General features: G+C 60.3%; 48 protein-coding genes and 1 pseudogene (2 of these 49 cut by a window edge). 25 read left to right on the top strand and 24 right to left on the bottom strand.

The window, feature by feature from the left end; translation table 11 throughout:
* Window positions 1-634: the 3' portion of a hypothetical protein gene (locus tag VE23_RS21385; protein ID WP_049869055.1), read on the top strand. 17 nt of this gene lie to the left of the window's left edge; only the last 634 of its 651 coding nucleotides appear in the window; its start codon lies beyond the left edge, outside the window; its stop codon occupies window positions 632-634.
* Window positions 635-1,950: 1,316 nt separating this feature from the next.
* Here the strand turns inward: VE23_RS21385 and rbsK are convergent.
* Window positions 1,951-2,925 (bottom strand): ribokinase, encoded by a 975-nt coding sequence (gene rbsK / locus VE23_RS21380; RefSeq protein ID WP_084781613.1) that lies wholly within the window; start codon window positions 2,923-2,925, stop codon window positions 1,951-1,953.
* A gap of 295 nt (window positions 2,926-3,220) precedes the next feature.
* Here rbsK and VE23_RS21375 point away from each other — a divergent pair, with 295 nt between their 5' ends.
* From VE23_RS21375 to VE23_RS21355, 5 genes are all read left to right on the top strand, one after another.
* Entirely contained in the window at window positions 3,221-4,921 is a 1,701-nt protein-coding gene (locus VE23_RS21375) for a M3 family oligoendopeptidase (RefSeq protein ID WP_048748755.1), read from the top strand.
* A 137-nt stretch (window positions 4,922-5,058) separates the two neighbouring features.
* A complete protein-coding gene (locus VE23_RS21370; protein ID WP_021881905.1) occupies window positions 5,059-5,442 on the top strand; it encodes a hypothetical protein in 384 nt (127 codons plus the stop codon).
* Window positions 5,443-5,656: 214 nt separating this feature from the next.
* The gene (locus VE23_RS21365) at window positions 5,657-6,148 is read left to right on the top strand and encodes a cation:proton antiporter regulatory subunit (RefSeq protein ID WP_048748754.1); all 492 of its coding nucleotides are present in this window, start codon (window positions 5,657-5,659) and stop codon (window positions 6,146-6,148) included.
* Between the two features lie 2 nt (window positions 6,149-6,150).
* Window positions 6,151-7,383 carry a cation:proton antiporter gene (locus VE23_RS21360; RefSeq protein ID WP_049869054.1) on the top strand — a complete coding sequence of 411 codons (1,233 nt, stop codon included), beginning with the start codon at window positions 6,151-6,153 and terminating at the stop codon, window positions 7,381-7,383.
* A gap of 259 nt (window positions 7,384-7,642) precedes the next feature.
* A complete protein-coding gene (locus tag VE23_RS21355) occupies window positions 7,643-9,007 on the top strand; it encodes a GNAT family N-acetyltransferase (RefSeq protein WP_048749874.1) in 1,365 nt (454 codons plus the stop codon).
* 107 nt (window positions 9,008-9,114) lie between these two features.
* Here the strand turns inward: VE23_RS21355 and VE23_RS21350 are convergent, their stop codons facing one another.
* Window positions 9,115-10,326, bottom strand: coding sequence for an ornithine--oxo-acid transaminase (locus VE23_RS21350; protein WP_048749876.1), 1,212 nt, complete (start codon window positions 10,324-10,326; stop codon window positions 9,115-9,117).
* A 134-nt stretch (window positions 10,327-10,460) separates the two neighbouring features.
* Between VE23_RS21350 and aspA the strand changes: the two genes are divergently transcribed.
* Both aspA and VE23_RS21335 read left to right on the top strand, forming a co-directional pair.
* Window positions 10,461-11,888, top strand: coding sequence for an aspartate ammonia-lyase (gene aspA, locus VE23_RS21345; RefSeq protein WP_048749881.1), 1,428 nt, complete (start codon window positions 10,461-10,463; stop codon window positions 11,886-11,888).
* A gap of 393 nt (window positions 11,889-12,281) precedes the next feature.
* Window positions 12,282-12,935, top strand: coding sequence for a general stress protein (locus VE23_RS21335; RefSeq protein ID WP_069202507.1), 654 nt, complete (start codon window positions 12,282-12,284; stop codon window positions 12,933-12,935).
* 175 nt (window positions 12,936-13,110) lie between these two features.
* Here VE23_RS21335 and ald read toward each other — a convergent pair whose 3' ends face one another.
* The gene (gene ald, locus VE23_RS21330; RefSeq protein WP_049869052.1) at window positions 13,111-14,226 is read right to left on the bottom strand and encodes an alanine dehydrogenase; all 1,116 of its coding nucleotides are present in this window, start codon (window positions 14,224-14,226) and stop codon (window positions 13,111-13,113) included.
* Between the two features lie 190 nt (window positions 14,227-14,416).
* Between ald and VE23_RS21325 the strand changes: the two genes are divergently transcribed.
* On the top strand, window positions 14,417-16,120 hold the full coding sequence (locus tag VE23_RS21325; protein ID WP_049869051.1) for a PucR family transcriptional regulator: 1,704 nt from the start codon (window positions 14,417-14,419) through the stop codon (window positions 16,118-16,120).
* Window positions 16,121-16,996: 876 nt separating this feature from the next.
* On the top strand, window positions 16,997-17,761 hold the full coding sequence (locus tag VE23_RS21320) for an SDR family NAD(P)-dependent oxidoreductase (protein ID WP_049869818.1): 765 nt from the start codon (window positions 16,997-16,999) through the stop codon (window positions 17,759-17,761).
* Window positions 17,762-18,127: 366 nt separating this feature from the next.
* Here VE23_RS21320 and VE23_RS21310 read toward each other — a convergent pair whose 3' ends face one another.
* The 7 genes from VE23_RS21310 to VE23_RS21280 form a co-directional block, all read right to left on the bottom strand.
* The gene (locus VE23_RS21310; protein WP_048744264.1) at window positions 18,128-18,502 is read right to left on the bottom strand and encodes a MerR family transcriptional regulator; all 375 of its coding nucleotides are present in this window, start codon (window positions 18,500-18,502) and stop codon (window positions 18,128-18,130) included.
* A 169-nt stretch (window positions 18,503-18,671) separates the two neighbouring features.
* Complete coding sequence (gene wsfD / locus VE23_RS21305) at window positions 18,672-20,123, bottom strand: glycan biosynthesis hexose transferase WsfD (RefSeq protein WP_049869049.1); 1,452 nt, start codon at window positions 20,121-20,123, stop codon at window positions 18,672-18,674.
* Between the two features lie 2 nt (window positions 20,124-20,125).
* Window positions 20,126-21,163, bottom strand: coding sequence for a glycosyltransferase family 2 protein (locus tag VE23_RS21300; RefSeq protein ID WP_048744268.1), 1,038 nt, complete (start codon window positions 21,161-21,163; stop codon window positions 20,126-20,128).
* Between the two features lie 218 nt (window positions 21,164-21,381).
* Window positions 21,382-21,999, bottom strand: coding sequence for an HAD family hydrolase (locus tag VE23_RS21295; RefSeq protein WP_157054015.1), 618 nt, complete (start codon window positions 21,997-21,999; stop codon window positions 21,382-21,384).
* Between the two features lie 334 nt (window positions 22,000-22,333).
* Window positions 22,334-23,128 (bottom strand): ABC transporter ATP-binding protein, encoded by a 795-nt coding sequence (locus VE23_RS21290; protein ID WP_048744272.1) that lies wholly within the window; start codon window positions 23,126-23,128, stop codon window positions 22,334-22,336.
* Window positions 23,128-24,039, bottom strand: coding sequence for an ABC transporter permease (locus tag VE23_RS21285; protein ID WP_048744443.1), 912 nt, complete (start codon window positions 24,037-24,039; stop codon window positions 23,128-23,130). The genes VE23_RS21290 and VE23_RS21285 overlap by 1 nt, the downstream gene beginning before the upstream one ends.
* Before the next feature lie 55 nt (window positions 24,040-24,094).
* On the bottom strand, window positions 24,095-25,141 hold the full coding sequence (locus VE23_RS21280) for an ABC transporter substrate-binding protein (protein ID WP_049869047.1): 1,047 nt from the start codon (window positions 25,139-25,141) through the stop codon (window positions 24,095-24,097).
* Between the two features lie 310 nt (window positions 25,142-25,451).
* On the opposite strand from VE23_RS21280, the gene VE23_RS21275 reads away from it, so the two are divergent.
* Both VE23_RS21275 and VE23_RS21270 read left to right on the top strand, forming a co-directional pair.
* A complete protein-coding gene (locus tag VE23_RS21275) occupies window positions 25,452-25,913 on the top strand; it encodes an NUDIX hydrolase (RefSeq protein ID WP_269745402.1) in 462 nt (153 codons plus the stop codon).
* 41 nt (window positions 25,914-25,954) lie between these two features.
* Entirely contained in the window at window positions 25,955-26,302 is a 348-nt protein-coding gene (locus VE23_RS21270; protein WP_084781612.1) for a GNAT family N-acetyltransferase, read from the top strand.
* A 50-nt stretch (window positions 26,303-26,352) separates the two neighbouring features.
* On the opposite strand, the gene VE23_RS21265 is transcribed toward VE23_RS21270, so the two are convergent.
* Both VE23_RS21265 and VE23_RS21260 read right to left on the bottom strand, forming a co-directional pair.
* Window positions 26,353-27,363 carry an NADP-dependent oxidoreductase gene (locus VE23_RS21265; RefSeq protein ID WP_049869046.1) on the bottom strand — a complete coding sequence of 337 codons (1,011 nt, stop codon included), beginning with the start codon at window positions 27,361-27,363 and terminating at the stop codon, window positions 26,353-26,355.
* A gap of 104 nt (window positions 27,364-27,467) precedes the next feature.
* Window positions 27,468-27,791, bottom strand: a complete 324-nt coding sequence (locus VE23_RS21260) for an ArsR/SmtB family transcription factor (protein WP_021879949.1) — start codon at window positions 27,789-27,791, stop codon at window positions 27,468-27,470.
* A gap of 255 nt (window positions 27,792-28,046) precedes the next feature.
* Here VE23_RS21260 and VE23_RS21255 point away from each other — a divergent pair, with 255 nt between their 5' ends.
* Complete coding sequence (locus VE23_RS21255; RefSeq protein WP_049869045.1) at window positions 28,047-28,973, top strand: phosphotransferase family protein; 927 nt, start codon at window positions 28,047-28,049, stop codon at window positions 28,971-28,973.
* A gap of 137 nt (window positions 28,974-29,110) precedes the next feature.
* On the opposite strand, the gene gpmA is transcribed toward VE23_RS21255, so the two are convergent.
* Window positions 29,111-29,860: a 2,3-diphosphoglycerate-dependent phosphoglycerate mutase gene (gene gpmA, locus VE23_RS21250; protein WP_048745032.1), complete on the bottom strand. Its 750-nt coding sequence runs from the start codon at window positions 29,858-29,860 to the stop codon at window positions 29,111-29,113.
* Window positions 29,861-30,044: 184 nt separating this feature from the next.
* Here gpmA and VE23_RS21245 point away from each other — a divergent pair, with 184 nt between their 5' ends.
* The 5 genes from VE23_RS21245 (at window position 30,045) to VE23_RS21225 (ending at window position 34,579) form a co-directional block, all read left to right on the top strand.
* Window positions 30,045-30,740 (top strand): response regulator transcription factor, encoded by a 696-nt coding sequence (locus VE23_RS21245; protein ID WP_198156197.1) that lies wholly within the window; start codon window positions 30,045-30,047, stop codon window positions 30,738-30,740.
* Window positions 30,737-32,167 (top strand): sensor histidine kinase, encoded by a 1,431-nt coding sequence (locus VE23_RS21240; protein WP_049869044.1) that lies wholly within the window; start codon window positions 30,737-30,739, stop codon window positions 32,165-32,167. Before VE23_RS21245 ends, VE23_RS21240 begins: the two co-directional genes overlap by 4 nt.
* A gap of 78 nt (window positions 32,168-32,245) precedes the next feature.
* Window positions 32,246-32,839: a hypothetical protein gene (locus VE23_RS21235; protein ID WP_048745030.1), complete on the top strand. Its 594-nt coding sequence runs from the start codon at window positions 32,246-32,248 to the stop codon at window positions 32,837-32,839.
* Between the two features lie 186 nt (window positions 32,840-33,025).
* Window positions 33,026-33,775 carry a class I SAM-dependent methyltransferase gene (locus tag VE23_RS21230; protein ID WP_049869043.1) on the top strand — a complete coding sequence of 250 codons (750 nt, stop codon included), beginning with the start codon at window positions 33,026-33,028 and terminating at the stop codon, window positions 33,773-33,775.
* 135 nt (window positions 33,776-33,910) lie between these two features.
* Complete coding sequence (locus VE23_RS21225) at window positions 33,911-34,579, top strand: class I SAM-dependent methyltransferase (RefSeq protein WP_069202506.1); 669 nt, start codon at window positions 33,911-33,913, stop codon at window positions 34,577-34,579.
* Between the two features lie 190 nt (window positions 34,580-34,769).
* On the opposite strand, the gene VE23_RS27500 is transcribed toward VE23_RS21225, so the two are convergent.
* Window positions 34,770-36,479 (bottom strand): glycosyltransferase family 2 protein, encoded by a 1,710-nt coding sequence (locus tag VE23_RS27500; protein ID WP_232317014.1) that lies wholly within the window; start codon window positions 36,477-36,479, stop codon window positions 34,770-34,772.
* The gene (locus VE23_RS21215) at window positions 36,476-37,723 is read right to left on the bottom strand and encodes a glycosyltransferase family 2 protein (RefSeq protein WP_049869042.1); all 1,248 of its coding nucleotides are present in this window, start codon (window positions 37,721-37,723) and stop codon (window positions 36,476-36,478) included. The genes VE23_RS27500 and VE23_RS21215 overlap by 4 nt, the downstream gene beginning before the upstream one ends.
* A gap of 230 nt (window positions 37,724-37,953) precedes the next feature.
* Here VE23_RS21215 and VE23_RS21210 point away from each other — a divergent pair, with 230 nt between their 5' ends.
* Entirely contained in the window at window positions 37,954-38,733 is a 780-nt protein-coding gene (locus VE23_RS21210) for an SDR family oxidoreductase (protein ID WP_049869041.1), read from the top strand.
* A gap of 171 nt (window positions 38,734-38,904) precedes the next feature.
* Here the strand turns inward: VE23_RS21210 and VE23_RS21205 are convergent, their stop codons facing one another.
* The 3 genes from VE23_RS21205 to VE23_RS21195 all read right to left on the bottom strand — a co-directional run bounded on the left by VE23_RS21205 (window position 38,905) and on the right by VE23_RS21195 (window position 43,320).
* The gene (locus VE23_RS21205; protein ID WP_021879937.1) at window positions 38,905-39,756 is read right to left on the bottom strand and encodes an alpha/beta hydrolase; all 852 of its coding nucleotides are present in this window, start codon (window positions 39,754-39,756) and stop codon (window positions 38,905-38,907) included.
* Between the two features lie 245 nt (window positions 39,757-40,001).
* Complete coding sequence (locus VE23_RS21200; protein WP_049869040.1) at window positions 40,002-42,677, bottom strand: glycoside hydrolase family 2 protein; 2,676 nt, start codon at window positions 42,675-42,677, stop codon at window positions 40,002-40,004.
* 175 nt (window positions 42,678-42,852) lie between these two features.
* Complete coding sequence (locus VE23_RS21195) at window positions 42,853-43,320, bottom strand: RidA family protein (protein ID WP_048745027.1); 468 nt, start codon at window positions 43,318-43,320, stop codon at window positions 42,853-42,855.
* Between the two features lie 196 nt (window positions 43,321-43,516).
* On the opposite strand from VE23_RS21195, the gene VE23_RS21190 reads away from it, so the two are divergent.
* Window positions 43,517-44,002 carry a DinB family protein gene (locus VE23_RS21190; RefSeq protein ID WP_021881299.1) on the top strand — a complete coding sequence of 162 codons (486 nt, stop codon included), beginning with the start codon at window positions 43,517-43,519 and terminating at the stop codon, window positions 44,000-44,002.
* Between the two features lie 119 nt (window positions 44,003-44,121).
* Here the strand turns inward: VE23_RS21190 and VE23_RS21185 are convergent, their stop codons facing one another.
* Entirely contained in the window at window positions 44,122-45,369 is a 1,248-nt protein-coding gene (locus tag VE23_RS21185) for a sialidase family protein (RefSeq protein WP_049869039.1), read from the bottom strand.
* Between the two features lie 175 nt (window positions 45,370-45,544).
* On the opposite strand from VE23_RS21185, the gene VE23_RS21180 reads away from it, so the two are divergent.
* Window positions 45,545-45,922 (top strand): hypothetical protein, encoded by a 378-nt coding sequence (locus VE23_RS21180; protein WP_021881297.1) that lies wholly within the window; start codon window positions 45,545-45,547, stop codon window positions 45,920-45,922.
* A gap of 292 nt (window positions 45,923-46,214) precedes the next feature.
* Complete coding sequence (locus VE23_RS21175; protein ID WP_049869038.1) at window positions 46,215-50,000, top strand: DUF7507 domain-containing protein; 3,786 nt, start codon at window positions 46,215-46,217, stop codon at window positions 49,998-50,000.
* 75 nt (window positions 50,001-50,075) lie between these two features.
* Here VE23_RS21175 and VE23_RS21170 read toward each other — a convergent pair whose 3' ends face one another.
* From VE23_RS21170 to VE23_RS21150, 5 genes are all read right to left on the bottom strand, one after another.
* Window positions 50,076-51,338 carry a Gfo/Idh/MocA family protein gene (locus VE23_RS21170; RefSeq protein WP_049869036.1) on the bottom strand — a complete coding sequence of 421 codons (1,263 nt, stop codon included), beginning with the start codon at window positions 51,336-51,338 and terminating at the stop codon, window positions 50,076-50,078.
* A gap of 16 nt (window positions 51,339-51,354) precedes the next feature.
* Window positions 51,355-52,932, bottom strand: a complete 1,578-nt coding sequence (locus VE23_RS21165; RefSeq protein ID WP_049869817.1) for an extracellular solute-binding protein — start codon at window positions 52,930-52,932, stop codon at window positions 51,355-51,357.
* Between the two features lie 119 nt (window positions 52,933-53,051).
* A complete protein-coding gene (locus VE23_RS21160) occupies window positions 53,052-53,933 on the bottom strand; it encodes a carbohydrate ABC transporter permease (RefSeq protein WP_048745024.1) in 882 nt (293 codons plus the stop codon).
* A gap of 13 nt (window positions 53,934-53,946) precedes the next feature.
* Complete coding sequence (locus tag VE23_RS21155; protein ID WP_084781610.1) at window positions 53,947-54,906, bottom strand: ABC transporter permease; 960 nt, start codon at window positions 54,904-54,906, stop codon at window positions 53,947-53,949.
* Between the two features lie 314 nt (window positions 54,907-55,220).
* Window positions 55,221-56,261 carry a LacI family DNA-binding transcriptional regulator gene (locus VE23_RS21150; protein WP_049869034.1) on the bottom strand — a complete coding sequence of 347 codons (1,041 nt, stop codon included), beginning with the start codon at window positions 56,259-56,261 and terminating at the stop codon, window positions 55,221-55,223.
* 248 nt (window positions 56,262-56,509) lie between these two features.
* Between VE23_RS21150 and VE23_RS27885 the strand changes: the two are divergent.
* The 3 genes and pseudogenes from VE23_RS27885 to tdh form a co-directional block, all read left to right on the top strand.
* Window positions 56,510-56,692, top strand: a pseudogene (locus tag VE23_RS27885) (helix-turn-helix domain-containing protein); the annotation flags it as partial.
* A gap of 144 nt (window positions 56,693-56,836) precedes the next feature.
* Window positions 56,837-57,058, top strand: coding sequence for a cupin domain-containing protein (locus VE23_RS27880; RefSeq protein WP_374725878.1), 222 nt, complete (start codon window positions 56,837-56,839; stop codon window positions 57,056-57,058).
* A 211-nt stretch (window positions 57,059-57,269) separates the two neighbouring features.
* Window positions 57,270-57,671, top strand: the 5' end (the start) of a protein-coding gene (gene tdh, locus VE23_RS21140; protein WP_049869033.1) for an L-threonine 3-dehydrogenase. It continues 645 nt past the right edge of the window; the window shows 402 of its 1,047 coding nt (coding positions 1-402); the start codon lies at window positions 57,270-57,272; the stop codon falls past the right edge of the window.

Genomic DNA, 57,671 nt, shown 5'->3' with positions numbered 1-57,671 from the left:
GACGGAATACGAGGCTTGGCTGAGCAAGAACATCCAGGAAGAAGAAAACCCGCGCAGGAGAGAGCGTCTCGAAGTCGGTCTCGGACATGGTACGGTTGAATTCCTCCGAACGGTCTGGTTTCCTTCCGTCGGCCACTTTGAACATTTGTATCCCGAGTGGGAAGTGAGAGATTTTGCCAACGGCTATCGGTACCTGGATCTGGCCTATAGACCCGGAAACGCCAAAGGCGGCATAGAAATCCAAGGTTACGGACCTCATGCAAGGGATTTGGACGTTAGACGCTTCAAGGATCTCTGCCGACGTCACTGCCTGCTGGCATTGGACGGGTGGATATTCCTGCCGATAGCCTACCCGTCCATTGTGGACGAGCCCAAGCAATGCCAGCAGCTGATTTTGGCTTTTATCGGCAAATTCGTAAGCACGGATCTGTCGGCTTCCCTTACGGCAGCCGAGGCCGAGGCTCTCCGCTATGCAAGGCGGATTCTGCGCCCATTCAGTCCGCTGGAGTTTGCAGCCCATATCAAGGTCAGCGACAGGCACGCCAGGCGGATTCTCGGAAAACTGGCCTCGCTTCAGCTGTTGAGAGCGGCAAGCGGCACAAAACGCATACGGTCCTATCAAATTTGGCTTTAAGGGAATTTGAGCGGGATGTATATTGAGCTGGTTAACGAGCCCATGCTCGTACGCTTTACGGTCGATGGTTCATGGTGGGGATTATCGTGCTGATTAACTAATTCATGCTCATGTTCATCAAGGCTGATGGTCATAACGGGGTTGTTTTGCGGGTTAACTACCTTAGTGCCAGTACGTTTCATGTTGATGTTTCATAGCGGGAATGATCTTGTTGGCCAACTAACTCATGCTTTGCACTTCAAGGTAATTGGTTCGTGGCGGGGGTTGTTTTGCTGGTTAACTACCTTAATTCCGGTACGTTTCATGGTTGATGTTTCATAGCGGGAATGATCTTGCTGGCCAACTAACTCATGCATTGCGCTTCAATGTCGCAGGTTCGTGGCGGGGGTTGTTTTGCGGGTTAACTACCTTCTGCTCGTACGCTTCATGTCGATGTTTCATGGAGGAAATGATCTTGTTGGCCAACTAACTCATCCATTGCGCTTCAATGTCGCAGGTTCGTGGCGGGGGTTGTTTTGCGGGTTAACTACCTTAGTGCCGGTACGTTTCATGTTGATGTTTCATAGCGGGAATGATCTTGATAGCCAACTAACTAACTCAAGCTTTTGCTCTTCAAGGTCGTCGATTCATGGCGAGGACTTTCTTGCTGGTTAACCTAACTATTCTCGTACGTACTCTCGGAAGTTATCTTACTAGCTAACTGCCCTGCACTTGTGCTCTCCGGACGGCTGTTCCGATTTGATGCAAGGCCAGTTTAGGAGCCAGTAAGATGTGATGCCGTTCTATCGGACATACGATCCGTTATTTAGGCCATTTACATCGTTATAAAAAATTTAACGGACATCAGATCCGCTATTTTGAGTGAAAAGGCTGTTTTCAGCTCATTTTCCGCCAAATAACGGATCCTATGTCCGATAAGTCAAAAATTATGGGAGTTATTCCAAAATAACGGATCCTATGTCCGATAAAAGTCCAGCACTTTGTACCCACTTCGTTGTTATGACACTGGATTCCCCTAAATTAAACTGCAAGCGCCCATACTGCCACGCAGCGGCAATGCTGCTCCCCCCTCTGCCGGGTCTCCCTTACGGGCATGCAAAGCAAGGCCATGCTGCCCCTCTGCAGGGGATCCCCTTACGGACATGCAAAGCGGGCAATGCTGCCCCTCTGCCGGCGCCCGTACGGCCACGCAGCAGCGATGCTTCTCGCGCTTCGGCCTGTCTGCGCCACCCAGCCGCGCAGCGGCAACGCAGCTCGCTTGTCTGCGGCCCTACTGCAGCGACGCGCCCCGCGCTCCGCGGAGAGCCTGCCCCCGCCTAGCGGGCCGAAGCCAGCGCCGCGTCCACTTCCGCACGGGACGGAAGCCCGTCCTGCGCGCCGAAGCGCGTGACCGACAGCGAGGCGGCCTGCACGGCGAACGCCAGCGCTTCGCGCAGCTCGCCGTCATTCGGCGCGCTTCCGCCGCCAGCCGCAAGCTCCGCCAGCTTCACGCACAGGGCCGCGTTCAGCGTATCTCCGGCGCCGGTCGTATCCACGACCTTCACCTTCGGGGCGGCCACGGTCTGCAGCTTGCCGTCCTCGCCGAGGAAGGAGCAGCCCGCGCCGCCGCGCGTCAGAATGACGCGGCTGCCGACCTCGCGCTGCCATACCCCGAGCGCCTCTGCGATCTCCGGATCGCTGGCCGGCTCCTTGCCGGAAAGAGCCGCGAACTCCGTCTCGTTCGGCGTGACATAATCCGCCAGGGCAAGCAGGTCCGCCGGCAGCTCCTGTGCGGGCGCCGGATTGAGCACCGTGGCGGCACCTGCCGCACGGGCAATCTCCAGCGACCGGCGCACCGCATCCAGCGGAACCTCCAGCTGCACGAGCAGCACATGGGACTGCTCGATCTGCTCCCGGTGCCGCTCTACCCACTCGCCGGTGCATTCCCCATTGGCTCCGGCTACGATGACAATGCAGTTGTCATCCTCAGTATGATAGATCGAAGCAATTCCGGTCGGCGCCGATTCATGGACTCCGATGGCTTCCGATTGTACGCCCATCTTTTTCATCTGGTCGAGCATTTGACGTCCGAAAGCATCGTCTCCGACCTGCCCGATCATGCCGGTTCGAACCCCAAGCCTCGCCGCTCCCGCTGCCTGGTTGGCCCCCTTGCCGCCGGGCAGCGTGTGCAGCTCCCGTCCTGCAAGCGTTTCCCCTTCGACCGGCATCCGGTCCATGCTGATGACCAAATCCATATTCAGGCTGCCCACGACCGTAATCCGCGGCTCTGTCCCATTTGCGCGCATGCTCATTTTCCGCAACCTCCACCAACGTTTTTCACTCGTCCAACCATACCATATTATCATCGACGGTTACAGCCGCAGCAAGCCGATTTCGGTGCCGGACGTTTCCTCCGGGCTTTTTGCATAACAAGCCGATTTCGGTGCCGAACGTTTCCTCCGGCCTTTTCGCATAGCAAGCCGATTTCGGTGCCGAACGTTTCCCCCAGCCTTTTCGCATTAATCCAAAAAAACCCTAATCACCGCCATCTCATTCCGCTATAATTGAAACCAGTACATATCCTTTTATCCAAAGAGGTGGATTTCATTGGCAGTCAAATTCAGCGAATACCGTTATGAGCGCCCCGAGCGCGAGGCCGTCACCGGCCGTCTGAAGGAACTGATCGCCTCGATCCGCGAGGCAGCAAGCTTCGAAGCCCAGGATGAGGCCATCGCCGCCTTCAACAAAAGCCGCAGCGATGTCGAGTCCATGTTCCAGCTGGTCTATATCCGCCATTCCGTGGATACGAACGATGAATTCTACAAAGCCGAGCAGGAGTACGCGGACGAGCTCAGCCCTGTCCTCCAGGAGTACACGACGGATTTCTACCGGGCGCTGACGGAATCTCAATTCCGCTCGGAGCTGGAAGCCAAATACGGCAAGCAGCTGCTGGATATCGCCGAGCTGTCGCTTAAAACCTTCAAGCCGGAAATCATCGAGGATCTGCAGCTGGAGAACAAGCTGAAGACGGAGTACGGCCAGCTGATCGCATCCGCCAAAATCCCGTTCGACGGCCAGGAGCTGACGCTTTCCCAGCTCATTCCTTACACCCAGTCCACCGACCGCGAGGTGCGCCGCAGCGCCAGCGAAGCCCGGTTCGGATTTTTTGCGGAAAAAGAGCCCGTCATCGACCGCATCTATGACGATCTCGTCAAAGTCCGCACCTCCATCGCCCGCAAGCTCGGCTATGAGAACTACGTCCAGCTCGGGTACGACCGCCTCGGACGGACCGACTACGATGCGGCGATGGTCGCCGGCTACCGCAGCCAGGTCCGCGAGCACATCGTCCCGGCCGTCATCAAGCTGCGCGAGCGCCAAGCCAAGCGGATCGGCGTCGATACGCTGCATTACTACGACGAGGACTTCAACTATTCCAGCGGCAATGCCACGCCCAAGGGAGATCCCGACTGGATTCTCGACAACGGCCGCCGCATGTACAAGGAGATGGCTCCGGAGCTCGACGAATTCTTCCAGTTCATGTCCGACCGCGAGCTGCTGGACCTATTGAGCAAAAAAGGCAAGGAAGGCGGAGGCTACTGCACGTATATCAGCTCCTACGAGTCGCCGTTCATTTTCGCCAACTTCAACGGCACCTCGCATGATATCGACGTGCTGACCCATGAAGCGGGACATGCCTTCCAGGTGTACATGAGCCGCGGCTTCGACATTCCCGAATACCTCTGGCCGACGATGGAAGCGGCCGAGATCCACTCCATGAGCATGGAATTCCTCGCGTGGCCGTGGATGGAGCTGTTCTTCAAGGAAGATACGGACAAGTACCGCTTCAACCATCTCGATTCGGCGCTGTCGTTCATTCCGTACGGCGTTTCCGTGGATGAATTCCAGCATTTCGTCTATGAGCATCCGGAGGCGACGCCTGCCGAGCGCAAAGCCAAATGGCTGGAAATCGAGGAAACCTATCGTCCGGGAAGAAGCTTCGACGGCAACGATTACCTGGAGCGCGGCGGGTTCTGGCAGAAGCAGAGCCATATTTTCCATACGCCGTTCTACTACATCGACTACACGCTTGCCCAGCTGTGCGCGTTCCAGTTCTGGAAGCGCTCGGGCGAGGACTTCCAGACCGCATGGCAGGATTATCTCGCGCTCTGCCGCCTCGGCGGAAGCAAATCCTTCACCGGCCTCGTGGCCAGCGCGGGACTGATCTCGCCCTTCCAGGACGGCGCCGTCACCAGCGTCATCGGCCAGATCAACGGCTGGCTGGACAGCATCGACGACAGCAAATTCTAGCCTTCCGGCTTCGATTTCGAAGCCTCCGAAGCAAAGGCCGCTCCCCCGGATTGTCCGGCGGGAACCGGTCTTTTTTGCATTTTGGCGCTTTTTCGGCTTATAATTAGGGTAATAGACGGAAAAAGGGGGAAAAGATCATGATGATGCACTCACGCTCGTTCTATCGATTGTTTTCATCGGTTTTTATCGTGCTCATCATGACTTTGTTTACTCCCACTCCTCCGCTCGGCATTCATGAAGCAGCCGAGAGCTCTTCCGCCGCGACCGTAGTCCGCAGCCTGGAAACCGGCATCCACACAACGGTAAGATCCAGCGCCAGCGCGAGCAATGAGGCCGCAGCCATCCTCAAGACCAAGCCGATGCCGAAGACCGCCAAAATTCCGGGAGCCTTCATGCTCCTGTTCCTGCTGTCTTCCTGCTTCCCTCTCAAGGCCAGCTTTTCCCCGCGCATCGAGCGCAGACTCCTGTCCCAGAAGCTTCTTCCCGTCCTGAAAGGATCCATGGCGCCAAGCTGCTTGTAGAAGACTCATGACCGCTTCCCAAACCTTCGTCCTGCTCCACGGTTTCCAGAGGCCTGTTTGCCGCTCCCTTGCTTTTCCAAGGGCTGGCTTGGCTCTCCCCTGCGCTTTGACCGTGCCTTTCTTTTCTTGAGCAGCCTTTGATTGGAAAGAGGTTATTTAGGCATTCTATAACCAGCAGACCATGAGACATTTCATGAACAGGAGGGATTTCCTAATGGATATCCGTGAAACCTATCTGCCCGGAATCGGGCAAAAATTCGTACTGACGACGATCGGCGGCGACAAGCTTGTCATCGTCGTGCATGACGACGGACGGCGGGAATGCTTCCGTTATACGGACGATTACGATGACAGCCTCCCCGTCTTCACGCTCGAGGACGACGAAGCCCGCATGATCGCTTCCATTCTGGGAGGCATGCAGTACAAGCCGCGCGCGGTGGAAAGCATCGAGATGGCGCTGGACGACCTCATCATCGAGTGGTACCGGGTCGAGCCGGGATATCAATGCCGCAACAAGTCCATCGGCAGCCTCCAGGTCAGGCAGCGCTCCGGCGCGAGCATTCTGGCGGTAGTCGACCGGTCAGGCGGCAAGCATATCAATCCGGGACCCGAGCTGGTCCTGACCGAGGAGGCGCTGCTCATCGTCGCAGGCGAACGCGGACAGCAGAAGGCGTTCCGGGACATCCTGAAGAACGGATGTGAGTGACCATGGAGCATATCGTACTGGAAATCGGCTTGGCGATCGCTCTTGTCGCCATGGCGGGCATCCTGTCCTCCTGGCTTAAATTTTCGGTCATTCCTTTTTATATCCTGATCGGCATGGCTGTAGGACCGCACGCCTTCCACTGGGGCCACTTCGATCTCCGCTTCATCCACAGCGCCGAGCTGATCGACTTCTTCGGCCGCATCGGCGTCCTCTTCCTGCTGCTGTACCTTGGACTCGAATTCTCGGTCGGAAGGCTGCTCAAATCCGGCAAGTCGATCGCCGTGGGCGGAAGCATCTACATCGGCATCAACTTCACCGTCGGCCTGCTGTTCGGCTTCCTCACCGGCCTTCCGCTTGCCGAGGTGCTGATCATTGCGGGAATCACGACCATTTCCTCAAGCGCCATCGTCGCCAAGGTTCTGGTCGATCTCAAGCGGACGGCCAACCCGGAGACGGAGATGATTCTCGGCATCATCATGTTCGAGGACGTTTTCCTGGCTGTCTATATCTCCATCGTCTCCGGCCTCGTGCTCAGCTCCTCCTCTTCGGTGGGAGGCGTAATCCTGTCGGCGCTCATCGCCTTGTTCTTCATGCTCGGCGTGCTGTTCGTCGGCCGCAAAATCGTTCCGCTGCTGAACAAATGGCTGGACATCCGCTCCAACGAGCTGTTCCTGCTCGTCGTCTTCGCGGCGCTGTTCATCATTGCCGGCTTCGCCGAAACGATCCATGTCGCGGAAGCGATCGGCGCCCTGCTCGTAGGGCTCGTGCTCGCGGAAACGAAGCATGCGCATCGAATCGAGAAGCTGATCCTGCCGTTCCGCGATTTCTTCGGCGCTCTGTTCTTCTTCGGCTTCGGCCTCACCATCGACCCCACCGCCCTTGGCGGAGCCGTCTGGATGGCTCTGATCGCCGTCGCCCTGACGCTGGCGGGCAACTTCGCCGCGGGCATGCTGGCCGGCCGCAGCGCCGGGATGCCGCCGTACGCATCGGCCAAGATCGGACTGACGATCGTGGCGCGCGGAGAGTTCTCGATCATCATGGCCAACCTGGCCATAGCCGGCGGCCTGTCGGGCATCATCCAGCCGTTCGCCGCGCTTTACGTCCTGATCCTGGCTATCCTGGGACCGCTGTTCACCAAGGAGAGCAAGCGCGTGTACGCGGTGCTGGATCCGATCTTCCGCTTCACATCAAGAGCGGAGCGCCGCAAGCAGCAGCGCGCTCAGCAGCCTTCTTGACCGGTTTTGAACGGCAGGCCTGCCAGGCCTGCCGTTTTTTTTCATGGGCATGGCGCATTTGCCGGCGCGGCAAAAGGCATGGTATAAAAAGACAGCAAGCACCTTTCGGCTTTAGAGTGCGCCGGATGCGTTTAAAAGGGTGTTGAAGGGCTCGAATCCGCACCTTCCTGTCCCTGGGGCGATCGGCCCTGACGGGACAGGACGGGAGCCGATCGTCCGGCACAGCCTGGAAATCCACCTGCGGAAGGAAGTGCTCCATATGAAGCAGCTGAAGCATCTGGACAAGCTGGAGCTCGCCGAGGCAGTCAAGCTCGCCGATCTCGTCTTCCGGGATCCCGGCCAGCGCTCGATGGGGGAATCGTTCCCCGCTATATTCGACCCGGCTCTGGGCCTGTCCCTCGGCGTGATCGAGGAAGGGAGAGTCGTTTCCTTCATCGGCTTCGTGCCGCAGCAGATCGCCGTCGGGGACGCCGTGCTCGACGCCTGCGCGCTCGGATCGGTATGCACCCATCCCGATTATCGCGGGCAAGGCCATGCCAGCGTGCTGCTCGGCGAAGCGTTCCATCAAGCCGAAGCCATCGGAGCCTCGCTTATGCTGATCTCCGGCACGCGCTCCCTATACCGCCGCAACGGCTGCCACGCCTTCGGCTCGATGCGCCGCTACCGGCTCGAAGCCGGCGTCCAGCCGCAAGCAGATCCGAGAGCGAGACCTCTGCGGCCCTCCGACTGGTTCCGTCTCCACTCGCTTTCCAACGCCAAGCCCGCCGCCTACCGGCGCAGCGTCGCGGAGCTGGCCGGTCAGCTCCGGAGCGCGGCAGTGGCGAGCATGTACGATTTCACGCACAGTTCCTTTGTCCTGGAGGAGGACGGAGAGCTGGCCGCATACGCCGTCATCGCTTCCGGGCCTATCCCCGCCGGCTCGGACATGGAGCCTTTCGTCGTGGAATGGGGCGGGGACGACTTCAAGGCGCTGGCCGCGATGAGGGCCGCCATGCAGGAGATGAGGCTTCCCTCCCTGCTGCTGTTCGTCGGCTCCCACGAAACGCGGATGCAGCTGCTGCTGCAAGGCAGCCTGTATTCCGGGAGCCATAACCAAGGGACGGTGAAAATCATCGACCTCCCCTTGCTGTGGCGGCAGCTGAGCCCCTATCTGGAAGGCAGGCGGAAAAACGGGCTGGCCGCCCCTTCCGTAATGGAGCCTGTCCGCAGCCCCAGCGGCGAATTCGCGCTCCGGCTCGGAGAAGACGAGATCCCGCTCTCCATGCGCGAGTGGACGGCGCTGCTGTTCGACGGGCCCGATGCCGAGCTGGACGACGGTCCCGACGCTTTCGTCCGGCAAGGTGCCGCTCCGGAAGCGGATGCCGGGTCTACCCGGTCCGCAAGCGACTCCGGGGCGGTTGCCGGGTCTGCCCGGTCTGCAAGCCGATCCGGGGTTGATGCCGGGTCTACCCGGTCCACCAGCCGTTCCGGGGCGGATGCCTCCGCCGAGACGGCGGTCGCCGTCCAGACCCCGGCGGAGCCGGCGAGCGGTCCAAGGCTCCCTTTTACCCAAGAGCAGGCTCGGATGCTGAGGCCTTATTTCCCGATTCCGTTCCCTTACACGGCAGGCTTGAGCTATATTTAAGTCCGAACAATACAGCAGCCGTCCCTCTCCCGCACAAGATGCGGCCGAGGGACGGCTGCTGCTTCGTTAAAGGCGTCGTTATAGGCCGTCGCAATCCGGACGTGAGCTCAAGGGGTCAGAACGAGCTCCAGCCGCTCCAGCGCCCAATCGAGCTCTTGCCGGGTAATCGTCAGCGGCGGCGCCAGCCGGATCGTCCGCTCATGCGTTTCCTTGCACAGCAGGCCCAGCTCCATCAGCCTCTCGCAATACGGCCTGGCTTCCGTGAACAGCTCGATGCCGATAAAGAGGCCTCTGCCCCTCACCTCCCGCACGAGCGGGCTGGCCAGCCGGCCCAGGCGTCCCGCAGCGTAAGCTCCCAGCTCGTCGGAGCGCTCCGCCAGCCGCTCCCCTTGCGTCACCTCGAGCGCGGCAATTCCGACTGCGGCCGCCAGCGGGTTGCCGCCGAAGGTCGAGCCGTGCGAGCCCGGCTCGAACACGCCGAGCAGCCCGGCATCCGCCGCGACAGCAGAGACGGGGAAGACGCCGCCTCCGAGCGCTTTGCCGAGCAGATAGGCGTCCGGCTCCACGCCTTCCCAGTCGCAGGCGAAGCGCCGGCCCGTGCGCCCGAAGCCGGTCTGGATTTCATCGGCGACGAAGAGGACGCTGCTGGCGCGGCAGAGCTCGGCGGCCTTTCGGAGATAGCCGTTCGGCGGAATGACGATTCCGGCTTCTCCCTGGATCGGCTCGACGAGGAATGCGGCTGTATGTTCCGTTACAGCGGCTTCGAGAGCGGGCAGGTCGCCGTAAGGGATGACCCGGAAGCCCGGCGTGAACGGTCCGAAGCCGCGCCTGTATTCCTCGCTGGAGGAGAAGGAGGTGGCCGTGACCGTGCGCCCGTGGAAATTGCCCTCGCAGACGATGATTTCCGCGAGCCCGTCGGGCACGCCCTTGACGTCGTAGGCCCAGCGTCTCGCTGCCTTGACGGCGGTTTCCACTGCCTCTGCCCCTGTATTCATGGGCAGAATCATGCCTTTGCCGCTATAAGAAGCCAGCTTCTCGTAGAACTCTCCGAGCTTGTCGTGATGAAACGCTCTCGAGGTCAGCGTCACGCGGTCGGCCTGGTCCTTGAGCGCCTGGACGATGGCGGGATGCCGATGCCCCTGGTTGAGAGCCGAGTAGGCGCTCAGCATATCCATGTACCTGCTGCCTGCCGGATCCTCGACCCAGACGCCTTCCGCCCGGCTGATGACGATGGGCAGAGGATGGTAGTTGCGCGCCCCGTAAGCTTCCGTTTGGCGGATGACAGAATCGGTGACGGGATGGTTGCCGGTTGGACTCATGATGTGCCGTCGCCTCCTTTTGTTCCATTCTATGCTTCGTCCGCGAGGGGGCATACCCGAACCATGTAGAATGCGGTATGATAGGAGCGTGCCAGGAAACACTACAATTGATTGGGACAGGGATCCAAGAAGGGATGAGAACAATGGCTTTCAGGCTCGAGCATGATTTTCTAGGGGAGAAACAGGTTCCCGAAAGCGCTTACTACGGAATCCAGACCTTACGGGCGGTCGAGAATTTCCCGATCACCGGCGTGCCGATCCATCATGAGCTGCTGACGGCTCTCGCTCACGTGAAGAAAGCGGCGGCCAGGGCCAATATGGACGTGCACCTGCTGCAGCCTGCCGTAGGCCAGGCTATCGTCAAGGCATCGGAAGATATCATCGACGGCAAATACGCGGACCAGTTCCTCGTCGACTCCATCCAGGGCGGCGCAGGCACTTCGATCAATATGAACATGAACGAGGTTCTCGCCAACCGGGCGCTGGAAATTCTCGGCTATCCGAAGGGCGATTATTTCCACTGCAATCCGAACAACCACGTCAATATGTCGCAATCGACCAACGACGCGATTCCGACCGCGCTCAAGATCGCGGCATTCGGACTCACCAAGAGCCTGCTGACCGCTTTGACCGCGCTCCATGCGGGGTTCATGGACAAGAAGGTGCAGTTCGACGACGTCATCAAAATGGGCCGGACCCATCTGCAGGACGCGGTGCCGATCCGGATGGGACAGGAATTCGGCGCCTACGCGGCCGTCCTGGCGCGCGACATCGCCCGCATCAAGCGTTCGGCCGACAACATCCTCACCGTCAACATGGGAGCGACCGCCGTCGGAACCGGCCTCAATGCAAAGCCGGAATACATCGAGTCGGTCATCCGCCATCTGCAGGAGCAGCTTGGCTTGCCGATCCAGGCGGCGGAGGATCTTGTGGACGCGACCCAGAACAGCGACGGCTACACGGAGCTGTCGGCCGCGCTGAAGGTATGCTCGGTCAATCTGTCCAAGATCTGCAACGACATCCGCCTGATGGCATCCGGTCCTCGCGTCGGCCTCGCCGAGCTCATGCTCCCGCCGCGCCAGCCTGGCTCCTCCATCATGCCGGGCAAGGTAAACCCGGTCATGGCCGAGGTCGTCAACCAGGTCGCCTTCCAGGTGATGGGCAACGACCATACGATCTGCATGGCATGCGAGGCCGGACAGTTCGAGCTGAACGTCATGGGCCCGGTCATCGCCTTCAACCTGCTGCAATCGCTAAAAATTCTGCGCAACGGCGTCGACGTCTTCCTGAAATACGCCGTCGAGGGCATGGAAGCGAACCGCGAGCGCTGCGAGACGTACGTCAACAACTCCTTCGGCATCGTGACCGCCCTCAACCCGCATCTGGGCTATGAGGTCGCGGCGCAGCTCGTCAAGGAGGCGCTCCGCACCGGCTTGTCCATCCGCGATCTGATTCTGGAGCGCGGACTGCTGACCCCGGAGGAGATCACCGAAATTCTGAATCCGTACCAGATGACCTCTCCCGGCATTTCCGGCGAGCGGCTGCTGGACGACGCCAAATAGAGCGGACTTATGAACCCCCGTTTTGCGGGGTATAGCGGACTTATGGATGCCCCTGTTTTTGGAGGCCGCTGAAAAACAAGCGAAAGGCGCGGAATCGTTCCGGAGCAACGATGTGGTGACCTTTGTCACCGCATTTCGACCGCAAAAATGGCAAGAATCGGAGAAATACGGGGACAACAGCGATCGGAAGAATGATCCGCGAACGCAGCGACAACTTTTTCAGCGGCCTCCGTTTTTACGGGGGCTTCTTTTTTTTTCCGGCGGGACGTTCTAAAAATAAATCTCGGACCCTGCTTGTCCGCCCTGTTTCCCCTCCAGCCGAAGCCGTGTATCTACGAGTATTCAGCTGAAGCGCCATACGCCGACCCAAAAACGAAGAGGAGGAGAAACACCATGACAACGCCGATTGCAGGAATCTTCAACTCCGAGAAGGATGCCATTGCCGTCATTGAGGAGCTCAAAGCCGCAGGCTGCTCCAAAGAGGACATTTCCGTCCTGCGCCGGGGAAGCGAGGAATACGAAGGCGTGTCCGGCACGAACGGAACCGAAGGGCTGGCCGCCGGAGCCGCCGCGGGAATCGTGCTCGGAGGCGCAGCCGGCATTCTGGCCACAGCCGGGCTTCTCTTCATACCGGGCATAGGCCCGCTGCTGGCCGCCGGCCCTATCGCCACCGTGCTCGCTGGAGCCGCCGTCGGCGGAGGAGCGGGCAGCGTCGTCGGAGGCCTGGTCGGTCTCGGCATCCCCGAGCAGGATGCGGAAGCGTACCGGGCTCTCCTGGAGAACAACCGCCTGCTCGTCTTCGTGTCCGTCGAGGAAAGCCGCCGCTCGCGGGTGGAAAGCATATTCCAGGTCTATGGCTCCCTGTCCGCTTCCTCTGCCGCCGCCTCGCCGGACGGATTCCGCTCCATCCCGATGCGTAACGAGTCTCTGCAGGGAGCCGCGGACGACATGAGGGTATTCATCAGCTCCAAGCCTTCCGATTCCACGCTGGATCAGCCCGCACCCGTTCAGGAGATCGTCATTCCGCATCTTCCCTCCGGCGATTGACGCAGTACTCGCCGCCATCCGCAGGAGAGGAACTCCCGGAGTCCTCATGCGGTCAGGCTCGCGGGTCCGTTCTTATCCGCTATGGGCAGCGCTGCCGGCAGCTGGGTTTGCGTTCAACTAAAAAAAAATCCCCGAACCGTCCGGTTCGGGGATTTTCGCATCTGTGGATCGACGGTCAGCCGATCAGCTCTTCGGGTGCTTTGTACGCATAGCCGAGATCGCGGGCGACCGCCTCGTAGGTGACATGGCCGCCCATCGTGTTGACGCCTTCGCGGATCGGCTGTGATGCGCGGATGGCGTCCTGGGCTCCGGACCGGGCGATCTGGAGCGCGAACGGCAGCGTGGCGTTCGTCAGGGCGAGCGTGGACGTGTACGGCACCGCTCCCGGGATGTTGGCGACCGCATAATGCAGGACGCCGTGCTTCTCGAACACCGGATCGTCATGCGTCGTGATGCGGTCGATCGTCTCCACGCTGCCGCCTTGGTCGATGGCCACGTCGACGATGACGGAGCCCTTCTGCATCGAGCGGACCATTTCCTCCGTGACGAGCTTCGGCGCCTTGCCGCCCGGGATCAGCACCGTGGAAATGACGAGATCCGCTTCGCGAACCGCTTCGGCGATGTTGTGCGAGGTGGACTGCAGCGTCTGCAGCTGGTTGCCGAAAATGAGCGCGAGCTCGCGCAGGCGGTTCGTATTGGTGTCGAGCACGGTCACGTCCGCGCCGAGGCCGACTGCGATCTGAGCCGCGTTCGTGCCGGCGATGCCGCCGCCGATGACGGCCACCTTGCCGCGCTTGACGCCGGTCACTCCGGCGAGCAGAATCCCTTTGCCGCCGCGTGCGCGCTCCAGCATCTGAGCGCCGACCTGCACCGACATGCGGCCGGCTACTTCGCTCATCGGAGCGAGCAGCGGCAGCGCGCCGTTCACGCGGATCGTCTCGTAGGCGATGGCGGTAACGCCGGATTTGCGGAGCGCTTCGGCAAGGAGCGGCTCGGCCGCGAGGTGGAGGTAAGCGAACAGGATGAGGCCTTCGCGGAAGTAGCCGTATTCGGAGGAAAGCGGCTCCTTGACCTTCATGACCATGTCGCTTTTGCCCCATACATCGGCTGCTTCCGCCACGATGACCGCGCCTGCGGCTTCGTACTGGGAGTCCTCGAATCCGCTTTCGGCTCCGGCGGAGCGCTCGACCAGCACCGTATGCCCCGCGCGCACGAATTCAACGGCTCCCATCGGCGTCAAGGCGACGCGGTTCTCGTTGTTTTTGATTTCCTTTGGAATTCCGATTTTCATGGGACAGCCACCTCGTCTATAATGGATATTGCCTTCTACCGTCATGATACGGGAAGGGGCCAAGTCTGGCATCTTACACGTTGTCGATATTTTCTCTCCTTGGGCTCGACTTCTTGCCGATTGCTCACACGGTTCTGGCAGCTTTGCCGCCGTCGGCATGTCGCGATTGCCCGGAAAGGTGTCTTAGCGAGTGAAAACAACCGATCTGCATGTCCGGGACGTGCTTCAGCGTCCCTTGTTCGCCCATGCCCGGCTCGCCGCCGGCCAGGTAGGCCTCGGCAAGCGCGTCGGCTGGGTGCATGTCATCGAAATCGTGCAGGTAGCCCCGTTCATCAGCCGGGACGACCTGATTCTGACGACCGGCCTCTGGCTGAAGCAGGCCCAGCAGGACCGTCTCGACTATTTGCGCCAGCTTATCCGCCAGGAAGCCGCAGGACTTATTCTCGAGCTCGGGACGAGCATCGAAGAGGTTCCCGCGGAGGTGCTCGAGCTGGCGGAGCAGCATGGCTTCCCCGTCATCGTTTTCGACCATCCGGTGCGGTTCTCGGAAATCACCCAAGACATCCACTCTCTCATCATCAACCGTCAGCGCTCCCATCGGGACCTTGCGGAGGGCTTCTCCCGCCGCCTGCAGCAGCTGACGCTCCAGCACAGCGATATTATGCCCGTCCTTCGCCTGCTTCATGGGGATACGGGACGGCAAATCGTCTTTTATTCCCTCCTTGAAGCGGATCGCCATTACCCGCAGCTGCCTCCTGTCTCCGGCGGTGCGCCCGGCCTTGCCGATTTCCCGTTCCGCCGGCTGGAGCGCGAAGGCGTTCTCGGCGACGGGAAAAGCGAGCTTCTGCTGCCGCTGGACAGCGGAGGCAGCCTGCTCCTGCGGCCCGTTTCCTGTTACGGCCAGCTGCTCGCGGCGGTCGGAACGCCTCTGCCCGACAATGACGGGGAGGCTGCCGCGCAGCTCTCTCCTTATCTGGATGCGGCCGCCTCCGCTATCGCCGCTCTCATGCTCCGCACCCAATTCCGGCGGGAGCACGACAACCGGCTGCAGGACCAGCTTATCCCGGAGCTGCAGGAAGGGCGGATCGCGAGCGAGGATCAGGCCCGCACTATGATCGGGCTGACCGGACGGATCCCGCAGGACCGCATCTGCCTCAGCCTGCCGGGGCAGCTGGAGCTTGAGGAGCGGTCCCCCGAGGATGGCGTAGACCGCCTCGAAGCCGCGCTGAGGGATCTGGCCGTGCTGCTGCGCACGCTGATCCGCAAGTACAGCCTCAAGGGAAGCGTGCAGGCGCGCAGCGGCGGACTCCAGTTCCTGCTGGCGCTGGAGGCTCCGCCTGCCGCCGCCTCCGACCGGCTGCTCTCGTCCTCGCAGTCGCTGCTGGAGGACATCCGCCGCTTCGGCGAAGACCAGCTCGACGGCCTCGCGCTGCGCGCCGCCGCCGGCAAGCCGCGCAGCAGGCTGCTGGATGCCCCGCTCGGCTTCCGCGAAGCGGCCCAGGCGCTGGAGGTGGCTCGGAGCGTGACCGAGCTCGGCCCGGTCGTGTTCTATTCCAGCCTCGGCGCGTACCAGCTGCTCAAGGCCATTCCCGATCCGCAGCTCCTGGACCGGTTCGTCCAGGACCATCTCGGCGCGATCCTGCGCCTGGAGAAGGAGAGCCGCCTGCAGCTGCTGGAGACGCTCGACATGTATCTCAAATGCTTCGGCTCGAAGCATGAAACCGCCAAACGGCTGTTCATCCACCGGCAGACGCTGTACAACCGGATGGATAAGCTGACCGAGCTGATCGGCGAGCCGTTTCTGGAGCCGCATAAGCGCGTCGGGCTGGAAATCGCGCTGATGGCCTATAAGCTTCAGAACGGCACCGCGCTCGGCAGGCGGCTGGGGCCGTAAGGATAGAAACCTCCCGAGCGGAGTTAGCGGAGTTAGCCGACTTAGCCGATTTTTTCGGCTTATTCCCGCCTGCGAGCCGTTCACTGGCGGAATAAGCCGATTTTTCGGCTTATTCCCGCCTGCGGGCCGTTCGCTCGCAGAATAAGCCGATTTTTTCGGCTTATTTCCGCCTCCGGGCCGTTCACTGGCGGAATAAGCCGATTTTTTCGGCTTATTCCCGCCTGCGGGCCGTTCACTGGCGGAATAAGCCGTTTTTTTCGGCTTATTTCCGCCTGCGGGCCGTTCACTGGCGGAATAAGCCGATTTTTTCGGCTTATTTCCGCTTGCGGGCCGTTCGCTCGCGGAATAAGCCGATTTTTTCGGCTTATTCCCGCCTGCGGGCCGTTCACTGGCGGAATAAGCCGACTTTTTCGGCTTATTTCCGCCTGCGGGCCGTTCACTGGCGGAATAAGCCGATTTTTTCGGCTTAATCTCGCCTGCGGGCCGTTCACTCGCAGAATAAGCCGATTTTTTCGGCTTAATCTCGCCTGCGGGCCGTTCACTGGCGGAATAAGCCGACTTTTTCGGCTTATTTCCGCCTGCGGGCCGTTCACTGGCGGAATAAGCCGATTTTTTCGGCTTATTCCCGCCTGCGGGCCGTTCACTCGCGGAATAAGCCGACTTTTTCGGCTTATTCTTCTTCCTGCCTAGGGCAGCGCCTGGCCGCAAGAGCCGCATGGCGCTGTTTTTTGGCATTCAACGGAGCCGGAGGCCTGTCCGAGGCTGGTGTGTTCCAATATTTTTATAGGGAGGGTTGACTTCGATACAACTCGAAGGACTAGGATGAAGGCAAGCCGGATGAGCATGGCCGGCAACTTGATCAGAGGAGAGATGGATATGACGGAAACAGCGAAGATCGCCCTCATCACGGGAGGCAGCCGGGGACTCGGCAGAAACGCGGCCGAGGCGCTCGCCCGGGCCGGAGTGGATGTCATCCTGACCTATAATAGTCAGAAAGAGATTGCGGAGCAGACTGCGGCCGGACTGGAGGCCATGGGACGCAAGGCGGCCGCGCTGAGGCTAGATGCGGGCGACGTGTCCTCGTTCCCGGCTTTCGCGGAACAGCTGAAGGCCGTTCTCGCTGCCAAGTGGGAGCGGACGACGATCGACTTCCTCGTCAACAACGCCGGCTTCGGCTTGAAGGCATCCATTGCCGACACGACCGAGGAACAGTTCGACAGCCTCGTGAACGTCCACTTCAAGGGAGTCTTCTTCCTGACCCAGGCGATGCTCCCCCTTCTCGCGGACAACGGGGGCATCATCAACGTCTCCTCGGGACTGGCCCGCTTCACCTTTGAAGGCAGTGCCGCCTATGCGGCGATGAAAGGCGCCGTCGAAGTGCTGACCCGCTACATGGCCAAGGAATTCGGCAAAAGGGGCATTCGCGTCAACACGCTCGCTCCAGGCGCGATCATGACGGACTTCGGAGGCGGCTCGCTGCGGGAGGACAAGGCTGCGCAGAACCTCATCGGCTCTGTGACAGCGCTTGGCCGCCCCGGCGAAGCCGACGATATCGGCGGAGTCGTCGCGGCTCTGTGCTCCCCGGCATTGGGCTGGGTGAACGGACAGCGGATTGAAGCTTCCGGCGGCATGATGCTCTAAGTCGCTGCAGGATCCATACAGCCAAAAAAAACCGCTTCGGCGGTTTTTTTGTTGCCCTTGCCGAGGCTCGGCTGTTCGGGCATCGGTCCGGTATCGTCTATCGTCCACGCCATCCGCTTGAATGGATATTCGGTGCTCAGCCGCTGCTTTCCCTGCCTTCGCGCTTCGGCATCTTTGGCCGCGGCCGTTCTCAATGGCTGGCCGCTGCCTCTCCCCGCCTCCGCGCTTTGGCATCTTTCGCGGCCGCTCTCAATGACGGACCTCTGCCTCTCCCCGCCTTCGCGCCTCCGCCTCGTTCGGCGCGGCCGCTCTCAATGCCTGGCCGCCGCCTCTCCCCGCCTCCGGCATCTTTCGCCCCGGCCGCTCTCAATGGCTGGCCGGAGAACCGTCCTTGTTGGAATCGTAGAAGGCGACCTTGAGGTTGATGATGTTCAAGTTCTTTTTCAGCTCCGCGATCTGCCTCTGCACTTCCTTGCCGTGGGCGATCATCATTTCCTTTCTCGTCTCCATCGTGCCGGGGCCCTCCATGAACATGTCCATGTACGACTTGATTTCCTTGATCGGCATGCCGGTGTTTTTCAGGCAGCAGATCAGCTTCACCATTTCGAGATTCTGTTCCGTAAATACCCGGTTTCCCGACTTGTTCCTTCCCACAAACGGAAGCAGCCCTTCTTTATCGTAGAAACGAAGCGTGTGCGCGGACAAATCGCAAATTTCGGCCACTTCATGGATCGTATACATCGTTGCCCTCCTGTTGATCGGCTCTCCGCCGCAAAATTGACTTCGACTAGACTCTAACTCCTATCTCTTCACTATAACGTCCGCCGCCCTTATCGGCAACGCCGCCTTGCACCTGTGTCCCCTAAGCAAAAAAGCCCTCCGCCAGGTCATCCCTGCGGAAGGCTTGCGGTTACCGGTACGAACGATAGCTGATCCTCCTGCCGTCCCTGCCGAATCCGAGCAGCACCGCGATGCGGTACGCCAGCCAGGCTGCGGAGGCCAGCAGCATGATGTCGTAAGCGGCATTGAACAGGAACAGATGCTTCTCGATGTCGGCCAGGCCGTCGCCCATGATCGGAATCAGGAAAGCGAAGAAGCCGACGAAGCCGACGAGCATGAGCAGCTCGGAGGTCATTTTGGCCGAGCCCTCGCGCGCGCGCAGCCATTCGATCACGCATACGCCGTAGTACACGATGTAGAACAGGGCGATGAACAGCAGCGAATTCGGCATGTGCCCGGCCTTGAACCGGCTCCAGCCGCTGTAGGTGTCGTTGAATGCGCCCGGCGGCTTGCCCTCGGCCTTCTCGTAGTTGCCGAGGTATCCCGGCTTCAGGTACACGCTCTGATGAGCGGCACGCTCCATGAGGCCGATCAGCCGCTGCGGATGGGTCGCATAGTAGAGCATGACCTTGCCGTGGGACATCCGGTCGTAGAAGTCGGCCCTCATTTCCGGCGCGTCCTGCTTGATGGGGACATCCGTCTGGAAATAGTTCGAGCCGGCGTTGCCCGCCAGCTTCTCCGGCAAGCCGAGAGCCTTGAGATCTCCTTTTACATCGGGGGACTTGTTCAGAATGCCGTAGAAAACGGTCTGATACAGGTTGATATGCTTGAGCCCGTCCGGGGCGAACACATACAGCAGTGCCGACAGCAGGAACAGCGCGGAGCAGCAGATCAGCACGAGCTTGCGCCAGGCGCGGTCCCACCGGAGCGGCAGGAAGCGGAGCCCATAGAGGGCGAACACGACGCCTAGCGGCGTATTCTGCAGCTTGCCGCAGGCGAGCATGAACACGCAGAAGAAAAAGAAAATCAGCGTCCAGCGGCCCGGCTCCTCCTGATGGGCCAGCCGGAGACCCGTTCCCAGCGTAAGCAGCAGGAAGATCAGCGACACCGGCTCGGCGAAGAAGGAATTGAAGTAGGCCAGGTAACGAACGTCCAGGAATACGAACAGCAGCCCGGCCGTGAGGACGACGCCAACAGCCATGGAATATCTTCTGCCTGTACGGACCAGCAGATAGACCGCTGCGACCAGCAGCGCTCCGTACACCGCCGCCAGGATGCGGATGTTGAACAGGGAAGGATCATAGAGCCATCCAAGGCCCCTCGCGATGAACACCGGAATCAGCTGGGAGGTGATGTAGGCCCCTCTCAGGCTCCCGTAGGCGAAGTGCTGGTTGGCGTAGCTGAAGAAACGGTCCTCGTATGTAGTGGCGGCAGGATTGTAGTCCAGTCCAGCCGTCATGAGCACGCGCAAAAAGTCCCCCGAATCGGCCATGCCGATGAAGGGACGGGTGAACAGCAGCCAGATGATGATGCCGGCCGCGCCTGCGGCGGCCAGATATTCGATTCGGAATCGGGTTCTCACGGTCACACCCCCTGGTAGCTCAGAGCGTCAGGGCCGCTCTGAGATCTTGTCTCCGCCGGGACGTCAGCGGACGCGGGACGGACCGCGGGCTCCACCTCGCGCTCCACGATATAGAGCGGCCGCCTTTTGACTTCCCGGTAGATTTTCCCGATGTATTCGCCGATCAAGCCGACCGACAGCAGCTGCACGCCGCCGATGAACCAGAGCGAGACGATCAGGGACGCCCAGCCGGAGACGGTGTTGCCGAACATCTTGGAGATCAGCGCGTACAGACCCATCACGATGCTGACGCCGAACACGATGAAGCCCGCGGCCGTCACCATGCGGATCGGCTTGACGGACAGGGAGGTGATTCCCTCCAGGGCGAAGCTGATCATCTTCTTGAGCGGGTATTTGGACTCGCCGGCTGCGCGCTCCAGCCGCTCGTAATACACGACGCCTGTCTGGAAGCCGAGCATCGGCACGATGCCGCGCAGGAACAGGTTCACCTCCGTGAACTTCTCCAGCTCGTCCAGCGCGCGGCGGCTCATCAGCCGGTAGTCGGCGTGGTTGTTCACGATGCGCAGGCCCAGTCCTTCCATGACCTTGTAAAAGCCTTCGGCTGTCGTGCGCTTGAACCAGGTGTCGCGCTGGCGGCTGCTGCGCACGCCGTAGACGATCTCGCAGCCTTCCAGATAGCGCAGCACCATGTCGCGGATCGCCCGGACGTCGTCCTGCAGGTCGGCATCGATCGAGACGAGGCAGTCCGCATGGCGCTTCGCTGTCATCAGCCCCCCGAGCAGGGCGTTCTGGTGGCCGACGTTGGCCGCCAGGTTGAGTCCCGACACTCTCCGGCAGCGCGAAGCCAGATCCGCAATCAGCGGCCATGTGCCGTCCTTGCTGCCGTCGTTGACGAACATGATGAAGCTCCCCGGCGCGATGATGCCTTCCTTCTCCATGCTCTCCAGCATGGCGTCCAGCTCAGGCGCGGTCAGCTCCAGCACTTCCTCTTCGTTATAACAGGGCACGACGACGCCCAGTACAGGCCTATGTTCTCTCATGGCAAAACTCACTCCTAAGCATCCGGCTGCCGCCCGGGCTGCCGCGAAAATTAGCCTAATTATACCGCATGTCCGAGGAAAAGTCCCTGCTGGAGGGAATAACAGGCAAACAGGCTGCGCCAGCCGCCATGGAAGATGGCGGAGTGCAGCCTCTTTCCTTTCCATATAAACCCATCCCGCAGAGATCTAAACGGTAGGCGAAAACCTATGGCGCCGGCTCAAAACCTCAGGGCACGCAGACGCTCTGCCGCCGCATCCACCCACAGCCCGTCCTCGTCCGCAAGCAGCGCATGCCAGCCGAACGCCTCGGCAGCCGCGACATTGCGGGGCGAGTCGTCCGCGAACAGGACCGGCGCACCCGGCTCCAGCTTGCCCGCGCAACGCTCCAGCAGCGCCGGATCGGGCTTGCTCAGCCCTTCCTCGCAGGAGATCGTTATGCTGGAGAGCCATTCCGACGCGGGCTCCAGCACCGGCCGCAGCCAGCCCGAGACATGGTTGCTCAGCAAATGCACGTCGGCCAGCCGAGCCAGCTCAGGCAGCCTCTCCAAAGCGGGCAGCGGCTGCAAATGGGAACGCAGCAGCCTTTCCGCATCCGCCTCCGCCCATCCGGGAACGAATCCGGCGATCCAGCGGTAGAATTCCGCTTCCGGATGCTCTCCCGTCCATAATCGTCCGGCAATATCGCGCTTGTACCTGTCTCTCAGCTCTCCGAAGGCGTGGCCGCTTATCTCCGCCAGCTCCTGCCACATGGAAGGCGTAAGATTGGAGACAAGCACGCCTCCCGCATCGAGCACGAGCTGCGGCCGGAGAACAGAACGAGGCTTATCATCAGGCATTAAAGGCATGGCATCCATCATGGTTTATCTCTCCAATCGCAAATGTCCGGCGTGAAACCGGGAGTCCCCCCAACGACTCCACGACTTGGAGTGGGCAAAGTTTTTCCCTGCGCCGCTTTTTAGACATGCAAAATGCTCCCCTCACGGTAGACAAGTTTATTTTTTCACCTGTCTGCCGTATGGGGAGCATCTCGATTCGGCTTTTGGGACAGCCTCTATTGGCGGACGGTCTCCCTTTGGCTGCCTCAGGCAAGGCAGCATCACGCTCCCTTAGCCGAGCGCAGCATGGACAAGCTCTCCGCCGGCGGTGAATCGGCCCGGCCTCCGGCTGAGGCTAGCCCAATATGAGCCGGTCGTCCGACAGCTTCTGGCCGCTGATGCCCTCGAACTCCCGCAGCAGCTCCTGGACCGTGAGTCCCTGCTTGCGGCTCTCGGGAATATCGAGAATGATGCGGCCCTTGTCCATCATGATGAGCCGGTTGCCGAGCCGGATGGCCTGCTCCATGTTGTGGGTGACCATCAGCGTCGTAAGGCCCATGTCGCGCACGATGCTTTCCGTCAGCCGGGTGATCAGCTCCGCCCGCGCCGGATCGAGCGCCGCCGTATGCTCGTCCAGCAGCAGGATATCCGGCTTGGTGAAGGTCGCCATCAGGAGGCTGAGCGCCTGGCGCTCGCCGCCGGACAGCAGGCCGACCTTGGCGCGCAGCCGGTTCTCCAGCCCGATGCCGAGGCGGCTGAGCTCCTGGCGGAACAGCCCGCGCTTCGCTCCCGACACCGACCAGCCCAGGCCGCGCGGCTTGCCGCGCTTGTAGGCCATCGCCAGATTCTCTTCGATCGTCATGTTCGGCGCGGTGCCGGCCATGGGATCCTGGAAGACGCGGCCGATCCAGCGGCTCCGTCTCGATTCGGACGCTCCCGTCACATCCGCATCGGCGATGGAGATGCGTCCGATGTCGGGCTTCATGACGCCGGAGATCATATTCATGAGCGTCGACTTCCCCGCGCCGTTGCTGCCGATGACGGTGACGAAGTCTCCCGCCTTCAGCTGCAGGTCGATATTCATGAGAGCGACCTTCTCGTCCGGCGTGCCGGGGTTGAACAGCTTGGATACCGATTGCACATGCAGCATCAGGCTTCCCTCCTTCCGGCAGTCCCTGCCGCAAGCTCGGCGGTGCGCCTGCGCGCCTGCCGCTTCTGCTTCATCGACCGGTTGACCGTCGGGATGACGAGCGCGATGATGACGATCGCCGCCGTGATCAGCTTGAGATCGGACGCCTCCAGGTGGAGGAAGTCGGAACGCAGCGCCAGCGCGATGACGACCCGGTAGACGACGGCGCCGACCAGCACGGCGAGCGTCGTCATGAAGACGCCGCGCGCGCCGAGCAGAGCTTCGCCGATGATGACGGAAGCGAGGCCGATGACGATCATGCCGATGCCCATATTGATGTCCGCGAAGCTGGCATCCTGCGCGATGAGCGCGCCGGACAGCGCCACGAGACCGTTGGAGAGGCTGACGCCGAGCACGGTGGAACGGTCGGTATTGCCGCCGAAGCTGCGGATCATCCGCTTGTTGTCGCCTGTCGCCCGCAGCGCCAGGCCTAGATCCGTGTGCAGGAACCCGTCCAGAAGGAGCTTGGCGGCAATCGCCACGACGAGCAGCACGAGCGGATAGAACCAGGAGACGCCGCCGAAGGTCAGCCATCCGGAGCTCGCGATGCTGCCGAGCAGCGTGTTCTCGCCCGAGATGGACACGTTCGGCTTGCCCATGATTCTCATATTGATGGAATACAAGGCGATCATCATGAGGATGCCGGCCAGCAGGCCGTTGACCTTGCCCTTCGTATGCAGCAGCCCTGTGCAGGCGCCGGCTGCCATTCCGCCCCCGAAGGCGGCAAGCGTGGCAATCCACGGCGACCAGCCATGCGTCAGGAGCACGGCCGCGATGCCGGCTCCCGTCGTGAAGCTGCCGTCAACCGTCAAATCGGGAAAATCAAGGATGCGATACGTGATGTAGACCCCGAGCGCCATCAGGGCGTACATGAGCCCAAGCGCAACCGCTCCGTTCAGGGATAGGATCAAGGAAGCCACCTCTTAGCTATTGGATGATGTTCGTTTCCTGGTCTTTCACTTTGGCCTTCATATCGTCGGTAACGTCAATGCCCTGGGCCTCTGCGGCCTTGAGATTGAGGATGAGGTCGAGCTTCTCCTGCATGCCCACCTTCATGTCCCCTACCTTCTTGCCGTCCTTCAGCACCTCGGCCGCCATTTGTCCGACCTGATAGCCGTGGTCGTAGTATTTGAAGCCGACTGTGGCGAAAGCGCCCTTCTCGACCGTATCGCGGTCGCTGGAGAAGAACGGAAGCTTCTTGGAATTCGCCACCTGGATGATCGTGTCGACGCCGCTGATGACCGTGTTGTCGAGCGTCGTGAAGAGCGCGTCCGCGCGTCCTACGAGCGACTCGGCCGCCTGCTTCACCTCGGATGTATTGGATACCGGGGCTTTCACCAGCTTGATGTCATGCTTGGCGAGCGCCTGCTCGGCGTTTTTGGCCATGATGACCGCGTTGGACTCGCCTTCGTTGATGACGAGGCCGACGGATTTCACCTTCGGGAAGTCGGAGGCGATGAAGTCCATCAGCTGCACGATCGCATCCGGGTTCGTGTCGGAAGCGCCGGAGATGTTGCCGCCCGGCTTGTCTAGGCTCGTGACGAGCTTCGCGTCGAGCGGATCCGTGACGGCCGCGAACAGGATCGGCGCGTTCTTGACCTTCTCCGCTACAGCCTGCGCGGATGGAGTGGCGATGGCGAGCACCAAATCGTTTTTGCCGGAGGCGATCTTCTGCGCGATCGACAGGTTGTTGCTCTGATCGCCCTGCGCGTTGTTGAAGTCGACCTTGAGGTTGTCGCCCTCTACGATGCCGGCATCCTTCAAGGCGGCGAGGAAGCCTTCGCGCGTCGCATCCAGGGACGGATGCTCCACGATCTGCGAGATCGCGATGGAATACGTTTTGCCTTCCGCTGCGCCTCCTGCGGAAGGAGCCGGGCTTGCCGAGCCGCCCTCATTCGTGTTTTTTGCCCCGCAGCCTGCCGCCGTCATCAATGCCACCGCGAGGAGCGCGGATGCCCACATTCTTTTTCCCATGAATAGACCCCTTTTCCCATATCATGAATTTGTCCAGACCGTTTTTTCATCCACTCTTTTGAGCATTTTGTAAAGCTTCTGTACCCAGTTTAAGGGGGAACTGAAATTTCGTCAATTAAAGCGCGACCGCATAAAGGCAGGAAACGGACAGTGCTTGAAAGCGGCTTTCCTTTAAATAAAACCATGCCATGCTCTTCCTTTTCGTTTCCAACCGGTTGAAAACCCGCAGCGGCTGAAATTTCCTCCCCGGAACGGGCAGACAATGCGGAAAGGCCGCATCTTTTTTTATTCATACGTGTCTATATAGATAGTGGAAAATCGTAAAGGAGGGGTCCGTTTGCCGAAGTCGATCGGAGCGGCTGCCGTTATTTTAGATTCGGAAGGCAGAGTCTTGTTAGTGAAACATAGCTACGGCAACAACAATTGGGAGCTGCCGGGCGGAAAAGCCGAAGACGAGGAGTCCGCCGAAGATACGGCGGCCAGAGAAGTGCTTGAAGAAGTCGGACTGAAGGTCGGAATCCGGCAGTTGACGGGCATTTATTACGATCCGAACCATGATATGCATCATTTTGTGTTCATGGCGGATACCGGCCCTTCCCATCCGGCTCCTCAGCCAAGCTCGCCTGAAATTCTGGAATGCCGATACTGGGCAAGAGACGAGCTTCCCAGACCGATCAGCGATTTTACCTGCAAGCGCATTGACGATGCCTTGAATCCGAATAGACCGCAGCTTTTCCATACGGTGGGACCGAGGCAGTGGCTGGAAGGATAGAATGAGGATGCCAGACAGAGCACGCATGGGAGCTTCATCGAATCGGAGATCCACTCATCGGATGGGCTGCGGCCAGAACGAACGATGTCGTCTTTGTGTACGAACAAGGCGGCCAGGTGGTCGGGTATATCCACGGCAGTCCGTATGAACTGCTTTTTTCCGGCTCTCTGGTCAACGTCCTGGGCTTCGTCGTCAAAAAAAGCCGACGAAACCAAGGAATAGGCGGCAAGCTGATCGGGCATCTGGAGCAATGGGGACAGGAGCATGGATTTTCGGGCATCAAGCTGCTGTCCCATCCAAGCCGGACAGCAGCTCATCGATTCTATGAGAGACGCGGCTACAGCTTCACGAAGGACCAAAAGAATTTCATCAAAAATTGGCAGGAGTGATCGAGACTAAGAAAAGTCGGCAGGCGCTGACGGAGGATCGGCGAAAACAATCATTCCGATGGTCTTATCCGGATGACCACCTTTCCCTTGGCGCTTCCGCCTTCCAAGTACCGAAGAGCTTGCCCGGCATCCTCTAGCCGAAACACTTTGTCCACAACCGGCTTGATGCGGCCGCTCTCGATCCTTTCTTTTAAAAGGCTCAATTGCGCTCCGCTCGGCTTCATGAACAGGTAGCGATAGCTCGTCCGGCTTTTTTTCGCAAGCGCGGTGATTCGGCGGCTGACGAGGGCCAATAGGGCCGTTTTTATCCAGCCTAGCTGCTGTTCTTTTCCGAAGGCGGCGTTCGGCACTCCCGATATGGAGACAACCTGCCCGCCTTCCTTCAAGATCCGGAACGACTTTTCCAGGGCGTCTCCTCCTAAAGTGTCGAACACCGCGTCATACCCGGCAAGCAGATCTTCAACCTTTTCTTTCCTGTAATTGACGATCCGATCGGCGCCAAGCGATTTGACCAGCTCGTAGCCTTTATCGCTTGCCGTCGTGGCGACAAATGCGCCCATTTCCTTGGCCAGCTGGATCGCGAAGGTTCCGACGCCTCCTGCGCCTGCGTGGATCAAGATTTTTTGACCTTTCCGAAGCTTGAGAATATCGGTGAACGCTTGATAAGCCGTAAGTCCGACGAGCGGAATGGAGGCCGCTTCATCAAAGCTTAGATTTTGCGGCATCAGGGACAGATCATCCTCATGAACGGCGATATATTCAGCCAGCGTCCCGATCCTGTTCTTGCGGGGCCTCCCGTAGACCTGGTCTCCGGGTTTGAATGCGCTCACCGACCCGCCTGTCTGGACGACGACTCCGGAGAAATCATTTCCCAAAACAAGTGGAAACTTGTACTTCAGCAGGAACTTCACTTTCCCTTCCTTAATCTTAAAATCGATCGGATTCAAGCTGGCTGCATGAATTTCCACCAGCACGTCATGCTCGCCAATCGAAGGCATGGGCCGTTCCGCCATCACTAACGGACTGTTCTTTCCATACTTTTCAATGATCATAGCCTTCATTTCCATCCTCCTCAAATGTTTATATGTTTAAACAAATCAACCAATTGGTCGGAGCAGCAGCAAGAGCATCGTCTCTGCTGCTGTATTTCCTATGCCGGCGCTCGTTACCGAGACCCGCTGCACTCGGCTTCAACGGCCGCAATCAACGACTTGAGCCGTTCAAGCGGCTTCCGCACCGTCAGCACATAAACATTTTCAACGCCTTTCTTTTCGGCTTCAATATAGCCGGACTGCTTCAACACCTTCAGATGATGGGAGACAGCCGGTCTGGACAGATTCATATGGCTGGATATCGTATTCACGTTAAGTCCCGATTTGTGCTGCGCCAGCAGCAAGATAATGGCTTGGCGGCCGGCATCGGTCAACACATCCAGCAAAGGAATGCATTCTTGGAACTGCTGCAGGACATGCCCGGTTTGCTCGCTCATCGTTCTCCCTCAATCCGTTCATTGGTTTAATCGTTTAAACTGAATTATAACCGTCCGGCAAATAAAATCAAGACCGGGCTCGAAGCTTCACTCTATGCTTGCGGTTCCATTCACGGCGACCGCCGGTCCGCCCGTTCAAATCATGTGATTATTTGCCTATACCTATCCTATCCCTCGAACGCGCAGATCGAACCGTCTATAGTAAAGCTGAAAGGCGGATCTGTCTTGAGCCAAAACGAGGGGAGAGTGCGAACCATGACGGCTTATAACAAGCCAAGCGTGGCTGAAAGCGAAGTCGAGGACGTGGTTAAGGCCCACCTGGGCTCCATCGCCACGGAGATTATGCCCATGGATGGCGGCAACTTGAGCAGCGTCTTCTCCTTCAACCACGAAGGAAAAGGGCATGTCATCAAGTTCAGCGACCTGGAGGGAGCCTACGCGACCGAACGGTTCCTATCGGAGCTGCTGTCCGGCCAGGGAATCCCCTATCCCCGATGTTTGGGGCAAGGGAAGCATGGAAACTTGGCCTACGTCATCATGGAACGGATCGATGGCCGCAGCCTCGCGGCCTGCACCCCCGAGCAGCAAGCCGGGCAGCTTCCGGAGCTTATCGATATACTGACGCGGCTTAATCAAGTGGACATAGGGTTTACGAGCGGCTATGGGTGGATCGGGCCGGACGGCAATGGAAAGCACCGGACCTGGAAGGACTACTTGACTGCTTCGTTCGCGGAGGATCAGACGGGCACCTTCTGGGAGAACTGGCACGGCTTGTTCCGCAGCACCTGCTTGGAGAGGGACGTTTTCGACGAGTGCTACAGCCGGCTGATGGCCTACGCGCCTTACAATGAGCCCCACCGCCATTTCATTCATGGCGATTTTCACCAATGGAACATTCTGTCGAGCGGCACCCGCATTACCGGCATCATTGACGGCAACTGCGCCTATGGCGATGATCTGGTCGATCTCGCTGTTCTCGACCGGCATATGGCAGCGCTTGGGGTCGTTCGGGCTTATCAGGACTACCAGGAGCAAGCAGGAATGACGATCCCCGATTTCAAGGAGAGACTGCTGGGCGCCTACTATATGAAAGGACTGGACGGCCTCCGCTTTTATGCGAAAATGGGCTGGACCGATGCCTACAACGGCACCCGCGACTTCCTTCTGCGTTTGGACTCCTAGCCGCCGTCCGGCTTGGCACGGGCCTGGAGCAGCCGCTTAAGGCTGCCGGAAGAAGAAAGCGAAACAGCCGTCCGGCTTCAATGACGAAATCCGGACGGCTACGTCCAAGACGGCGATTGCAGCGAATGCCTGCGCCGTTATTCCGACCGGACGTCGGGAGCGCCTTGAGCCGCTTCCTTGACATCGGTCTTTTCTTTGTTTTCCTCCAGGTAATAATGACGGACCGGCTTCAGGTCATCCCCGAGCTCGTAGACGAGCGGCGTTCCGGTCGGAATATTCAGAGTGGCGATGCCGTCCCCCGGAATGTCGTCCAGATAGCGGACCAGCGCCCGAATCGTGTTGCCATGAGCGACAATCAGCACCCGCCGGTTCTCATGGAGCGAAGGCTCGACCTTCTCTCTCCAGTAATCCAGCACCCTCTGCTCCGTATCGTCCAGATTTTCCGTCACCGGCACCCGGTCCTTGATATCCTTGTAGCGGGGATCCCTTCCCTCATAACGCTCGTCGTCCTTATCCAGCGCCGGCGGCCGGACGGTGACGGATCTGCGCCACAGATGGACCTGCTCTTCCCCGTACTTTTGCGCCGTCTCCTCCTTGTTGAGCCCCTGCAGGGCGCCGTAATGCCGTTCGTTGAGCATCCACGTCTTGTCCGTCGGAATCCAGAGCAGGCTCATTTCATCCTGGATGATCCAGAGCGTCCGGATGGCGCGCTTGAGCACCGACGTATAAGCGACATCGAACACATAGTCGTTCTGGCGAAGAATTTCCCCGGCGCGGCGGGCCTCCTCCTTGCCGCTGTCGGTCAGATCGACGTCCGTCCACCCCGTAAAGCGGTTTTGTGCGTTATACTCGCTCTGTCCATGGCGGACTAGCACGATTTTGATCATGGCTGAGTCAACTCCTCGTTTCGGTTGTGGAACTCCTGCGTTCTTCTCCAGTCTATTTTTACCCACCTGGCCCGCATGCAAGCCCTCCTGCCATTTATCCCGATCCGGCCACAACTTTGCGCCCGCCTATTCGTCTTCTATAGAGATACCACTACTCCCTGCTACGGAGAGGAGCCGACTCGGCGTGACGGATCGAATTCTTATCGTGGACGACGATGCTTCCATCGTCCGCATTACCGCTCTCTACATGAGGAAAAGCGGGTATGAACCGGAGGCGGCGGCAGATGGGATGGCAGCTCTGGACATGCTGGAGAACGGAGAATATGCCCTGATCCTGCTCGATCTCATGCTTCCGAAGCTGAACGGCTGGGAGGTATGCCGGAAGCTTCGGGCGGAAGGCAGCCGGATTCCGGTCATCATGATGACCGCCCGCGGCCAGTTGGAGGAGAGGATCGAGGGCCTGCAGCTCGGAGCGGACGATTACATCGTCAAGCCGTTCGACCCCCGCGAGCTGATGGCCCGGGTAGACGCCGTGCTCAGGCGCTCCCGCGGCGGACAGCCGCCGGCATCCGGAGCCGCATGCCGCGCCGGCAATCTGCGCCTGGATGCGGAACGCCGGTCGGTGACGCTCGGGGGCCGCATGATCGACCTTCCCCGGCGGGAATTCGACCTGCTGCAGGAGCTGATCCGCCATCCCGGGCTCGTGTGCAGCCGCAGCGAGCTGATCGAGCGGATATGGGGCTGGGATTTCGAAGGCGACGACCGGGTCGTGGACTTGTATGTGCAGAGGCTTAGGCGGAGGCTGCAGCCGGCCCAAGGCTGGTCGATCTCGACCGTCTGGGGCGTCGGCTACAAGCTCGACCGGACGGACGAAACATGAGATCGCTGGTATGGAAATGGATGCTGTCCTATCTGCTCATCGGAATCCTCATCATCGCGAGCCTGACGGCGGCGACCAGCTGGCTCATCCAGCAGAAAGCCTATGAGCGGAGCTGGAAGCAGCTCGCCGACGCCGGCCAGGACATTCAGCTTCTGTTCGACCAGGTGCAGGAAGGCCGCCTGAAGCCTGCCGCCTTCCGCGAGAGGCTGCAGCAGCTCGAGAAGCATGGCTCGCTTCAGATCAGCATCCAAGGCAAGCGGTACAACTTCTCGAAGGCAGGCATCCAGGAGGTCGGCACCCGGCCCGATGTCCGCGAGTGGGTCCGGACGGTCATGGAGGGCGGCACGATCCAGGAGAAGAAGGTCTACGCCCGCCAGCAAGGGACGACGATGCTGATTCGCGGCTTCCCGCTGCAGAGCGGAGGCGAAGTCGCCGCCTCCTGCTTCGTTTACCGCCCGGTCAAGGAAGCCGTCCGTTATGTCGGTCCGCTGCAGAGGGCTCTCTGGCTTGTATCCCTCGTTTTCGCAATTCCCGTATCCCTCGTGCTCTGGCTCGTCTCCCGCGCCTTCACCCGCCCGGTGCTGGAGCTGAGCCGGGTCGCCCGGAGCTACGCGGAAGGCCGGTTCGAGACGAGAGCCCAGTATCGGGGCCGCGACGAGCTCGCCGATCTGGCCGGCGCGATCCATGGCATGGCGGACAAGCTCGGGCGGGTGGAGGCCGGCAGGCGGCGCTTCATCGGAGATCTCGCCCACGAGCTGCGGACGCCGCTGACGACCGTACGGGCCGCTCTGCAAGGCATGGACGACGGCATCATGAGCGAGGAGGAGAAGTCGGAGTTCACGCGGCTTGCCCTCTCGGAAACCCGGCGGCTGCAGCAGCTGATCGACGACCTGACCGAGCTGACGGAGTTCGAGGAGCATGTCGTCCGCTACCGGATGACCGCCTTCGATCTCGGGGAGCTGCTTCAGCAATGCTTGCTCCAGCTGACCCCGGCCGCTGAGGAAGCGGGAATGACGCTATCCTGGCAAGGCTGGACGGTCCGAGAGAACTCGCCGCCGGTTCGATTCCGAGGGGATCAGCAGCGGATTCGCCAGGTCGTCCTGAACCTGATCGGCAACGCGATCCGCCATAACGATGCGGGGACCGCCATCTCCGTGTCGGGCTTCCAGGACGGCAGCCAGATCGGATTCGACGTCCGGGATGACGGTCGAGGGATTCCGGAGGAGATGCTTCCCCGCATCTGGGACCGGTTCATGAAAGCCGACGGCAGCAGAAGCGGCAGGTCCGGCTCCGGTCTTGGACTTACGATCAGCCGGTATATCACGGAAGCGCATGGCGGCACGATTCAGGCGGCATCCTCGGAGGGCAACGGTACCCGCTTCGAGGTTGTTTTCCCCTCGGCGGCCGATGACACATCCATGACATAACTGGCCGTTATTCTGGGTTCAAGGCGGCTCGGGCATCCTCCCGAGCCCCATACTCAGAAGCAGAGGAGATGGATGGGAATGAACAAGAAATGGTCGGGCGCCATGGCCGCCCTCGTCATCGGATCGGTACTGGCAAGCGGCGGAGCGGTTCATGCCGCTGCGGCAACGGCGAACGCAGCGACTACGGCGAAGGCTACAGCGAAGGCAGCGACTACGGCAATCACTGTCAAGACAACGGCACCGGCAACCGGGCCGGCGAAAAAGCTCTCCGCGACGGCAGCGGAATGGAAAGCGGAGATCAAGCCGCTCAAAGCCGAGCTGACCGCTCTCGCCAAGCAGAACGCCGCGCTGGGCAGCCAGCTCAAAGAGGTCCGCAAGCAAATCCATGCCGATCTCAACAAGCGGACTGCCGCCGAGAAAAAACACTTCAAGGAACAGCTCGCCGCCGTCCGCTCCGATATTCGCGGCGAACGCGCCTCTCTCAGCGGCACCCGCGGGCTGATCAAGGCTGAGCAGGCCAAGCTGAAGGCGGCCAAGGCCGGCAAGGACCAAGCTGCTGTCGCGCAAGCGATCCGGTCCATCATTACGCTGCGGCAGCAGGTCGTCGTCCAAAAAACGAAGCTGCTGGATCTGCATCAGCAGATCGAAAAGGCGCTTGCGCCTGCAGCCTGACTTCATCTTCCTTTACTGCGATCCCGTCCGGGCATCTGCCTATGGCGGGATTTTTCACTTGCAGGCAGCGTCCCGCCAGCTCGGGAAGAACGGCATCGCTCGGGTATATCCGATTTTCCCCTGGCTATCGCCCTTTCTTTTGGCCTATGCTGTTTAGCAGAGACCAACCAGGGAGGCGTTGCCCGCATGAAGCAGAATAAATACGACGACAAGGAATTCTTCTCCAGCTACAGCCGGATGCCCCGCTCCTTGGGCGGCCTGGATGCCGCTGGGGAATGGAGTACGCTCCGCGGCATGCTGCCCGATCTGGAAGGCAAGCGGGTGCTCGATCTCGGCTGCGGCTTCGGCTGGCATTGCCGTTATGCAAGGCAGCATGGCGCCCTGTCGGTGTTAGGCTTGGATTTATCGGAAAATATGCTGCAGCGGGCGAGAGAGATGACCGACGACCCCGCCATCGAATACCGCCGGTCAGCGATCGAGGACATTGATTTTTCCGAAGGGGAATTCGATGTCGTCATCAGCTCGCTCGCTCTTCATTACGTGGAGGACTTTGCCGGCGCCGTGCGCAAAATCAGCCGCTCCCTCGCGGCAGGCGGGGATTTCATCCTGTCGGTCGAGCATCCGGTATTTACGGCGCTGGCGGCGCAGGACTGGCATTACGGCCCGGACGGCGAGAAGCTCCATTGGCCGCTGGACCGCTATCACGAGCTAGGGCTGCGGAATTCCCGCTTCCTCGGCAGCGACGTCATCAAGTACCATCGGACCGTCTCCGCTTACCTGAATGCCTTGATTGGCGGGGGCTTCGACATCAAGGAGCTGTCGGAGCTGACACCGACCGAGGCGATGCTGGAGTCGAATCCGGCTTGGGCGGAAGAAGTCCGGCGCCCGATGTTCTTCCTCATCTCGGCGAAGAAACGGCAATGGAGTTCTCGATAAGCACGGCCGTCGCTCCGGCGGCGGCTTTTTGCTTTCTTCCGTTGGCGACCTGAACAGCGGCGCGACTTCTGAAATCCCCTCCAGGAACATAAGCTTCCCATAGTGCTTGTCATCGCGCTTGAAGGAGGCTGTCCCTTGAACCTCGATTGGATCTGCCACGACCCGGTCTTCGAGACCGACGCCCTGTCGCCCCTGTTCCGGTCCGAATCCGCATGGAGAGGCCATCTCCGCTTCGGCTACGATTTCATCCGCAACGCACGGCCCGCCACCGTCGTGGAGCTCGGAACCCATTACGGAGCTTCCTTTTTCAGCTTCTGCCAGGGAGCCAAAGACGGATCTCCCGATACAAGGCTTCATGCGGTCGACAGCTGGGAGGGGGATTTCCATTCCGGAGCCTACGGCAGCGAGGTTTTCCAGCTCGTCTCGAGGGCTGCGGCGCTGTACCCGCAAGCGGCCTTGCACCGGGCAGCGTTCGACGAAGCTCTGGATGCCTTTGCAGACGGTTCCATCGATCTGCTCCACATCGACGGCCTCCATACGTACGAAGCGGTTCGCCGCGACTACGAAAGCTGGCTGCCGAAGCTGGCCGGGGACGGCATCGTGCTGCTGCATGACACGGAGGTCAGGATTGCGGACTTCGGCGTCTGGAGGCTGTGGAGGGAGCTGTCCGGGCAGCATCCGGCGAAAGCCTTCCAGCATTCCGCGGGTCTCGGCATTCTCGCTCCCAAAGGGCTTTCCGCTGCGGCCAATTCCCTGTTTGCCGAATGGCAATCGTTGAACCGTTACTATGCGGACACGGAATAAGCTTGCTCCGCACGTCTAAAAGGCTGCCGCGAGGCAGCCTTTTTCCCTCCTTAGCCTATATCCGCCCCGTTGACGGCAGCATCGCGAAAACCCGGCTGCCCTTCGCCCCCCTGCTTCTCCTCGCAGCTCTGCTTGCCCGCGTATGCGCTCCTCGCCATTCGGCCGGCGTACCGGCCCCGCCCTCGCAGCCCTATTTGCCGCCATACCAGCTCCGCGGCTTCGCGACCCAATCGTAATGATAGAGGACTTCATCGATTCTGGCTTGATGGACGATGTCCAATGAAGCTCTTGCCGCCCATTCGTCATCCTCGCCGTAGCCGATGTCCCGGAACGGATGCCGCAAGGCAAGCTCGCGCTTGTAGCACATCAGATGGTTGGGCTTGCGGTAGTAGCGGCTTTCGTCCACCCCATGCTCGTATTCCACGCCGTAGAGGCAGGAGCGCAGCGGCTTGCCGCCCTCATAGACCATCACGTCGAAAACGATGCAGTCCGCTTCGGGCCGGCCCGCAATGGCGCCCAGCAGCGCAGCGGCATAATGCTCCGACACGCGGTCGTCGTCGTCGATAAAAGCGACATAGCGCCCCTGAGCCTGCTGCAGCAGGGCATTGCGCTTGGCCCCCGTGCTCCGCCGCCGGTTGTCCGTCATGACGATCAGTTCGACCGGCTTGCCCGCAATCTGGAGCTCCAGCGCCTCCAGCAGCGAATCCAGCCGCTCCCGCCTCTCCGGCAGCGAAGGAATCAGCAGGGAAAGCAGCGTCTCGTCAGCCGCATCCCCCTCTTCTGCCGGCGGCGGATGCGCAGCCATGGCGGAATCCGCCGCCAGAGAGCGGAAATAAGCCCGGTTATGCTCGATGCTGGAATGGCCGGAAGGGGCATATACCGCAGCGGCTTCGTTGCTGGCATACGCCTCCTCTCTCCGGCCGAGCCGGTCGTAGCAGACAGACAGCTGCAAATGCGGAAGCCATCTCAGCTCCGGCGCCGTCTCTCTCCCTTGCTGCCACAGGCGTGCCGCCGCCGTCAAGGACAGACGGAACCAGACGATGGCCGACTCGTAATCCAGCCCTTCCATCGCCGCTAGGCCCGATCGGTAGCAGGCCAGCACAGGCTCCCCCGCCCTCTCCGCCTCTGAAGTCCGATCCCGCCTCATATTCCGGTGGGTATAGCTGCCATGGCGGTACACGAGACGCATATATCCGTTGCTCCGCATCCAGGAGTCCACGCGCTTCTCGAACAGCTCTCCTCCATAAGCGGGATAACGCGCGGATGCCGGATGGCTCTCCTCGTAGATCCGCGCCCGGAAATCCTCCGTCCGGATCAAGTAGCATTGATCGGAGAAGCCGTACCCGACGTAGAAATCCTTCTCGGCCGTCAGCGCCTCCTGCCGCGCCTCCTCCTCGTTGCCGTTCGGAACCGGACACGCGCATACAAGGGAGGGCTGGGCGCGCATCCGCTCCAGGGAAGGAGGGATCCAGGGCAGCGCACCGTCCAGCATCGAGTCTCCCGAATAGTGGAGCAGATATTCCGTCCGGCACCGGTAGATGGCGACGAGCTCCGCGATGGAATAATAGTAGCCTCCCTCGAAGCTCTCCCGGCTCAGCCCGAAGAAATCAAGCGCTTCGCCGCTGAATGTCTCCACGACCGCGTAGGAGGTCAGGACGCCTTCCTCCACCAGGCGCTGCGCATGCCGCTCGACGAGCTCCGGACGGCTGACGTTGTTGATGTACAAAATCTTCTCGGCAAAAGGGAACTCATGGCGCTCGATCGCCTGCCTCAGACGGTCCGTCTGCAGCAGCTCCCGCCAATCCTCCTCATAACATTTGGTCTCGAAGGTAACGCCGGGCTTCAGCAGCCGAATCCCGGCTCCGTTACGGACGGGAGCGCTTTGGCGCTGCTCCTTCATGGACTCGCCCAGGCGCTGCCGCCCACCCGGATGTCCAGCTCATGCGGCCATTCGCCGCTGGGCAGCGAGAATCCGGCCGCAGAGTCCCAGTGCAAGCCGTCCGTGCATAGAGCCATTCGTACGGGCTGGGAAGAGCCCAGCGAGGAGAAGAAAATAAGCGGAACGTCCGCGCTCAGGCCGCGCCGGAAGCTGCGGAACGCAAGCGCATCATCCCGTTGCAGCTCCTCGCCCGCCCGCAGCCACAGAATGAAGTCGCGCCCGGCTTCGCGCAGTCCGGCCGCCACTCCATTCGCCTCCGCTCCCTGCTCCCCTTCCGCTTCGGCATAGACCGTCTTGAGATTGCGGATCAAGCCGGTCCGATGCACAGACTCGCGGCTATCCCGGCCTCCGTAGTGGACGAGCATGATCTCGTCGGCCAGCCCGGCCATGCTGTCCAGCGTCCGCTCCATCTGCTCCTGCCCGGCATCCGGACCGGCGCCGACGCATAAGGTCAGCGTAGGCTGGACCTTGTAGATCAGGTCGATCAGATCTTCGCCCCATTTGCGCCGGGCGATTTCCCGGTTCACGCTGAGCAATGCCGTCAGGTCGAAATCCTCGAGCGCATTGATCGTCACATGGCCGTAGTGGTGGATGAACGAATCGCAGGCGACGACCAGCCGGTAGCCGCGGCTGCGGATTCTCATGCACAGGTCGTCGTCCTCATAATTGCCCAGACCGAAGCGCTCATCGAAGCCGCCCATTTCCAGCGCCAGATCGCGAGGCAGCAGCAGGCAGAAGCCTACCAGCCGGGGCACCTCGATGATCTTGCCCTGCCAGGCGGCCGAGCGCGCGGCGGCGTAGGCCCCGAGTCCTTCCAGGCCGGGACCGTAATCCGCTTCCACCTGCTGCTGCCCGCTCACATAGTTGGACACCGGGCCCGTCATCCCGGCCGTACGGTCGGACTCCAGCGCCCTCAGCATCGCTTCCAGCCAGCCCTCCGTCACGACCGTGTCGTTGTTGAGAAACAGCACGAATTCGCCGTCAGCCAGCTCCAAGCCTTGGTTGCAGCCTTTGGCGAAACCGGCGTTGACGGCATTGAAGACGGCCTTGCAGCCCAATCGCCGAATCATCTCGGGCGTGCCGTCGGTGGAGCCGTTGTCGACGAGGACAAGCTCGTAATCTTTCGTGTGCGAGATGATGCTCGCCAGGCATCTCACCGTGTACTCCAGCTGATTATGCGTCAGGATGATAATGCTCGTTTTCATCTTCCGCCCCCTTTCGCGCACGTCCCGTCCGGTTCGTCCGCTTGTCCGGCCTGCTCCTTCCTCATAGGTATTCGGCTCAAGCCTTTGTTATGCCAGCCTCCCTCTCCATCCGCGATGGTGGAAGAGATCCGGCAGAGGGGCATTTCGGGTATAGAGAAGGTTTACCTGGCCAACCGTCGGGACGGTTGGTAGATTAAAGGCATGAAGGGTTCAAGGAAGGGGCGGATCTTATGAAAGAGACCGGAAGCATCGCGCTCGTCACGGGCGTCAGCAGGCCGGAGGGAATCGGGACGGCGGTTTGCCGGGCTTTGGCCGGAGCAGGCATGGATGTGTTTTTCACGCATTGGGGCGCCTTTGACGAAAAGGAAGGCAACGGAGCCGCTCCGGGATGGCCGGACCGGCTCGCCCGCGAGCTGGCGGCGAGCGGGGCGAGGGCTGCGCACATGGAAGCCGATCTGGCGGATCCGGCTTCGCCGGCAGCCATTCTGGACGCCGCGGCAGAAGCCTTCGGACAGTCTCCGTCGGTGCTCGTCAACAATGCGGCCTACGAGCGGCACGCGGACTTCCGCGAGCTGAACGCCGACATTCTCGACCGGCATCATGCCGTGAACGTTCGCGGCACCGTCCTGCTCAGCACGGAATTCGCCAAGCGGCTCGAAAGCGGCCATCCTCCGCAGACGCAGGGGAGAATCGTCTTTCTCGTGTCCAAAGGGCCTGATCCCGCCAATCTCGCCTATATCGCCGCCAAAGGAGCTGTAATCGGCATCATCGAGCCGCTCTCGGTCGCGCTTGCTCCGCTCGGCATCACCGTCAACGGCTTCGATCCCGGGCCGACCGACACCGGCTGGATCGGCGAGGAGCTGCGCGAACGGCTTCTCCCCCTGTTCCCTATGGGCCGCATCGGCACTCCCGAGGACGCCGCTCGCGGCATCGCCTTCCTCGCCGGCGAGGCTTCAGGCTGGATTACCGGCCAGGTCATCCGGTCCGAGGGCGGGTTTCTGGGGAAATAAAATGCAAAGAGCGGCAGCCGATAATAACGGCTGCCGCTCTTCAACTTCGCGGCCGTTCGCCCTCGCTGCATGGCATCAGGCTCTCTAGGCCGGAATTTCCCGGCGCAAAGGCTCATCTGGAGGGCAAGGCCGAATCTAGGCTGCTTAGGACGATCAAAGCCGTCGCTTCGCCTAATCCGATGAGATTCCTCCCGACCTGACGGCGTCCATCCAATCCGCCGCGAAAGCCAGCACCTTCCGGCGTTCTCTCTCCGCATGCAGCTCATGCCGAAAGCCCGGCCATTCACGATACGTGCAGCTGCTCCCCGCACGGCTTGCAAATATGCGGCTTGCCCGGCAGGAGGTGACCCGATCCGCGCTGCCATGCATGAGCAGCAGCGGAATCTCCAGCTCGTGGGCATGCTTCAGCGCCCAGCGCCCGGCGCTCCTGACCCCGCTCAGCGTGCGCAGCGTAATTCGTCCATGCCGGAGCGGGTCCGCCGCGTACAGGAGCTGCATCTCCGGATCGGATGTCCCGCGGGCATTCGCTTGAAGGGAAAGGTATCCGGGCTGCAGCCGCTTGCGCAGGCGGCCCAGCAGCTGCCGCACGGGCGGAGGGGCTGCAGCCAGCCTGAGCCAAGGCCCCGACGCGATGACGCCCGCGACATCCGGCTTGAAGCGCAAAGCGTAATTCAAGGCGACGTTGCCGCCCATGCTGTGTCCGAACAGGAACACAGGCAAGCCCCGATGCTGCGAGCCGATATCGCCGAGCATCAGTCTGACCGGCTCCAGCAGCGCCTCGTAGTCCGGACAGTCCCCTCTCCTGCCGGCAGTCAGCCCGTGTCCGCGCTGATCGAAGGCATAAACGGCAAATCCTTTGTCCGTGAACCAATCCGCCACATGAGCATATGCGCCTGCGTGCTCTCCCAATCCGTGCACGATCCCGATCGCCGCCTCCGGGTCCTTCCCCTCGGGAATCCACCTTAAGCCATGGATCGGCGTTCCGTCCGCGCTGCTCCATGCCCACTCCTGCTTGCAGGCCATGGGAAACCTCCTTCCTAAGCCTTTGAATTAAATCCTTTATCTATTATTACCCCGAATGAGTAAACAAGAAAAAAACATGCAGCGTCAAAAGTCTGCTGATGCGGCATGGCTGCTGGGACAAGGCAAACGAGCTGAGCGCGAAAACCAGACCGCGCTTGTCCCCGAAGCCTGCATGATGTTTCCGCTTCCTTTCGGGAGAAGAAAAGAGCAGCCCCGAAAGGCTGCTCCAAATCCCGATTTCATGCCTATTTTTCACCAAGGCAAGTAAAGGCGACTTGCGGATCCGCTCCGTCACCTCCAGCATCCAGCGATCCGCTGAACACATCGTTCACCCGCGGAGCGCAGGCGACCGACACTTCCCGGCTCTCGCCGGGCAGCAGCATGAAGCCGGCCTCGTCCGCCAGCGTCCACCAGCGGTCTGTGCGTTCCTCGGGCATGATATGCAGCGCGGCCGAAGCGCCTTCGTTGCGCACGAGGTACCGGCGCACCACGGGACGGATTGCCGAGGCAGCCTCTCCGGCACGCTCATGCTCCAAGCCCGTCAGCAGCCCGGTCTCATGCTCCCAGCCCGTCAGCGGTCCGGTCTCATGCTCCCAGCCCGTCAGCGGCTCGACCGCCAGGCTTGCCCCGCTCAGCTCCAGGGCCGGACGGAACGGATGCTCCTCCAGCGTCGAGAACACATAGACGTTATCCTTGCGCTCCGGTCCGTAGAGAAGCCGGATGAGGAACAATCCATCGCGGGTATCCGGCACCGCGAACTCCAGCCGCCCCGCCTCGGCTGAGCCTCTGCGCCGCAGCCCGCTGCCATCCGTCTGCGAAGCCGCCCCTGAAGAAGCAGCGAAAGACTTCGCCTCCAGCACTTGTCCGGCCGTATCCAGCACCTGCGCCTCGATCTCCATGCCGCCCCCGCCGGCGAAATGGGCGAACACTCCGGCCGAGAACGTCTCGCCCGCGCGCCAGGTCAGGCTGCGGTAATCCAGCGAAGCATGGGAGCCCTCGAATGCCTTGCGCACCCCGTAATAGGCCAGCTTCGGCTCCATGTAATAATCGACAAGATTGGTGCAGCTGGCGTTCGGCCAAGGCTCGTTGAGCTGCCAGATGATGCTGCCGCTGTTGCGGAAAGCTCTGCGCCGGTTCGCCTCCAGGATGAAGCGCAGCCCTTCGGACTGGATCCACTGGCTCGCCTGCACGAAGGCCGGCAGGTCCGCGAACGCGCCGAACAGCTCCGTATCGCGGTCAAAGGTATCCCACCATTCGCCGTGATGCCTCCAGACGAGGTTGTCCTGCATCGAGACCGGCTTCAGGTGCGCGGGACTCAAAAACTTGCGGAGGCTCTTCGCCGAGCTGATGCCGTCCACCCCGAATTCGCTGTGGAACAGATGGTCCACGTCTCCATACAGCTCGTAATGTCCGGGATTGCCCTGGTACTTCCAATGGCCGTGGACATCGTGGCTCACGCCCTTCTCCGCCGTAATGTACTGGACCGGCCCCGACGCGGAGGTCGGCAGGAACAGCCGCTGCGGGTCATGCGCCTCGACCAGCTCCTGCAAATAGGCCAGGTTGGAGTCCTCGCAGGTCGACGGCCGATTCGGCTCGCTCATGAGCTCGTTGCCGCCGCTCCATACGGTCAGCGACACATGGTTGCGCCGGGATTTCAGCGCCTTCTCGGCCGTCCGGCCGAGCAGCTCGACGAACGCCGGCTTCTTCGACGGCTCATTGTCGATGCCCGAGCTGGATTGGATGAATTCCTGCCAAATCAGGATGCCGTGGCGGTCGCAGAGCTCGTACAAATACGGCTTCTCGATGATGCCGCCGCCCCAAATGCGCAGCATGTTCATTCCGCAATCCTTGGCCAGCCGTACAATCCACTCATACCTCTCCGGTCCGACATTGCCGTAAAGATGGTCGAGCGGCGTCAGGTTGGCTCCCTGGATGTAGATTTTCTCGCCATTGACGACAAAGGTGTATGGAAGCGCGTCATCCGGAGCCTCCTCGTTCGGAACATAATCGAGACTGCGGATGCCGGCATTCATCACGCGCTCGTCCAGCACGCCCGTATCGTCCAGCAGCCGAATCGATAACCGGTACAGAGGCTGGCTGCCATATCCGTTCGGATACCAGACGGCCGGCTCGGGAATGCGGATGACAGCCGCCCCCTCGGAGCCCTGCACCGCTTCATCGACGACGAGTCCAGGCGATGCCCCTCCTTCTTCGGGAGACTGCACCTCGACCTGCCAGCGCAGCGTTCCAGCAGGCTCTCCGCGGCGGACGGCTTCCGCCGACAGCCGGATGATGCCTTCTCCGCGGCTCAGATCGGTATGGAGGGCGACATCGCCGATCGTCGCCGCCTGATGCACGCGAAGCACGACATCGTCCCAGATGCCTGTATTCACCAGGCGGGTGGAGAAGTCCCATTTGTAGTTGAAGCGGCTTTTTTGCGTAAAGGTTTCGGAGGTTTTGCCGATTTGCCCCATTTCGTCCGGAGCATGCTTCAAGACGACCTGCAGCTCGGCCGTTTCCCTCAGCTTGATGGCATCGGTCACGTTGAAGACAGCCGGCTCGTACATGCCCTTGTGCTCGCCGAGATAGACGCCGTTCATGCTGATCATGGCTTCATAATCCAGCCCTTTGAATACCAGCTCGATCTGCTCGCTCTCCAGCGCCGGACGATCAAAGGAAGCCCGGTATACCCACCAGCGGTTCTCGATCCACTCGCAATGGGTGCTGTTCAAATCGCGGTAGGGGTCCTCGATCAGTCCTGCCCGGTACAGATCCTGATGCACGCCTCCCGGCACGGTCGCCGGAATCCACTCTGTGACGCCGAGCAGCTCATTGCCGATTTCCATGCTCGTCCCCTTGAGCGGAACCCAGGGCCAAAAGCCCTTCAGCTCCCATTTCATGCCGTTCAGTTTCAATTCCATTAAGCGCCCCGCCTTTGCAATTTTTTCGTAGACAGTTTTCAACAAAATGTTAACATACTTAAACTTTTCTCTCAACAATTGTTCGCAACGTAAAAAGCCGCCTGGACGCGAAAACGATCCAGACAGCTTGGGTTTGAATAGGGAAATGAATAGCCTCCTATGGCTAGCGCCGTTTTCAGCCCTCTTGCACCTGGAAGATCGAATCCAGGATGACGGGCAGATTGTTCCGGAGCGATGCCGCTCCCAGCACGGAGCGGGCATGCATGCCCTTCTCATCTCCGAATACGTCCAGCATGAGCTCTGTGCAGCCGTTGAGCACCACATGATGCTCTTCGAACTCCGGCGATGCGTTGACGAAGCCCTGGATCTTCACGACGCGCTGGACCCGGTCCAGGCTTCCGAGCGCTTCCTGGACGACCGCCAGCACCTCGATCGCGGCCTGACGGGCGAATTCCTTCCCTTCTCCGGTCGTGAAGTCAATGCCCAGCTTGCCCTTCGGCTGCCCCGCCGGCCCCTTGCCGGAGACGAACAGCAGCCCTCCGGCCAGGACGCAGTTGGCGTACGTCGCCGCGGGTCCGCTTGCGGACGGAAGCACGATGCCGAGCTCGGCCAAACGGGCTTCTACCTTTCCTTTTTCCGTCATTTCATTTCCCCCTATATCCATTGTCCATGGCAGGAATCTTGGCTGAAGAGAACCGAATATAAGCTCGACGCCAGGATGCCCGAATGCCCATGCATGCCGACTCAGGGTGTATTTTACGCCCGTTTTGTACCGCCGGCAATCGGCCCTCCCATGATAAAATGGAAGAGGAAGGAATACCTATTCAAGGAGGGAATCCATGCAATTCTGGTTCAGCTACAACTGGATGGTCAGAGAGCAGTGGTATGAATGGTGCGGGGAGCTGTCCCAAGAGGAGCTTCTTCAAGAACGGACAGGCGGCGTCGGCGGCATTCTGAAGACGCTGTTCCATATCGTGGATGTCGAGTGGAGCTGGCTGCAGCTGCTGCAGGGCAAGCCGGACTTCCAGGAAAACTTCGAGGAGTACGCGACGCTGGCCAAGGTGCGCGAGCTCGACCGCCGCTTCCGCGCGGACATCGAAGGCTTCATCCGCGGCTGGGATGATTCCATGGAACAGCGGCCGCTTCTGGATACGCTTCCGGACGGAAGAGAGAGGCTGCTCGCCTGGGGCGAGGTCATGAGGCATGTCCTTGCCCACGAGATCCACCATATCGGCCAGCTGTCGGTCTGGTCGCGGGAGCTCGGGCGCAAGCCGGTATCCGCCAACTTCATCGAAAAGGGACTGATCGCACCAGCAGCCCCATGACGGTCCAGCTCTTCGGCTGCCCGCATCCCCTCTTCCCGCAACCGGCTGAACTCCCTGAAAAAAACAGATGCACATAGAAATAGGGCCCTGAAAAGGGCCCTATTTCCATGCCATTCATATCAAGGAGTGATCACGTTGTTGGAATAACCGGCGACGATGTACAGGGAATTGCTCGTGTTCGTCCAGATGCCGATATAGCCGCCGGGAGGAACGCAGGCGATATCGATATAGTCCCCGATCAACGGCACCGGTACCGGACTCGTTCCGTTGGGGTTGAAGGAGACGTCCGTTATGCGCGTATTGGTGAAGCTCTGGCCGCCGTTGACGGAACGGGCGACGTAGACGTCCAGATCGAACCCGTCCACCTGGTTGCTGTAGTAGATGATGTTCACGCCTCCCGTCAGAGGATCGACATCGACGGCAGGAAAGAAATTCTGCGACCCCGTCGGAGCTCCCGTAATGCTCACCGGCGTTGACCAATTGAGGCCAAGATTGGTCGATATGCTCATGAAAATATCGGAATAGCCCTGTCTGTAATCCTGCCAGACGGCGTAAATGCTGCCGTTGTACGGCCCGTTGGACCGGTCGACGGATATATTGGCGAACGTCAGCACCCGAAAGGCATAGCCAGTGACCGGAAGGACATTCGGAACGAGCGATACGGCGCTGATCAGCACAGGATTGCCGAAAGTCGCGCCTCCGTCCAGCGAAGTACGAACGAAGAAATTAAAGGGTGGCGTGACGGTAATCCAGCAAGCGTACAGGTTGCCGACCAGATCGATCGCCATGTCCGGACGCTCCACCTGGGTCGTCGGGCTGGAGAGCAGCGTCGGCTGGTCCCAGGTCGCGCCTCCATCCGTGGAGCGGTTGAGGAATGCGACGGAGTTGCTGTTGTTCGCGACATTGAACTGGTGATTGTAAGAGACGTAGACATTGCCGAGGAACGGACTTGCCTGCCCGTTGTCGGCCAGTACGTTGGTCTCGTCGTTGTTGATATACGTGCCATAGCCTGGACCTACAAGAATCGGAGAGCCGAAGGTCTGTCCGTTGTCCGTGGAGATGTAGACGAAGGTAGTGCCGTCGCTGTTGCCGGGAAAAGCATGCGCGGATACGTAGAACGTGTTCGGAAAGGCGTAAGCGACCACAGCCGCCTCGGCGCCCGCAAAGCCGGCGGGAAGCGGCAGCAGCGTATTCGTCCATGTCGCGCCGCCGTTGACGGAACGGTACAGGCCGGTCTGCGGCACGCCGGACGTCGTATCCGTCGCGACCGCCACCATAATGGATGGATTCAAAAGATTCACGGCGACTGCCGGCTCGAAGATCGGGTTGCCTCCGCTCGGCGTGACCTGGAAATTGAAATTGGCCAACCGGGAAACCTCCTGTTCTTTTTCAATCGCTTCAACTTGTGCATGCTCCATCCTATGCCGCCGTTCAATAGCCCGCATGTTCATTCGCCTTTTGGAAAACAATTCTTCCAAAACCCAAGCATGTCCTCGCCTTATTCCATAGATTAATAGAAACCAAGGGAAAGGGTGATGCAGTATGGCTTTGACGACAGGTATTATAACGAATACGAGGGCAACGGGAACGGCAGCGACGAACATTGTGGTGAGCAGCCGCAACGAAACGGCAGCGCCAGCCTCGGTCGTGGTGCAGATCTTTGTCGTTCCCTCCACGACACTGGTCTTGACGCCTATTTATGTGACGGGTTATATCGTTCCCGCCTACAGCGCCGACATCCGGACTTTCACGGTCAGCGGAAACATCGCTTACGAGGTGCAGCTGGTCAACAATACGGCCTTGGCGAATGTCGTCTTCTCGACGTTCGGCATCGACGAATTCGGCAATCTGGTCCAAGAGCAAGGCTTTCCGCAAACGAAAATGACGGTCATTCCGGCCTTGACGCCCATTTTGATGTAAAAAGCGGCGGCCCGAAAAACCTGACCCCGGCCTCCGGCCGGGGAATTTTTTGCGCTCAGCCTCTGCTTTTCCTTTCATCCATGCAGCCCCCTTCCAGGATAGGAAGATGAAGGAAGCCATCGCCGCCTCACCTCTCCGTTCCCATTCGGATGCTGCCGCCTTCCTTAAAAAGGTCGCTGTTGTCCTTCTCGAGCACCTGTCCGCCAGTCTGCCTTGTCCATGCATGATTCGTTCCCGAACCGCATAATGGTTAAATCGACCTATCAGCTTGCGGAAGCGGGGATGAGCAACCATGCCTTTTGTCAACCGTTTTTTGCTGAACAACAACGGAGCCATTACGTATACGGGCAACACCTTGGGCCTCAGCAGCTCCGACACCGTTGCGGTGCCGGGAACCGTAGACAGCATCGGAGCCTTCGTAACGACCGACACGGGCCAGACCTTCGGCCTGTACCCCCCGGGAACAACGGGGAATTACGCGCTCAACAACTCCACGGCGATACTGGTGCTCCCGGCGGGCAGCAGCGTCCTGTACGCGGAGCTCATCTGGGGCGGCACCTACATCAACAACGGCGTCGACCTCAGCGCGTTCATCAACGATCCCGTCCGCTTGACGACGCCGTCCGGGCTGTTCAGCATTACGCCGGACCCCGCCACCCGCTTCAATGTGCTGCTCTCCAACTCGCCGCCATACCCTCCCGCATACGCCTACGTGCGCTCGGCGGATGTCACCGGCATCGTACAGACCGCCGGAGCCGGCGATTATACGGCCGGAGGAATCGTCGGCACAATCGTCGTTCCGGATCCGACCTCCAACCACGCCATGTGGACGCTCGCCGTCGCTTACGCCAACGCGTCCGAGCCGCTGCGGAACTTGTCCATCCGCGTCGGAGCGGCCGTCATTCAGGCCACCTCGGGACCGGTCAGCACGGTCATCACCGGATTCGCCACCCCGTTTCAAGGCGCGCTGGACGGACGCGCGCAGCTCAGCGCCCAGGAAGGCGACGCAAACAAGACGGGGGATATGGCCCAGTTCGGCCCTACCGCCGCCACACTGACGACCTTATCGGGTCCGAACAACTTCGCGAACAACTTCTTCGCCTCCCAAATCAACAACGATGCCGGACTTCTCGACACGACCGGCACCTTCGGCACCCGCAACCAGATCAACGGAACCCCGGGAACCAATATCGTCGCGGGCAGGCAGGGCTATGACGTTACCAACGTCACCGTCGCCGGCACGCTGCTGAATGCCCAGACCTCGGCCGTCTTCAACCTGACCACCAGCGGCGACGGCTACCTCGTGGACTCCGTCGGCCTGCAGATCGACATCACCGCGCCGCTGATTACGATCGTCAAGTCCACCACAGCGACGGACGCCGTTATCGGCGATATCGTCACCTATACGCTCACCGTGCAGAATACAGGCGTGGTCAATGCCAGCAACGTGCAGGTGTTCGATACGATCGACGAGACGAGTGCCGCCTTCGTCCCCAACAGCGTTACGCTGAACGGCGTTCCCGTTCCCGGCGCGACGCCGGAAACCGGCGTCACGGTCGGACTGCTGACTCCTGGCGCAACAGCCGTCATCACCTTCCGGTATCAGGTGACCGCCGTGCCGTTCGGAGGGACCATCGACGACCAAGGAAACGTCGCGTACACGTACCAGCCGACTCCCGATTCGCCGCTCATCTCGACCTCCGTTCCGTCCAACATCGTCCATATTCCTGTATTCTCGCCTGTCGTCGGTCTCGTGAAGAGCGGAGTGCCTGAATCCGTCTTCATCGGGAACCCCGTCACGTATACGCTGAATGTCAGCAACACCGGCAACATCGCCGCCAACGTCACCATCACGGATCCGACCCCCGCCGGCTCGTCCTTCGTTCCGGGCAGCATGACGGTCGGAGGCGTTGCCGTACCGGGCGCAAGTCCCGTGACCGGCATACCGATCGGCGTTCTGGATCCAGGCGCGTCGGCTGTCGTCACCTTCCAGGTGCTCGTCACCTCCGAGCCTCCCGGAGGCAATCTGGTCAATCAATCGACGGCCGCGTTCACCTATCAGCCGCCGGACGGGCGCATGCTGACCGGCTCGACGCCTTCCAACCAGGTCGTCATTCCGGTCCTCAATCCGATCGACACGCCTAACGTTCCCGTCGTCAAAAGCGCAGACGCCGCAAGCGGCATCGTCGGAGAAGTCATCACGTTCACCATCGTCTCCACCAACAACAGCGTCGCCGGCATCCTGAACGCCGTCCTGACCGACACGGTTCCAGCCGGTTACGCCTTCGTCGCGGGCAGCGCGACAGTGAACGGAGTGCCCCAGCCGGCAGCCGATCCTATTACCGGCTTCGCAATCGGAACGTTAGCCATCGGCGCCTCGGCGACGGTCTCCTTCCAGCTGATGATTACGTCTGTGCCGGTGCCTCCCGTCCTGACCAATACGGCGTCCTTGCAGTATGATTTCCTCGGAAATCCGTACAGCACGCCTTCCAATCCGGTCGACGTCACCGTGCTGCAGCCGGTCATCGTGCCGCTCAAGAGAGCCAATGCCTTCGGCGGCGCTGTCGGGCAAACGATCACCTACTCCGTCACCGTTACGAACAGCGGCAATGTCGCCGCCATCACGACCGTTGCGGATTCTCTCAACCCGTACAGCGCCTTCGTAGCCGGATCGGTTTTCGTGAACGGCATCTCCGTCCCGGCCGCAAGCCCCTTGACGGGCATCGTCATCGGCAGCATAGCTCCCGGGGAATCCGTCGTCGTCTCCTACGATGTCGTGCTCACCGCCAGTCCGCCGACAGGCGTCTACGACAACCAGGCTGTGGCCGCCTTTACGTTCCAATCCCCTTCCGGATTGACGGGCAGCGGCTCGACGCCTTCCAACGTCGTTCAGATCGTCGAGAACGACGGCGATGTGACGATTGCGAAGTCAGGGTCGGAAACGTTCGGCATCGTCGGAGACATCGTCACCTTCACCTTGACCATCAGCAGCGCATCCGCGCTTCCCGTGACGGATGTCATCGTCTCCGACAATTCCACCCCCGGCTCGATTTTCGTGCCGGGCAGCGTCACCGTCGGCGGCGCTCCTTCTGCCGGCAACATCAATGCCGGCGTCGGCATCGAGACGCTGGCGCCGGGCCAGACCGTCATCGTCACCTTCCAGGAAGAGATCGTGTCCTTGCCGGAGCCCGGCTACAACGTCAACGATTTCGCTACAATCACCTTCGTCCTCGGAGGAACGACCCGCATCTCGCAGTCCAACATCGCGACCGTGACGATCGCCCAGCCGGTCATCAGCGCCGTGAAGAGCGCCGCCGAGCCCTACGTATTCGTCGGCGACGAGGTGCACTATCAGACCGTTGTCACCAATACCGGCAGCTTCAATGCCGAGTTGACCTGGTTCCACCTGCTGCCGCCGGGCTCCGTGTTCGTAGAGAACAGCCTGACCTTGAACGGAATGCCCGTACCGGGAGAGAACATGCTGACAGGCGCCTTCATCGGCACCGTCGAAGCGAATTCGACGGCCTTCATCACCTTCAAGCTCAAGGTCGTTTCCTACCCGCCTGCGGGACAGCTGCTCAACCAGGGAAATCTCGTCTTCAGCTTCACTTTCCCGAACGGCCGGTCGTTCACGCTCAACCAGAAAACCAACCCGGTCGTCGTTCCGGTACTCGCCCTCTCCACGCTGGCCAAATCCGTCAGCGCAAGCAGCGTCGCGGTCGGAAACTCCGTCGCCTTCTACTTGACGGTGTCCAATCCGAACATCGCTCCGCTCCAAAACGTCGTCCTGACCGATGCAATTCCAAGCGGGCTGTCCTACGTTCCCGGAAGTCTCAGCCTGAACGGCACGCCGCTCCCGAACACGTCGAACCTGAGCCGCCTGTCGATCGGGACCGTCCCCGCTCAAGGCTCGTCGGTCATCCGCTTCCTCGCGAACGCGGACTTCGCGCCGCTCAATCCGGTCGTGGTGAATACGGCGTCGTTCAGCTACGACCTCTCGCTGCCCAGCGGCAATCCCGTGCCGCGCACAGGCGTATCCAACCCGGTGCCGGTCACGATCGAGGAACACGAGGAATAAGGCAGCCCATTCAGGCAAAACGAAAAAAAGCTTGGCATCCGCCAAGCTTTTTTTCGCGCGCTGCAAGCATCGCCGCTAGACGTTCCCGGCCAGAATCTCCTCGGCAAACTCCGCCAGCCGCACCGGCTCCCCGCCGGAGAGGCGGGACTTCTCCGCCGCGAACGCCATCAGGTGGCTGCGCACAGAGGCGGCTGCGGAGGTCAGGCCTTCCTGGCCGTCGTAGGAGCGGACCTCCTGCAGGAAGCTGCGGACGATGCCGCTGTCTCCGCCTCCATGGCCGGTCCACTGCTCCGGAATCGTAATTTCGTTCTTGCGGTGCGTCAGGAAATCGTAGACGGTGATCTTGTCTTCCTCTCCCCGGATCTCGCCGCGCGTGCCCATGATCTGGATGCGCCGTTCCTGCTCGTAGGTGAAGCCGCTCATGCTGAACATGGCCGTCGCTCCGCCCTCGAATTCCATCGCCACGACCTGATGGTCCACGACGTTGTTGTCGCTGCGGTAGACGCAGCGGCCGTAATCCGTCGTGCGCAGCCCTTCGAGAATGGTCTCGCGCTCCAGGTTCGGCGAGAAATGCCCGGCCCAGCCCTTGTAGGGCTTGCTGAGATAGAAGCGCGGCGCGGAATAAGGGCAGTCCGGCTCCACCGCGCAGTCCAGGCAGCGGGCGGCGGATCCGGCCGGAGCCTGCTCCTCGCGGAAATGCATGAGCGAGCCGAAGGAGCTGACGCTGACGCAGCTCTTGTCCATGAGCCAGCTGAGCACGTCCATGTCATGGCAGGACTTGGCCAGAATCATCGGGCTCGCCTTGTCGGAGTTGTTCCAGTTGCCCCGTACGAAGCTGTGGGCGATATGCCAGTAGCCTACGTTCTCGTTGAGCTGAATGGAGGCGACCTCGCCGATCTCGCCCGAGGCGATGATTTCCTTGATCGTCGACCAGAACGGAGTATATCGCAGCACATGGCAGATGCTCAGCAGCCGGCCGTGATCCCTGGCCGCCTGCTCCATGTCGAGGCACTCTCGCGGATTCGGAGACATCGGCTTCTCCAGCAGCACATGATAGCCGGCCGCCAGCGCCCTCATCGTCGGCTCGTAATGCATCCGGTCCTGGGTGCAGATGATGGCGATGTCCGCCTTCCTCGGCTCTGCCAGCAGGCCTTCCCATGACGGGTAGCGTTCCTCTGAAGCGATGCCATGCTTCTCCGCCGTCCGCTCCAGACGCACCGGATCGGCTTCCGCCACGGCGGGCAGCCGCAGCTCCTGGGGATAATCCAGCGCGTAAGGGGCGTAACCGCCGGCGCCTCGCGCGCCGGCTCCGATCAGCACTGCTGTAAGTGGGGGCATGATTGTACCTCTTTTCTCAATTCTTGTTGTTGCGGTCCAGCGCCGCCTGATAGATTTCGATATACTGCTTGAGTCCCATGCCGTCCAGCGTCGAGACATAGGAGTCCCAATCGCCGAGCTTGGCGTCTCCGACGATGAATTTGTCCCTCATCTCGTCCACATAGGTCTGGATGTCGGTGCCGACCGTGGAGAGCACCTCCTGCTCCTCCGCCGTGAAGCTGAAGCCCGGCCAGACGGCATCCGGCTTGAGCACGTAGGGATCGGCCTTCTTGGAGTTCGCCACGGAAGTCGGCAGCGCCTCGGCGCCCTTGAAATACTTCTCCTTCACATAACCCGGATAGAGGCCGCCCGGCCAGATGAGATAACGGCTGACCGCCTGGTCGAGGCTGAGGCCGTCCTTGTTTTTGGCCATATCGTCGACATACTCCACGCTGCCGTCGGCGTTCTCCTTGTACGTATCGTCCTTCCAGCCCATGAAGAAGTTCTTGATGCCTTCGTCTCCATAGAAATAGTCCATCCAGCGGATCATCGCCTCCGGATTTTTCGCCTTGTCCGTCAGGACGAACTGCGCGATCCCGCCTAGCGGAGCCCCGAGATAAGTGTACATCCGCTCGCCGTCCGGCCCCTTCAGCACCGGCAGGCCGACATAACCGTTGTCGTTGTAGATGGCGACGGGATCGACGTTGTCGACGACGCCGAGCAAGCCGGCCGTGCCCTTGGCGTCGATCTCCTCGGCCTTGACGGAGGCGATGTCCTTCTCGATCAGGCCGTCCGCGTACAGACCGTGCACGTACTCCAGCAGCTTCTTGTATTCGGGAGCGGCCGCCACGAAGCGGATCTTGCCCTTGTTCGCGGGGGCCTCGTCGACATAGGGATTGGCCGCTCCGCGGTTGTTGAGGCCGAAGGAGCCCTTGAGATACCCCATGAGACCCGCCGTACCGGTGCCGCCCCAGGCGATCTCATCCGGCTTGCCGTTGCCGTTCGGATCTCCCGTCTTGAACGCCTTCAGCATCGCCTTGAACTGGTCCAGATCCTGCGGCTCCTGAATGCCCAGCTTCTGGAGCCATTCGGTCCGCACCCACGGCGTATTGAAGAAGACGGAGCGGAAGTCGGGATCGTAGATGACCGGCAGGGAGTAGATGTTGCCATCCGGCATCGTGATGCCCTGCTTGATGCTCGGGTATTTGTCCATGATCGCCTTGAAGTTCGGCGCGTACTTGTCGATGAGGTCGTTGAGCGGCAGGAAGACGCCCTGCTCGCCGTACTTGACCACCTCGGAGCGGCTGAAGGACGAGGCATAGAACACCTCCGGATAATTGCCGCCGGCAAGCAGCAGGTTGCGCTTCTCCTTCAAGCCGTCCTTCTGGACGGTCTCCCAGTTCATATGGATGTTGGTCTTCTTCTCGTATTCCTGCCACAGCTTGAGATGGCTCCAGTCGACGTTGGCGAAAAACTTGCCCGCAAAGCCGGACACCTCGATCTTGTCCTTGACGATCGGGAAGCCGAACGCTTCGATGCCCGCGTCCTCACCCTTGGAGCCTCCCGCTTCGGCGCTGCCTCCGCCGTTTCCGTTGTTGCTGCATGCCGCAAGCATCGCAGCCGTCAGCGCAAGCGCCAGCGCCCCTTTTGCCTGCCTCTTTCCGATGATCACCCTAACCCCTCCCGATGTCGTTGGTATGCCTCTTCATCAGCTCGTAATGCATGTATGGAAGATCAGCCCTTGATGGCGCCGACCATGATCCCCTTCACGAAGTAGCGCTGCAGGAACGGATACAGGAGGAACATCGGAATGTTCGCGACGACGAGCACCGCATACTTGATGCCCTCGACGGCGCGCTGCTGCTTGATCGCCGATTCGGTGGAGGCCCGCACCATCTCGTCGGTCTGTCCCTGGATCAGGATTTCCCGCAGGATGAGCTGGAGAGGGAACTGCTTGCGGTCGGACAGATAGAGCAGCGCGTTGAAGAAGGCGTTCCAGTGGCCGACCGCGTAATACAGCACCGTCACGGCGATGATCGGCATGGACAGCGGCAGCACGATGCGGATCAGCGTCTGGAAGTTGGAGCAGCCGTCGATGACGGCAGCCTCCTGCATTTCCGCCGGGATCGACTGCTGGAAGTAGGTCCGCATGATGATGATGTTCCAGACCGATACCGCTCCCGGCAGAATCATGACCCAGAACGTATTCAGCAGATGAAGGTTCTTGATCAGCAGATAGGTCGGGATGAGGCCTCCTCCGAAGAACATCGTGAACACCATGACGCCCATGAACAGATTGCGACCGGCAAAATCGCTCCGGGAAAGCGGATAAGCGGCGAGAATCGTCATGACAAGATTCAGCCCCGTGCCTGCCGCGGTGTAGAGCAGCGTGTTCAGGAATCCGCGCACGATCGCATCGTTCTTGAAGATGCTGGCGTAGGAATCGACCGTCATTCCCTTCGGCCAGAGCCAGATTTCCCCGCCCATGATGTATTGGGGATCGCTGAAGGAAGCGCTGACGACGTAGACGAGCGGATACAGCACGCACAGGGCGACAAGGGAAAGCAGGGAATAAACGACGATATTGAACATCCGGTCTTCTCTTGCTGCGGTCATGCTACTCTCCCCTTTACCATAGGCTGGTCCCCCCGGCGCGCCGGGCGACGGCGTTCACGAGCACAAGCAGCAGGAAATTGATGACGGCGCTGAACAGGCCGATCGCGGCCGAGAAGCTGTAATTGGCGTCCAGGATGCCGCTGCGGTACACATATGTGTCGATGATGTCCGAGCTCGCCAGATTGAGGTTGTTCTGCATGAGCAGCACCTTCTCGAAGCCGATCGCCATGACGCTGCCGAGGTTGAGGATGAGCAGGATGACGATCGTGGGACGGATGCCGGGAAGGTTGATATGCCAGATGCGCCGGATCCGGCTCGCTCCGTCGACGCGGGCCGCTTCATGCAGCTGGGTGTCGATGCCTCCGAGCGCGGCGAGATAAATGATGGAGCTCCACCCCATCGTCTGCCAGACGTCGGACAGCACATAGAGCGTCTTGAACCACGAAGGATTCGCCATGAAGTTGACGGTGTCTCCCCCGAGCGCGCCGATGAACTGATTGACGAGGCCGTAGCGGGGGTTCAGGAAGATCATCATCATGCCGACCACGACGACGGTCGAGAGGAAATGCGGAGCGTATGTGATGGTCTGGACAAACTTCTTGAATCTCTCAGCCTTCGCTTCGTTGAGGAGGAGCGCCAGAAGGATCGGAATCGGGAAGCCGATGACGATCAGATACAGGCCGAGCTCGATCGTGTTGAAGACCAGCCTTTCGAAGAAGAAGCTGTGGAAGAAGCGGTCGAAATGCTTCAGTCCGACCCATGGGCTGTCCCAGATCCCTTTGTTGATCCGGAAGTCCTTGAATGCGATTTGAATGCCGTACATCGGAACGTAGTGGAACAGAATGTAATAAGCGAGTACCGGAGAAATCATGACATAGAGCTGCCAATTGCGAAGGATTTTGCTGAAGCGGGAGATTTTGGCTGTGCTTTTCAACGGTTTTCGGCCCACATGCTCTTGCTGAAGCATCGCCATCGGTTGATCGCCCTCCAAGTGCGGTAGGTTTGTTTACGTGAATCTATCATATGAGAACGATATCCAAATTGTCAACGATATAATCCAAACATTTTTGGTTTTTTCCTCTCGTTTGGATTGAGTTTTAGAAGAAAATAGAGTCTGTTCCTATCCGAATTCGAATAGATAACGCTTTCATTTTCTGTTTTGCTCTGCTCCTTTGCAATCCTGTTTTCTAACTTAGCAGAAAAGATCCAAATCGGCAACAAGTATTTTGGAGTCAATTATCCAAAATATTTGGATAAGAACCCGCAAAAAAACCTGACGATAAAACGTCAGGTCAGGGAAGAGTCCAGCTGCCAATCGGAGGATTCGCGTACAACGAGCGAGCAAGGCAGCAGCAGCTTCGGCACATCCCGGTATTCGCCGCGCGCGAAGTCGTAAAGGAATTTGCAGGCGGCCCGCCCGATCTCCAGCCTCGGCACATGCACCGATGTCAGAGGCGGCGACGTATACTGCGCCAGCTCGATGTTGTCCATTCCGGCGAACGCGATATCCTCCGGAATCCGGCAGCCCAGGTCCATGGCAGCCCGCATCGCGGGAATGGCGAGCGTGTCGCTGGCGCAGAACAAGGCGGTCGGCCTGTCCTCCGGCGCCAGCGCGCTCAGCATGGCGGACGTTTCGGCATAGCTCTTTTCCACGCTCCAGTCCGCATCCACGATCCATTCCGGCCGGAACGGCAGATCGGCCTGCAGGATGGCGAATTTGTATCCGAGATACCGTTCGTCGTTCTCCATGATCTTGTCGAAGGCGGGGCCTCCGACATACCCGATCCGGCGATGACCCTGGTCCAGCAAATGCCGGACCGCCATCCGGGCCGCCGACATGCGGTCGCAGTCGACGGTCGGAATGCGGATGGAATCGTCGTTGAGGCTCACCCCCGCCATCGGGATGCCGCTGTCGACCAGCGTCCGATGCATGCCCCGGTCATACCAGCCCAGAGCCAGCACCGCTCCCGCACCGGTCTCGTCCAGCATGGAACGCAGCCTGCCGGGTTCCCGCAGCTCCTCATAGGAGCGCATGATCGCCGGCGGCAGTCCCATCTCGGCCAGCCTGCCGTGGAAGCCTTCGAGCACTTCGGCAAAATAAGGATGGTTGCCCATGAGATTGCCGGGCAGGATGCATACATATTGCAAAGGCAGACCGGCTGCCGGAAACGCCATTCCCTGCAGCGGGTAGCCGACCTGGATGGCGGCCGCCTTGATCTTGCGCTTGGTCTCCTCGCTGACGGGCCTCGACGTATCGCCGCTGATCGCCCTGGATACCGTAGAGATCGACACGCCGAGCAGATCGGCGATGTCCTTGAGCTTGGCCACTTGCCCGTACCTCCATTCACTCGCTCCAATTATGCTTCAACCATCTTATCATATCGGAGAAGCGGAGATATACTTGCCACTTCACCGGCCTGACGTGATAAAATAAACGATAATGAACCGAGCGGATAGACAGGCCGATTCCGGCTGAGAAGCAGGCAAAAGGGAAAAAGGGAAATAGGAACGCTCATGGTCTCCATTGGGATCTGCGGACCAAGACAATAAAGCATGGAGGTTATGCAGTGGACACGATGGTGCTGCGGGTTGCCCGCAATTTGAAGAAAATCCGCAAGGCCCGGGCCTACAGCCTGGACAAGCTGTCCGAGTTGACCGGGGTCAGCAAGACGATGCTCGCCCAGATCGAGCGCGCCGATTCCAACCCGACCATTACGGTGCTGTGGAAAATCGCGAGCGGACTGCGCATCTCCGTCTCCGACCTGATCGAAGAGGAACGGCCGTCCGTCACGCTCGTGAAGGCTTCCGTCCGCTCTCCCATTCTGGCCGGGGACGGCAAATATAGGAGCTATCCGCAGTTCTCGTACAACGACAGCTCCCGCTTCGAGATCTACCGGGTCGTCATGCTGCCCGGCTGCGTCTATGAGGCCGAGCCCCATCACGAAGGCGTCGAGGAGTTCGTCACCGTCACGCGCGGAACGCTCCGAATGGTCATCGGCAACGAGTCCTACACGGCCGGAACGGGCGACGCGATCCGCTTCGACGCCGGGCAGCCGCATACGTATCTCAATGAGTCGGGGGAAGAGGAGACCGAGCTTCAAAGCATCATTCTCTACCCGTTCTAAAGGGGTCGTGTCTGCCCCTCGCGGACGGCCGTCCAACCGGCGCGAACGCGCGCCCCATAAGGGATTTCCGACTTCCAACAACCTTCGCAGAAGGTTGTTTTTTGTTGTTTACAAAGCAGGGTCGACTAATATACTATTACATACGAAGCAGTACCATATACTGCACATATGTTCGTTATGACGATCATTCTTGATCAGAGGAGAATGAAAAATGAAGGATACGATGATTGGTTTGGTCAAGGCGGAGCGCAAAGCCGGCGCCGTGCTCATGGAAGTGCCGATTCCGCAAATAGCCGCCGACGAAGTCCGCATCAAGGTGAAAGCAAGCTCCATCTGCGGCACCGACATGCATATTTACCACTGGGATGAATGGGCGGAGCAGAACGTCGTGACGCCGAACGTATTCGGCCACGAATTTTCCGGCATCGTCGAATCGGTCGGAAGCGCTGTCACGAATGTCGCCGTCGGCGACCATGTGTCGGCCGAGGGCCACATCGTCTGCGGCACCTGCAAGCAATGCCGCTCCGGCAACGCGCATGTATGCCCGAATACGCGCAGCTTCGGCATCAGCGCTCCGGGCTGTTTTGCGGAATACGCCGTGACCAAAGCCGTC

This window comes from Paenibacillus sp. D9, assembly GCF_001188365.1.
Lineage (GTDB): Bacteria > Bacillota > Bacilli > Paenibacillales > Paenibacillaceae > Paenibacillus_O > Paenibacillus_O humicus.
This window is presented reverse-complemented; position numbering and strand designations above follow the sequence as displayed.

Coding starts and splice junctions, on each gene's coding strand:
- rbsK (WP_084781613.1), bottom strand. CDS start 2,925: ATGAGCATGCGCGCAAATGGGACAGAGCCGCGGATTACGGTCGTGGGC.
- VE23_RS21370 (WP_021881905.1), top strand. CDS start 5,059: ATGATGATGCACTCACGCTCGTTCTATCGATTGTTTTCATCGGTTTTT.
- VE23_RS21365 (WP_048748754.1), top strand. CDS start 5,657: ATGGATATCCGTGAAACCTATCTGCCCGGAATCGGGCAAAAATTCGTA.
- VE23_RS21360 (WP_049869054.1), top strand. CDS start 6,151: ATGGAGCATATCGTACTGGAAATCGGCTTGGCGATCGCTCTTGTCGCC.
- VE23_RS21355 (WP_048749874.1), top strand. CDS start 7,643: ATGAAGCAGCTGAAGCATCTGGACAAGCTGGAGCTCGCCGAGGCAGTC.
- VE23_RS21350 (WP_048749876.1), bottom strand. CDS start 10,326: ATGAGTCCAACCGGCAACCATCCCGTCACCGATTCTGTCATCCGCCAA.
- aspA (WP_048749881.1), top strand. CDS start 10,461: ATGAGAACAATGGCTTTCAGGCTCGAGCATGATTTTCTAGGGGAGAAA.
- VE23_RS21335 (WP_069202507.1), top strand. CDS start 12,282: ATGACAACGCCGATTGCAGGAATCTTCAACTCCGAGAAGGATGCCATT.
- ald (WP_049869052.1), bottom strand. CDS start 14,226: ATGAAAATCGGAATTCCAAAGGAAATCAAAAACAACGAGAACCGCGTC.
- VE23_RS21320 (WP_049869818.1), top strand. CDS start 16,997: ATGACGGAAACAGCGAAGATCGCCCTCATCACGGGAGGCAGCCGGGGA.
- VE23_RS21310 (WP_048744264.1), bottom strand. CDS start 18,502: ATGTATACGATCCATGAAGTGGCCGAAATTTGCGATTTGTCCGCGCAC.
- VE23_RS21300 (WP_048744268.1), bottom strand. CDS start 21,163: ATGAGAGAACATAGGCCTGTACTGGGCGTCGTCGTGCCCTGTTATAAC.
- VE23_RS21295 (WP_157054015.1), bottom strand. CDS start 21,999: ATGCCTGATGATAAGCCTCGTTCTGTTCTCCGGCCGCAGCTCGTGCTC.
- VE23_RS21290 (WP_048744272.1), bottom strand. CDS start 23,128: ATGCTGCATGTGCAATCGGTATCCAAGCTGTTCAACCCCGGCACGCCG.
- VE23_RS21285 (WP_048744443.1), bottom strand. CDS start 24,039: ATGTACGCCCTGATGGCGCTCGGGGTCTACATCACGTATCGCATCCTT.
- VE23_RS21280 (WP_049869047.1), bottom strand. CDS start 25,141: ATGGGAAAAAGAATGTGGGCATCCGCGCTCCTCGCGGTGGCATTGATG.
- VE23_RS21265 (WP_049869046.1), bottom strand. CDS start 27,363: ATGAAGGCTATGATCATTGAAAAGTATGGAAAGAACAGTCCGTTAGTG.
- VE23_RS21260 (WP_021879949.1), bottom strand. CDS start 27,791: ATGAGCGAGCAAACCGGGCATGTCCTGCAGCAGTTCCAAGAATGCATT.
- VE23_RS21255 (WP_049869045.1), top strand. CDS start 28,047: ATGACGGCTTATAACAAGCCAAGCGTGGCTGAAAGCGAAGTCGAGGAC.
- gpmA (WP_048745032.1), bottom strand. CDS start 29,860: ATGATCAAAATCGTGCTAGTCCGCCATGGACAGAGCGAGTATAACGCA.
- VE23_RS21240 (WP_049869044.1), top strand. CDS start 30,737: ATGAGATCGCTGGTATGGAAATGGATGCTGTCCTATCTGCTCATCGGA.
- VE23_RS21235 (WP_048745030.1), top strand. CDS start 32,246: ATGAACAAGAAATGGTCGGGCGCCATGGCCGCCCTCGTCATCGGATCG.
- VE23_RS21230 (WP_049869043.1), top strand. CDS start 33,026: ATGAAGCAGAATAAATACGACGACAAGGAATTCTTCTCCAGCTACAGC.
- VE23_RS27500 (WP_232317014.1), bottom strand. CDS start 36,479: ATGAAGGAGCAGCGCCAAAGCGCTCCCGTCCGTAACGGAGCCGGGATT.
- VE23_RS21215 (WP_049869042.1), bottom strand. CDS start 37,723: ATGAAAACGAGCATTATCATCCTGACGCATAATCAGCTGGAGTACACG.
- VE23_RS21210 (WP_049869041.1), top strand. CDS start 37,954: ATGAAAGAGACCGGAAGCATCGCGCTCGTCACGGGCGTCAGCAGGCCG.
- VE23_RS21205 (WP_021879937.1), bottom strand. CDS start 39,756: ATGGCCTGCAAGCAGGAGTGGGCATGGAGCAGCGCGGACGGAACGCCG.
- VE23_RS21200 (WP_049869040.1), bottom strand. CDS start 42,677: ATGGAATTGAAACTGAACGGCATGAAATGGGAGCTGAAGGGCTTTTGG.
- VE23_RS21195 (WP_048745027.1), bottom strand. CDS start 43,320: ATGACGGAAAAAGGAAAGGTAGAAGCCCGTTTGGCCGAGCTCGGCATC.
- VE23_RS21190 (WP_021881299.1), top strand. CDS start 43,517: ATGCAATTCTGGTTCAGCTACAACTGGATGGTCAGAGAGCAGTGGTAT.
- VE23_RS21180 (WP_021881297.1), top strand. CDS start 45,545: ATGGCTTTGACGACAGGTATTATAACGAATACGAGGGCAACGGGAACG.
- VE23_RS21175 (WP_049869038.1), top strand. CDS start 46,215: ATGCCTTTTGTCAACCGTTTTTTGCTGAACAACAACGGAGCCATTACG.
- VE23_RS21170 (WP_049869036.1), bottom strand. CDS start 51,338: ATGCCCCCACTTACAGCAGTGCTGATCGGAGCCGGCGCGCGAGGCGCC.
- VE23_RS21165 (WP_049869817.1), bottom strand. CDS start 52,932: ATGCTTGCGGCATGCAGCAACAACGGAAACGGCGGAGGCAGCGCCGAA.
- VE23_RS21160 (WP_048745024.1), bottom strand. CDS start 53,933: ATGACCGCAGCAAGAGAAGACCGGATGTTCAATATCGTCGTTTATTCC.
- VE23_RS21155 (WP_084781610.1), bottom strand. CDS start 54,906: ATGGCGATGCTTCAGCAAGAGCATGTGGGCCGAAAACCGTTGAAAAGC.
- VE23_RS27880 (WP_374725878.1), top strand. CDS start 56,837: ATGCTGCCCGGCTGCGTCTATGAGGCCGAGCCCCATCACGAAGGCGTC.